Below are 56,744 nucleotides of genomic sequence, written 5' to 3'. Positions count from 1 at the left end.
CCGGTCCTACTCGTGCCGATGGGCGACCTGCTCCGCAAGGCGGTCGCCGCCGGGCACGGCGACGCGGATCTGTCGGCAGTAGTCCGGCTGCTCAGGACTCCTGCTCGGTAGCGGCCCACTGCTCGCCGGCACGCCACACCTGCTCGGGCATCAGGTCCAGCAGGTCGCAGGCCGCGTCCAGCTGCGCGAGGGCGGTGGTGGCGTCGCGGTACGCCGGAAGGATCGCGACGAACCGCCGCCCCTCGCAGCTGAACCCGAACGCCGGTACTTCGGCCAGCGCCTCGACGGCCCGCGGATGCAGCACCGCCAGCGCCTCCTCCTCGTGTCCGTTGAACAGCAGGTACTGCGTCGGCAGTCCGTCGACCGCCAGCTTCAACGGCAGAAAGCTGGCCGCCGCCACCGGTGCCAGTCCCGCGGGCAGCACCTGCAACGGCGGCAGGGGTCGTTCCACGTGCAGATCGATGAAGTCGAAGCCCAGGAGCCGGCGCCGTACCTTGTGCTGGAACCGCCCGGTCCAGAACTCCCGGCCGCGGTGCCGGCCGGACGTCACGTCCATCACCTCGGCGTCGGGGTCGCTGTCGAACGGTGGGAACGGCCAACGATCCAGCAGTTCGTCGCCGGACGCGCTGATCCGCCAGCCGAGCTGTCCGGCGGCGTTCACCCACGACCGCCGGCGGCGCGCGTCACCGATCCGTAGCGCCACCGTGAACCCGATCAGCACCAGGAACCAGGCCAGCACCATCCAGCCCACCCAGCGCGGCTCCACCAGCAACCCCACGATCGCCAGCGGGATGGCGACCGCGAACCAGATCACGTAGACGATCGCGGCCCCTTGGTGGAACTGCCATGCCCAGTCCGGCCGCAGCCGTGGGCCGGTCAGGCGGCGGCTGACCGGCGCCGCCGTCAACGGCGCCTGCCGAGACCGCCGAGGGCGATGATCGCCCACGGGATCAGCAGCCACACCGGCCAGAAGTGCGGCCAGTGCCCACCGTTGCCCAGCCCGATCACGAACCAGATCACCACGTTCATCAGCACGACGCCGGTGAAGCCACCGATCGCGCCGCCCCGGCGGTGCGGGTGGTTGTCCTTCTTCCGCTCCGGGAAACTGCCCGGCTCCGGCGCGGGCTTGGTGTCCTGGACCACCTGGGGCGTCTCATACGTCCGCACTGCCGGCAGGTCACGCACCAGCGGCTCGAGCTCGCCGTACGTCTGCACGGTGTAGAGCTGGTCGAGGCGGGAGGAGAACTCGGGCTGGTCCAGCCGGCCGTCCGCGAACGCGTCCCGCAGCCGTCCGGCGATCTTGTCCCGGTCGGCTTCGGTGAAACGCTGGTGCGGCTGGTACTGAGGCATGGCTCAAGTGTGCCTCAGCCCCGGTTCCCTCCGCGTCCCCCGACGGGTGGACCCGCGGGTCCGCCGATCGGCCGGGTCATCGGCAGAATCAGTCGGCCGAGAGAGGCAGAGTTAGTCGGCCAGGGCGCCGATCTTGAGGCCGAGCTCCGCCAGCTTCGCCTCGCCGCCGTCGATCGCGGTCAGCACCCACGGCCCTTGCGGAGTGAGAGTGAACGTGTGCTCGGTGTGCGCGGCCGACCGGCCGTCGTCGGTGACGACCGTCCAGTCGTCCTCGAGCGTGTGGTTGTCCTGCTTGCCGAGGGTCAGCATCGGCTCAACGGCCAGGGCCATCCCCTCGACCAGCTTCGGGCCGCGGCCGGCGCGGCCGAAGTTCGGCACGTTCGGCGGCTGGTGCATCGCCGAACCGATCCCGTGCCCGACGAAGTCCTCGACGATCCCGTACGACGAGTTCGCCCGCACGTGGGCCTCGATCGCGGCCGAGATGTCGGTCAGCCGCCCGCCGAGCCGCGCGGCGCCGAAGCCGCGCCACATCGACTCCTCGCAGATCCGCGCCAGCTCCAGCAGCTCGTCGTCGACCTCGCCGACGCCGACGGTGATCGCGGCGTCGCCGTGCCAGCCGTCCACGATCGCGCCGCAGTCGATCGAGATCAGGTCACCCTCGGCCAGCACACGGCCGCCCGGGATGCCGTGCACGATCTCGTCGTTCACCGAGGCGCAGATCGAGCCGGTGAAGCCGTGGTAGCCCTTGAAGGACGGGGTCGCGCCGGAGGACCGGATGTTGTCCTCCGCGATCGCGTCCAGCTCGCCCGTGCTGATGCCGGGCTTGACGTGTTCGCGGAGCAGCTCCAGCGTGCGACCGACCACCAGGCCGGCCTTGCGCATCGCCAGGATCTGCTCGCGGGTCTTGATCTCGATACCGCGGTCTCTAAACATCGGCGTACATCACTTGCTGTCTTTACTCCGTGACGGACTTGAGGGCGCTGAGCACGCGCTCGCTGACCTCTTCGATCTCGCCGACGCCGTCCACCTCGACCAGCAGGCCGCGCTCGGCGTACACCTGCAGCAGCGGCTTGGTCTCGGCGGCGTACACGTCCTGCCGGTGCCGGACGACCTCTTCGGAGTCGTCCGAGCGGCCCTCGATGTGCGCCCGCTTGGTCATCCGCTCGACCAGCACGTCGATGTCCGCGACCAGCGCGACGACGGCGTCCAGCTTGTGGCCGTGCTCGGCGAGGATGTCGTCCAGCGTGCCGACCTGGGCCAGCGTCCGCGGGTACCCGTCGAGCAGGAAGCCCTCGCCGGCGTCGGCCTCGGACAGCCGGTCCCGCACCATCGCGTTGGTGATCTCGTCCGGGACGTAGTCGCCGGCGTCCATGTACCGCTTGGCCTCGACACCCAGCGGCGTCTCGTCCTTCACGTTCGCACGGAAGATGTCGCCGGTGGACACGGCCGGGATCTTCAGGCGTTCCGCAAGCACCTTTGCCTGCGTGCCCTTGCCCGCCCCGGGCGGACCCATCAGCAACATTCTCATCAGCGCAAGAACCCTTCGTAGTTACGCTGCTGCAGCTGAGACTCGATCTGCTTCACCGTGTCGAGTCCGACGCCGACCATGATCAGGATCGACGTACCACCGAACGGGAAGTTCTGGTTCGCGTTCAGCAGCACGAGAGCGACCAGCGGGATCATCGAGATCGCCGCGAGGTAGATCGCGCCCGGCAACGTGATGCGGTCCAACACGTACTTCAGGTATTCCTCGGTCGGCCGCCCCGCCCGGATGCCCGGGATGAAGCCGCCGTACTTCTTCATGTTGTCCGCGACTTCCTTCGGGTTGAAGGTGATCGAGACGTAGAAGTACGTGAAGAAGATGATCAGGGCGACGTACGTCACCATGTAGATCGGGTGGTCGCCCTTGACCAAGTTGCCCTGGATCCAGTTGGACCAGCTCTTACCCTGCTGGAACTGACTGACCAGGACGGGGAGATACAGCAGGCTGGAGGCGAAGATCACCGGGATCACACCGGCCTGGTTGACCTTCAGCGGGATGTACGTCGACGTACCCCCGAACATCTTGCGGCCGACCATCCGCTTCGCGTACTGCACCGGGATCCGGCGCTGCGCCTGCTCGATGAAGATGACCGCGGCCATGATGACCAACCCGATCGCGATCACCACGACGAAGGTGGTGATGCCCTTCTGCTTGCGGATGTTCCACAGCTGGGTCGGGAAGGTGGCGACGATCTGGGTGAAGATCAGGATCGACATTCCGTTACCGACACCACGGTCGGTGATCAGCTCACCGAGCCACATGATCACGCCGGTACCGGCGGTCATGGTGAGCACCATGACGGTGATCGTGAACCAGTCGTCCTTGTACAGCAGCGGCTCGTTGCAGCCCTGGAACAGCCGGCCCGGCGTCCGGGCCAGCGCCACGAACGCGGTGGACTGCAGGATCGCCAGCCCCACGGTCAGGAACCGGGTGTACTGCGTGATCTTCGCCTGCCCCGCCTGGCCCTCCTTCTTCAGCGACTCGAGCCGCGGGATCACCACGGTGAGCAGCTGCAGAATGATGCTGGCGGTGATGTAGGGCATGATGCCGAGCGCGAAGATCGCGAGCTGCAGCAGCGCCCCGCCGGAGAACAGGTTGATCAAGTTGTACAGGTTGGCGTTCTGGCCACCCTGGGAGATCTTGATACAAGTGTGCAGCGACTGGACGTTCACGCCCGGTGCCGGCACGACGGAGCCGATCCGGAAGATCACGACGATGAAGAGCACGAACAAGATCTTCCGGCGCAGGTCCGGAGTCTTGAACGCGTTGGCGAAGGCGCCTAACACCCTGTCCTCCCACAAGTTTCCCTGGCCGCGGGCACGGCAGGGGCCTAGCTAAGCCTCTGGGCAAGAGACGAACCAGGGCTCGTCCGACCGGCGCAGGATATCAAGCACCGATCGTTACGAGCCCTGGACCTCGTGTCACACCTCGGTCGTGGTTCCCCCGGCCGCCTGGATCTTGTCCGTGGCGGACTTGGAGAACTTGTGCGCCGAGACCTGCAGTGCCACGGTCAGTTCGCCGTCACCCAGCACCTTGACCGGCTGACCACGACGGACCGCACCCTTGGCGACCAGGTCGGCCACGCCGACCTCGCCACCTTCGGGGAACAGTTGTCCGAGCTTGTCCAGGTTAACGACCTGGAACTCCACTCGGTTCCTGCTCTTGAAGCCCTTCAGCTTCGGGAGCCGCATGTGCAGCGGCATCTGGCCACCCTCGAACCACTCGGGGATGTTGTTACGCGCCTTGCTGCCCTTGGTACCGCGGCCGGCGGTCTTGCCCTTGCTGCCCTCACCACGACCCACGCGGGTCTTGGCGGTCTTGGCACCGGGCGCCGGACGCAGGTGATGAACCTTGAGCGCCATGTCAGTCGACCTCCTCGACGTCGATGAGGTGGCGAACCGTACGGACCATCCCACGAACCTCGGGCTTGTCCTCGTGGACGGCGCTGTCGCCGATCCGCTTGACGCCCAGGGTGCGCAGCGTGTCGCGCTGGTTCTGCTTGCCACCGATGCCCGAACGGACCTGGGTCACCTTCAGGCGTGCCATCAGGACGCCACCTCCGCCCGGGCCTTCAGCAGGGCCGCCGGGGCGACGTCCTCGACCGGCAGGCCACGGCGCGCGGCCACGGCTTCCGGGGTCTCCAGGCTCCGCAGCGCCTCCACCGTGGCGTGCACCACGTTGATGGAGTTCGAGGAACCCAGCGACTTGCTGAGGATGTCGTGGATCCCGGCGCACTCCAGTACGGCGCGCACCGAGCCGCCCGCGATCACACCGGTACCAGGAGCAGCCGGGCGCAGCATGACCACGCCGGCCGCCTTCTCACCCTGGACCGGGTGCGGGATGGTGCCCTGAATCCTCGGCACCTTGAAGAACGCCTTCTTGGCCTCCTCGACACCCTTGGCGATCGCCGCGGGCACCTCCTTGGCCTTTCCGTAACCCACACCGACGGTGCCTTCACCGTCACCGACGACCACGAGGGCGGTGAAGCTGAAGCGCCGACCACCCTTCACGACCTTGGCGACCCGGTTGATGGCTACCACGCGCTCGATGTAGGCGGTCTTGTCCGCCTGCTGACCGCGACCACCGTCGCGGCCACGGCGCTCACCACCGGCGCCGCCTCCGCGACGCTGCTGGCCTCCGCTCATGTCGAACTACCTCTTCCCTTGATCGCCTGTCAGAAGCCGAGCCCGCCCTCGCGGGCGGCGTCGGCCAGGGCCGCGATACGGCCGTGGTACTTGTTCCCGGCCCGGTCGAACACGACCGAGTCGATGCCGGCGGCCTTGGCGCGGTCGGCGATCAAGCCGCCGACGGTCTTGGCCTTGTCGGTCTTGTTCGCCTCCGCGCCACGCAGGTCGGCCTCCATGGTGGAGGCGGAGACCAGCGTCTTGCCGGCCACGTCGTCGATGACCTGAACGAACAGGTGCTTCGAGGACTTGGTGACCACCAGCCGCGGCCGGACGGCCGTGCCGTTGATCTTCTTCCGGACCCGGATCTGGCGACGCAGCCGGGAGGCCGTCTTCTTGGCGGAGTGCTTGTGCGGACGCAGTCCGATCGCCATGGTTACTTACCAGCCTTTCCGACCTTGCGGCGCACCTGCTCGCCCGCGTACCGCACACCCTTGCCCTTGTACGGCTCGGGCTTGCGCAGCTTGCGGATGTTGGCGGCGACCTCGCCGACCGACTGCTTGTCGATGCCGAGCACCGAGAACCGCGTCGGAGCCTCCACGTTGAACGTGATGCCTTCCGGCGCGTCCACCGTGATGGTGTGGCTGTAACCGAGCGAGAACTCCAGCTGGGCCGGGCCCTTGGAGAGCACGCGGTACCCCACGCCGACGATCTCGAGCTTCTTCTCGTAGCCGTCCGTGACCCCGGTGACCAGGTTGGCGATCAGGGTGCGGGACAGGCCGTGCAGTTCCTTGCTCTTGCGCAGGTCGTCCGGACGCGTGACGGCGATCGCGCCGTCCTCGTCCCGGCTGACCGCGATGGGCTCAGCGACGACGTGCGAGAGCTGACCCTTCGGACCCTTCACGGTGACCGTCTGGCCGTCGATCGTGACGTCGACGCCGGACGGGACCGTGACCGGGAGCTTACCGATGCGAGACATTTCTGTGGTCCTCCTTCCGGTTCTTCGTCACCAGACGTAGGCGAGGACTTCCCCGCCAACGCCCTTGTTCTTGGCCTGCTTGTCGGTCAGTAGTCCCTGGGACGTCGAGATGATCGCGACGCCCAGGCCACCGAGGACCTTGGGCAGGTTGGTCGACTTCGCGTAGACCCGCAGGCCCGGCTTCGAGATCCGGCGGACGCCCGCGATGGAACGCTCCCGGCTCGGACCGAACTTCAGGTCGACGGTCAGGGTCTTGCCGACAGCCCCCTCCTTGGGGTCCTCCACCTTGTAGGAGGCGATGTAGCCCTCCTGCTGGAGAATGTCGGCGATGCCCTGCTTGATCTTGCTGTACGGCATCGCGGTCGACTCGTGGTACGCCTGGTTGGCGTTCCGCAGACGCGTCAACATGTCTGCGATCGGGTCGGTCATCGTCATGGCCTGGGGCCTCTTTCCCGCCGTGGTTTCGCCGTTCGGCGACCTACGGTGACTAGATGGTGAATGGGGAGAAGTTCGGGGGTGGAGACGGTCACCAGCTGGACTTGGTCACACCGGGCAGCTCGCCCCGGTGCGCCATCTCCCGCAGGCAGATCCGGCAGAGGCCGAACTTGCGGAAGACCGCCTTCGGCCGGCCGCAGCGCTGGCAGCGCGTGTAGCCACGCACCGCGAACTTCGGCTTCCGGGCCTGCTTGACCTTGAGTGCTGTCTTCGCCACGTCAGTTCTCCTTGAACGGGAAGCCGAGCGCCCGCAGCAGGGCCCGACCCTCGTCGTCGTTCGTCGCGGTGGTCACCACGGTGATGTCCATGCCCCGGACGCGATCGATCCGGTCCTGGTTGATCTCGTGGAACATCACCTGCTCGGTCAGACCGAAGGTGTAGTTCCCGGTGCCGTCGAACTGCTTCGCGGACAGGCCGCGGAAGTCGCGGATCCGGGGCAGCGCGAGCGCCAGCAGCCGGTCCAGGAACTCCCACATCCGGTCGCCGCGGAGCGTCACGTGGGCGCCGATCGGCATCCCCTCGCGCAGCTTGAACTGCGCGATCGACTTACGGGCCTTGGTGACCTGCGGCTTCTGGCCGGTGATCGCGGCCAGGTCCTTCACCGCGCCCTCGATCAGCTTCGAGTCGCGCGCCGCCTCGCCGACACCCATGTTCACCACGATCTTGGTGAGCCCGGGCACCTGCATGACGTTCGCGAACTGGAACTGCTCGTGCAGCTTGCCGACGATCTCCTCGCGGTACTTCGTCTTCAGCCGCGGCTGGACCTTGGTCTCGGATACTGCGGTGGTCATCAGATCTCCTCGCCGGTACGCCGGGCGATCCGGACGCTCCGGTAACCGGTGTACGTCGAACCGTCCGGACGGCGCTTCTGCACCTCGACGCGGTTGTAGCCGACGCGGGTGGTCACCTTTTGCTTCTTGCCGTCCTTCTCGACCTCGACCAGAAGCGCCACGTTCGAGACGTGGATCGGGGCTTCCTGGGTGACGATGCCACCGGTGGTGCCGCCGCGCTGGGCCTGCTGCACCTTGGTGTGCTTCTTCACCCGGTTGACGCCCTCGACGATGACCTTCTCGTCGTCCGGGAAGACCTGGATGATCTTGCCCTCGAGGCCCTTGGACTTACCGGCGATCACGCGAACCTGATCGCCCTTCTTCACGGGCAGTTTGTTCTGGGCCATTTCAGAGCACCTCCGGCGCGAGCGAGATGATCTTCATGAAGCGCTTCTCGCGCAGCTCCCGGCCGACCGGCCCGAAGATACGGGTACCGCGCGGCTCGCCGTCGGCCTTCAGGATCACCGCGGCGTTCTCGTCGAAGCGGATGTAGGAGCCGTCCGGACGCCGGCGCTCCTTCACGGTACGCACGACGACCGCCTTGACGACGTCACCCTTCTTGACACCACCGCCGGGGATCGCGTCCTTGACGGTGGCGACGATCGTGTCACCGACACCGGCGTAGCGCCGACCGGAGCCACCGAGAACGCGGATGCAAAGGATCTCCTTCGCGCCCGTGTTGTCGGCGACCTTCAGTCGCGACTCCTGCTGGATCATCTGTTGATCTCCTGGTTGTCTCGCTGGTTCTCACTCACGTGAGCCTTGCGGAACGAATAAAATCGGTTAGTTGCCGATCCGTGCGGACCGGGAACAGCTACTTGGCCTTCTCGAGGATCTCGACGACGCGCCAGCGCTTGGTCGCCGACAGCGGCCGGGTCTCCATCAGGAGGACGCGGTCGCCGATCCCGGCGGCGTTCTGCTCGTCGTGCGCCTTGAGCTTGCTGGTGTGCCGGATGACCTTGCCGTACAGCTTGTGCTTGACCCGGTCCTCGACCTCAACCACCACGGTCTTGTCCATCTTGTCGCTCAGCACCAGGCCCTCGCGGGTCTTCCGGCGGCCTCGCGCCTGCGTGGTCGTGCTCACGGTCTCGTCCTTCACGTTCTCGGTCATGCGTTCGCCTTCTCACTGTCGTCCGCAGTGTCCTCGGCCACGGCCTCGACCGGGGCGTCGACCTCGTCGGTGATGCCGAGCGCACGCTCGGACAGCACCGTGTAGATGCGGGCGATGTCCTTGCGGACGGCGCGCAGCCGGCCGTGGGACTCCAGCTGGCCCGTGGCAGCCTGGAACCGGAGGTTGAACAGCTCCTCCTTGGCTTCACCGAGCTTGCTCATCAGCTCGTCCCGTCCCAGGTTCCGCAGCTCGGCGGCGGTCACGGTGTCGGCCATCAGTTCTCACCTGCCTCTCGGGAGATGAAGCGGCACTTCATCGGCAACTTGTGAATCGCGCGGCGGAGGGCCTCGCGAGCGATGTCCTCCGGTACGCCGGACAGCTCGAACAGGACCCGGCCGGCCTTGACGTTGGCGATCCACCACTCCGGCGAACCCTTACCGGAACCCATGCGGGTTTCGGCCGGCTTCTTGGTCAGCGGGCGGTCCGGGTAGATGTTGATCCACACCTTGCCGCCACGCTTGATGTGCCGGGTCATCGCGATACGCGCGGCCTCGATCTGCCGGTTGGTGACGTAGTGGTTCTCCAGCGCCTGGATGCCGAACTCACCGAAGGCGAGCGTCGTACCACCCTTGGCAGCGCCGGAGCGCTTCGGGTGGTGCTGCTTGCGGTGCTTGACCTTGCGGGGGATGAGCATCGGTCAGCTCTCCGTTCCGGTCGTCTCGGCGGGCTTGTCGGCCGCCGGGGCGCTCGCCGCAGCGGCCGGAGCCGCGTTGTCACGCCTGTTGTTGTCGCGACCACCACGGTCACCACCGCGACCACCACGGTCGCCACCGCGACCGCCACGGTCACCGCGGTCGCCACCGTCACGGCGGGCCGGACGGCCACGCTGCTGGGTAGCGGCACGGGCAGCGGCCTGCGCCTCACGCTCGGCGCGGGTGCCGGCCACGTCGCCCTTGTAGATCCAGACCTTCACGCCGATCCGGCCGAAGGTCGTCCGGGCCTCGTAGAAGCCGTAGTCGATGTCGGCCCGCAGCGTGTGCAGCGGAACGCGGCCCTCGCGGTAGAACTCCGACCGCGACATCTCCGCGCCACCGAGCCGGCCGGAGCACTGGATCCGGATGCCCAGGGCGCCGCCACGCATGGTGGTCTGCATCGCCTTGCGCATCGCGCGGCGGAACGCCACGCGGCCGGACAGCTGCTCGGCCACGCCCTGCGCGACCAGCTGGGCGTCGACCTCGGAGTTCTTCACCTCGAGGATGTTCAGCTGCACCTGCTTGCCGGTGAGCTCCTCCAGGCTGCCCCGGATCCGGTCCGCCTCGGCGCCACGGCGACCGATCACGATGCCCGGACGCGCGGTGTGGATGTCGACCCGGACCCGGTCACGGGTGCGCTCGATCTCCACGCGGGAGATGCCGGCGCGCTCCATGCCCTTGCTCAGCAGGCGGCGGATCTTGACGTCCTCGCCCACGTAGTCCTTGTACAGCTTGTCGGCGTACCAACGGCTCTTGTGGTCGGTGCTGATGCCGAGACGGAACCCGTGCGGGTTTACCTTCTGTCCCACGTCAGGACTCCTTCTTCTCAGCGGTGGCCTTCTTGGCGGCCTTCTTCGCGGTCGCCTTCTTGGCCGGCTTCTCGGCGGCCTCGTCCGTGACCGGCTTGTCGGCGGCCTTCTTGGCCGCCTTCTTCGCCGGGGACTTCTTCGCCGTGTCCGCGGTGTCCGCGGACTTCTTGGCTGCCGCCTTGGTGGCCGGTGCCTTCGGCGCGGCCTCCTCGGTGACCCGCGGCTCGACCACGACGGTGATGTGGCTGGTCCGCTTGTCGATCCGGGTGGCCCGGCCCTGGGCGCGAGGACGGTGACGCTTCAGCGTCGGTCCCTCGTCGACCAGGACCCGAGACACGACCAGGTCGGCGCGGCTCAGGTGCTCGGTGCCCTCGGCGTTCGCCGCGGCGCTGTCGACGACCTTGTACACGGTCGCGGCAGCGGCCTGCGGGGCGAACTTCAGAGTGGCGAGTGCGTCGTCGACGCCCAGACCGCGCACCAGATCGCCCACGCGGCGCGCCTTCATCGGCGTCACGCGGACGAAGCGCGCGACCGCGAAGGCCCCGGGCTGCTCGCCCAGCAGGCTCTCGCGACGGGCGCTGGTCGCCCTACGCTCTTGAACGCTCATGATGTTCGAATCTCTCCGTAGATTGCTTTCGCTTCGTCACTGGTCCCTCGTGGGGATCAGCGACGCCGTGACTTCCGGTCGTCCTTCTCGTGACCCTTGAACGTCCGGGTCGGGGCGAACTCGCCGAGCTTGTGCCCGACCATTGCGTCCGTCACGAACACCGGCACGTGCTTGCGGCCGTCGTGCACCGCAATCGTGTGGCCGATCATGTCCGGCACGATCATCGATCGGCGGGACCAGGTCTTGATGACGTTCTTGGTGCCCTTTTCGTTCTGCACCTCCACCTTCTTTGCCAGGTGGTGGTCGACGAACGGGCCCTTCTTGAGGCTGCGTGGCATTGTGGCCGGCTCCCTATCAGCGCTTCTTGCCGGCCTTGCGACGCCGGACGATCATGCGGTCGCTTTCCTTGCGGGTGCGGGTCCGGCCTTCCGGCTGGCCCCACGGGGACACCGGGTGGCGACCACCCGAGGTCTTACCCTCACCACCACCGTGCGGGTGGTCGACCGGGTTCATCGCGACACCGCGGACGGTCGGGCGCTTGCCCTTCCAGCGCATCCGGCCCGCCTTGCCCCAGTTGATGTTCGACTGCTCGCCGTTGCCGACCTCACCGAGGGTGGCGCGGCAGCGTACGTCGACCATCCGAACCTCACCCGACGGCATCCGCAGGGTGGCCATCCGGCCTTCCTTCGCGACCAGCTGGATGCTCGCACCCGCCGAGCGGCCCATCTTGGCGCCACCACCCGGGCGCAGCTCGACGGCGTGCACCGTGGAGCCGACCGGGATGTTGCGCAGCGGCAGGTTGTTGCCGATCTTGATGTCCGCGGCCGGGCCGTTCTCGACGATCGTGCCCTGGCGCAGGTTGGACGGGGCGAGGATGTAGCGCTTCTCGCCGTCCACGTAGTGCAGCAGCGCGATCCGCGCGGTGCGGTTCGGGTCGTACTCGATGTGCGCGACCTTGGCCGGCACGCCGTCCTTGTCGTACCGCTTGAAGTCGATCAGCCGGTACGCCCGCTTGTGACCGCCACCGTGGTGCCGGGTGGTGATCTTGCCGGAGTTGTTCCGGCCGCCCTTCTTGGGCAGCGGACGCAGCAGCGACTTCTCGGGGGTCGAACGGGTGAGCTCGACGAAGTCGGCCACGCTCGAGCCACGGCGGCCCGGCGTTGTCGGCTTGTACTTGCGGATTCCCATTACGACTGGCCTCCGAAGATGTCGATGCGGTCGTCACCCTTGAGGGTCACGATCGCCCGCTTGATGTCCGGGCGCTTGCCCCAGCCCGCACGAGTGCGGCGGCGCTTGCCCTTGCGGTTGAGGGTGTTGACGTCGCTGACCTTGACCTTGAACACCTTCTCGACCGCGAGCTTGATCTCGGTCTTGTTGGCGTCCGGGGCGACCTCGAACGTGTACTTCTGCTCGTCCAGCAGGCCGTAGCTCTTCTCGCTCACGACCGGCCGGAGCAGCACGTCCCGGGGGTCCTTGTTGACTCCGTGGCTCATGCCTCTACCTCCTCGGCCTCAGTCGACGTGGCGACGGCCTTGACGGACTTTCCCTTGGGCGCGCCGGCGACGTAGCTGTCCAGCGCGTCCTTCGTGAACACGACCGAGTCGCTGACCAGGACGTCGTACGCGTTCAGCTGGTCGGCGGCGATCAGGTGCACGTGCTGCACGTTGCGCAGGCTCAGCCAGGTGAGCTCGTCCTCGCGGCCGACGACCACCAGGGCCTTGCCCGGGTCGGTGACCTCGTTGAGCACCTTCAGCGCCGACTTGGTGGAGGGCTTGTCGCCGTCCACGAAGCTCTCGACCACGAAGACCTGGCCGTCGCGGGCCCGGTCGGACAGCGCACCGCGGAGCGCAGCGGCGATCATCTTCTTCGGGGTCCGCTGGCTGTAGTCCCGCGGCAACGGGCCGTGGACGACGCCACCGCCGGTGAACTGCGGCGCGCGGGTCGAACCCTGGCGGGCGCGACCGGTGCCCTTCTGGCGGTACGGCTTGGCGCCACCGCCGGACACCTCGCCCCGGGTCTTCGCCTTGTGCGTACCCTGGCGGGCCGCGGCCAGCTGGGCCACCACGACCTGGTGAATCAGCGGCACGTTGACCTGCACGTCGAACAGCTCGGCCGGAAGCTCGGCGGAACCCTTCTTGCTGACCTTGTCGCCCTTCACGACGACGACGTCGACGGTGTTGGATGCGGGGCTCACTTCGCAGCTCCCTTCGCGGCGTTGCGGATCAATACCAGACCGCCCTTGGGGCCGGGAACCGCACCCTTCAGCAGGATCAGGCCGCGCTCGGTGTCGATCGCGTGCACCGCGATGTTCTGCGTGGTGACCTGCTCCTGACCCATCCGGCCTGCCATCCGCAGACCCTTGAAGACCCGGCCGGGGGTGGCGCAACCGCCGATGGAGCCCGGCGAACGGTGCTTCTTGTGCACACCGTGCGTGGCGCGCAGACCGTGGAAGCCGTGCCGCTTCATCACACCGGCGAAGCCCTTGCCCTTGCTGGTCGCGGAAACGTCGACCCGCTCGCCGGCCTCGAAGGCCTCGGCGTTGATCTCCTGGCCCAGGGTGTACTCACTGGCGTCGGCGGTGCGCAGCTCCAGCAGGTGGCGCCGCGGCGTCACGCCGGCCTTGTCGAAGTGACCGCGCAGGGGCTTGGTCACCTTGCGGGGGTCGATGTCGCCGAAGGCGATCTGGACGCCGTCGTAGCCGTCCCGGTCCGCGGTGCGGACGCCGGTGACGACACACGGCCCGGCCTGGACCACGGTGACGGGGACGACACGGTTGTTCTCGTCCCAGGTCTGGGTCATGCCGAGCTTGGTGCCCAGCAGACCGCGCGTGTTCTTGGTGGAAGTGCTCATTGGTTGTACGCGTCCCTCAGAGCTTGATCTCGATGTCGACACCGGCCGGCAGGTCGAGACGCATCAGCGAGTCGACGGTCTTCGGCGTGGGGTCGATGATGTCGATGAGCCGCTTGTGGGTGCGCATCTCGAAGTGCTCGCGGCTGTCCTTGTACTTGTGCGGCGAGCGGATGACGCAGAACACGTTCTTTTCCGTCGGCAACGGCACCGGGCCAGCAACCTTCGCACCAGTACGCGTCACCGTGTCGACAATCTTGCGTGCCGAGCTGTCGATGACCTCGTGGTCGTAGGCCTTCAGCCGGATGCGGATCTTCTGTCCCGCCATCGCTTCGCTTCGTCCTTCTCTATCGTCTTTCGGGCTGTTGCTCCGACCCCCGCGGTCGGGTGTGTCGCGGACGCGGCACGCGCGTGACTCACCGCTTTGTCGACCTTGGTGGAGATCGGGGCCCCGGTCTCGGACCGGAACCTCGGCAGGGTCTCCGGTCCGGCGCACCAGCCAGATCAAGAAGATCTGGGGCGCACCCCGGCGGCCTAGCCTGAGCAACCTGAATATTGTGCCAGAGATCGGCGCCGGAACGCCAATCGGGCGGCTTCCACGCCTGATCCGGTACCACCTGAGCGCCGGATCAGGCGCAAAGCAGAGGTCCGCGGGGGCTCAGTCTCGAGCCCTCGCGGACCTCATGAGATCACTTGATGATCTTGGTGACCCGGCCGGCGCCGACGGTGCGGCCACCTTCACGGATCGCGAACTTCAGACCGTCCTCCATGGCGATCGGCTGGATCAGCTCGACCAACATGTCGGTGTTGTCGCCCGGCATGACCATCTCGGTGCCCTCGGGCAGCGTGACGACACCGGTGACGTCGGTGGTGCGGAAGTAGAACTGCGGGCGGTAGTTCTGGAAGAACGGCGTGTGCCGGCCGCCCTCCTCCTTCGACAGGATGTAGACCGACGCCTCGAAGTTCGTGTGCGGGGTCGTGGTGCCCGGCTTGATGACAACCATGCCGCGCTCGACGTCCTCGCGCTTCGTACCACGGAGCAGCAGACCGACGTTCTCACCGGCCTGGCCCTCGTCGAGCAGCTTGCGGAACATCTCGATACCGGTGACCGTGGTGGTCTGCTTCTCCGGACGGATGCCGACGATGTCGACGGTCTCGTTGACCTTGATGACACCGCGCTCGATCCGGCCGGTGATGACCGTACCGCGACCCGTGATGGTGAAGACGTCCTCCACCGGCATCAGGAACGGCTTGTCGATCTCGCGCTCCGGCTGCGGGATGTAGGAGTCCACGGCGTTCATCAGCTCGAGGATCGACTCGCCCCACTTGGCGTCGCCCTGCAGCGCCGGGTGAGCGGCGACGCGGACGATCGGCGCGTTGTCGCCGTCGAACTCCTGCTCCGAGAGCAGCTCGCGAACCTCGAGCTCGACGAGCTCCAGGATCTCCTCGTCGTCGACCATGTCGCACTTGTTCAGGGCGACGACCATCGCCGGCACGCCGACCTGACGGGCGAGCAGCACGTGCTCACGCGTCTGCGGCATCGGGCCGTCGGTGGCGGCGACGACCAGGATCGCACCGTCCATCTGGGCCGCACCGGTGATCATGTTCTTGATGTAGTCCGCGTGACCCGGGCAGTCGACGTGGGCGTAGTGCCGGGCCTCGGTCTGGTACTCGACGTGCGCGATCGAGATGGTGATACCGCGCTGACGCTCTTCCGGCGCCTTGTCGATCTGATCGAAGGCCGACGCCTCGTTGAGCGTCGGGTACTTGTCGTGCAGCACCTTGGTGATCGCCGCGGTAAGCGTGGTCTTACCGTGGTCGATGTGACCGATGGTGCCGATGTTGACGTGCGGCTTAGTCCGCTCGAACTTCGCCTTAGCCACTGGGGCCCTCCTGGAAAATGTTGACTTACGCCGTACGCCGACGCGCTGTGGGTTGGTTGGACCGGGACGAAACTACTCGCCGCGGGCCTTCTTGATGATCTCTTCCGCCACGTTCTTCGGAACCTCGGCGTAGGAATCGAACTGCATCGAGTAGGACGCGCGGCCCTGGGTCTTCGACCGCAGGTCGCCGACGTACCCGAACATCTCGGACAGCGGCACCAGGGCCTTGACGACCCGGCTGCCACCGGGGCCTTCGTCCATCGACTGGATCTGGCCACGGCGTGAGTTGAGGTCGCCGATCACTTCACCCATGTAGTCCTCGGGCGTGGTGACCTCGACCGCGAACATCGGCTCCAGGATGACCGGGGTCGCCCGCCGGGCAGCATCCTTGAAGGCCATCGAACCGGCGATCTTGAACGCGAGCTCGGAGGAGTCGACGTCGTGGTAGGCGCCGTCGGTCAGCGTGACCTTGACGTCCACCATCGGGTAGCCGGCCAGTACGCCGAACTCCATCGCCTCCTGGGCGCCCTCGTCCACCGACGGGATGTACTCCCGGGGGATCCGGCCACCGGTGACGGAGTTGACGAACTCGTAGCCACCCTCGCCACCGGCCTCGACCGAGGTCGGCTCGATGTTGATGATCACACGCGCGAACTGACCCGAACCACCGGTCTGCTTCTTGTGCGTGTAGTCGACCTTCTCGACCTTCTTCTTGATGGTCTCGCGGTAGGCGACCTGCGGCTTGCCGACGTTCGCCTCGACGCGGAACTCACGCTTCATACGGTCGACCAGCACCTCGAGGTGCAGCTCGCCCATACCGGCGATGATGGTCTGGCCGGTGTCGTCGTCGGTCCGGACCTGGAAGGTCGGGTCCTCCTCGGCGAGCCGCTGGATCGCGACGCCCAGCTTCTCCTGGTCGGCCTTCGACTTCGGCTCGATGGCGACCGAGATGACCGGGGCCGGGAACTGCATCGACTCCAGCACGACCTGCTTGGCCGGGTCGCACAGGGTCTCACCGGTGGTGGTGTCCTTCAGGCCCATCACCGCGACGATGTGGCCGGCGCCGATCGACGCGATCTCCTCACGCTTGTTCGCGTGCATGCGGTAGATCTTGCCGATCCGCTCCTTGCGGCCCTTCGTCGGGTTCAGCACCTGGGTGCCGGTCTCGAGCTTGCCCGAGTACACCCGGATGAAGGTCAGCTTGCCCAGGTGCGGGTCGGCCGCGATCTTGAACGCCAGCGCCGAGAACGGCTCGCTGTCGTCCGGCTTGCGCAGTACGACGGTCTCCGGGTCCTTGACGTCGTGGCCCTCGATGGCCGGGACGTCGATCGGGCTCGGCAGGTACGCGTTGATCGCGTCGAGCAGGGGCTGGACGCCCTTGTTCTTGAACGCCGTACCGGTCAGCACCGGGGTCAGCTTGCTGGCGATGGTCGCGCGGCGGATGGCCGCGACGAGCTGCTCCTGGGTGGGCTCGTCGCCCTCCAGGTACATCTCCATGATCTCGTCGTCGGCCTCGGCCAGCGTCTCGATCAGCTTGTCGCGCCACTCGGCGGCGATCTCGGTGTGGCTGGCCGGGATCTCCTCGACGGTGTAGTCCTCACCCATCGTGGTCTCGCCGCGCCAGGTCAGCGCCCGCATCCCGATCAGGTCGACGACGCCGATGAAGTCGGCCTCGGACCCGATCGGCAGCTGCAGCACCAGCGGCACCGCGGCCAGGCGGTCGACGATCATGTCGACACAGCGCATGAACTCGGCGCCGGTGCGGTCCAGCTTGTTGACGAAGCAGATCCGGGGTACGCCGTACCGGTCGGCCTGACGCCAGACCGTCTCCGACTGCGGCTCCACGCCGGCGACACCGTCGAACACCGCGACGGCCCCGTCGAGGACGCGCAGCGAGCGCTCCACCTCGACGGTGAAGTCGACGTGCCCGGGGGTGTCGATGATGTTGATGGTGTGGTCTTTCCAGGTGCAGGTCGTCGCGGCGGACGTGATGGTGATGCCGCGCTCCTGCTCCTGCTCCATCCAGTCCATCGTGGCGGCGCCGTCGTGGACCTCACCGATCTTGTAAGTGATACCGGTGTAGAAGAGGATCCGCTCGGTCGTCGTCGTCTTGCCGGCGTCGATGTGGGCCATGATCCCGATGTTGCGGACCTTGGCCAGGTCGGTGGTGATTTGTACGGCCACCTCGGTGGTCTACCTCTCGATTCTGTACTGCGTCAAAGGGTGAGTGCTGGGGTCCGGATCGGACCCCGGATCACCAGCGGTAGTGGGCGAAAGCCTTGTTGGCTTCGGCCATCTTGTGCGTGTCCTCGCGGCGCTTCACCGACGCGCCGAGACCGTTGGAAGCGTCCAGGATCTCGTTCATCAGCCGCTCGGACATGGTCTTCTCGCGACGGGCGCGGGAGTACGACGTCAGCCAGCGCAGCGCCAGCGTGGTGGAGCGACCGGGCTTGACCTCGATCGGCACCTGGTAGGTGGCACCACCGACGCGGCGGCTCTTCACCTCGATGCTCGGCTTCACGTTGTCCAGCGCACGCTTCAGCGTGATCACCGGGTCGGTGCCGGTCTTGGTGCGAGTGCCCTCGAGAGCGCTGTAGACGATGCTCTGCGCGATCTGCTTCTTGCCGTCGACCAGGATCTTCGAGATCAACTGGGTGACGAGCGGCGAACTGTAGACCGGGTCGATGATGACCGGGCGCTTCGGGGCGGGGCCCTTGCGCGGCATTAGCTCTTCTCCTTCTTCGCGCCGTACAGGCTGCGAGCCTGCTTCCGGTTCTTCACACCCTGGGTGTCGAGCGAACCGCGGATGATCTTGTACCGGACACCCGGCAGGTCCTTCACACGACCGCCACGGACGAGCACGATCGAGTGCTCCTGCAGGTTGTGGCCGACGCCGGGGATGTAGGCGGTGACCTCGATGCCGCTGGTCAGGCGGACACGCGCAACCTTGCGAAGCGCCGAGTTCGGCTTCTTCGGCGTGGTCGTGTAGACGCGCGTGCACACACCACGACGCTGAGGGGAACCCTTCAGGGCCGGCGTCTTGTTCTTGGACACCTTGTCCTGGCGGCCCTTGCGGACCAGCTGCTGAATGGTGGGCACCGCGTAGCTCTTTCTGTCGTCCGGCTGGGTTTGTTGCTTTTGCCTGACCCCCGCGGTCGGGTGTGTCGCGTGCGCACGAGCAGACCGAAGCCGTAATCTTCCAGACTGTCGGCAGGAGTCCCGTGCCACGCGGCCCGATCCGTTGGACGAGGGGCACGCATGACGGCCCAGGAAAGACCCCGGGCACGATCGTTAAGACTAGCGGGTGCCCCAAGCACGGTCAAAATGACTAACCGACCACGACAGAGGACCTTCCGCCATTCCAGTGTACAGGGCCTCCAAGGCGGCCCTCAGGGTTCGCGAACCGGCCGCTTCCGGCGACTCGTCCACCGTTGTCACAGCCGCCCCCGGCAAGCGCTTCCACGGGCCCATCTCACCCTGCGTGGCGGCCTGCACAGGCGCCGATCACCCGACTGTCCTACACCGCTGGATCCCCTTGTGACACAGGGATTCCCGTCGATCCGAGACCCGCGACATCTGCCGGTACGACGACCTTCCGGCGCGCGCCCTCCGACCCGTCTCCGGGACCGGAACGGGCCGCCGTACCGACCCTCCCGGCGACCCCTCCGGCGGCGATCGCCGGAGGTATCACGCCCGGACCAGTTGGCCTTCGCCGGCCGGTCCCACGGCCGTCCACGAGGTGGATCCTCGTCTCAGACGCGGAACTCGACCTCGGTGATGAGGCCGTCGACGACGCGGTACAGGGCGAGCTGCGGGACGGCATCGCCGTCGTCGTACGTGATCACGTGCTCGACCACCCACTCCCCCAGCGTCAGTTTCTGCACCAGTTCGGTCTTGCACTGGCCGGCGTCGAACCGCGGCCGGTAGAACTCGCGGAGGAAGCGGCGGCCCTTGAGTTCGGAGCCGTCCGCGCGCACGATCCGGGCGGTCGGCGAGTAGGTGGCCAGGAAGCCCTCGAGGTCGTGCGAGGCGTACGCGGCGTGCTCGCGGGCGACCACCCGGGCGGCCGGGGTGTCGGCGGTGACGGCCGCGACGGTCGCCATCCCGAGATCGGCCAGCGGCGGCTGCGTCGGTGCCACAGAGGGTGTCGAGGCGGGCGTCGAGACGGGCGGGGAGGCGGGAAGGGGAGCTGGGGCTGGAGCGGCCTTCGGCGCCGGCCGGACGGCGGGTTCAGCCGGCGCCGGGGGCTGCTTGACCGCCGCGGGTTCCCTGGTCTTCGCGGTCGTTGCCGCTCGCCGGGGTGCGGTGGTCTTCTTCTTGGCCGGGGGTGGGACGAGGAGCTTGCCGTCGTGACCAGGCTCCTCGCCGAGGTGGGCAATCGCCCAGTCGAGAGCCTTCGTCACGGCAGTGCGTGATTCTTCGGTGTGGTCGAGCATGTCGAACCCGTGGTGCCCTTTCGGTACGTCGATGATGTCCAGCGCAGCGCCACCCGCGGAAACGAACTCCGCGACCGGACCGGCGAGCTCCTCACGCTCGAGTCCAGCTCTCGTCAGCAGCACCGGCAGACCTGTACTTGATTCCTTCCCCACCCCACCGCCCCGGTCGTGTTTGCCGATCACCTCGGCAGCAGTTACCAGATCGTCGACACCGGGCGGGGTGGCGAGCAGGGGGTAGGACAGGGACACGAAGCGCAGCCAGTCGGGGCGGCTGTCCAGCCACTCCCCGGCCAGCAGGCCGGCGCCCGAGAAGAACCACAGACCGACCCGATCGGGGTCGACCCGTGGATCCGAACGCAGTACGCCGACCGCGGCCTCCACCTCGTCCGCGGCCTCGACCAGGCGGTCCAGACCGTGGATCAGGCTGTGGTCGACGACTGCGGCCACCAGGCCTCGCCTGGCGGCAGCGGTCGCGTAGCCCTTGTAGACCGGCCAGTCCCGAGGCATCACCTCGAGGCCGGCTGGTCCGGGTCCCCCGTGCACGAAGAGAATTGCGCCGCCTCGGGCGGTACCGGGCGGGCGGTACAGGTCGATCTCCCCCAGGCGATCGACGCGTACATCGGAACCTTCCAGAACCCCCAGGACGAAAGGCCGCAGGTAGGCCGGCAGATCCGTCATGCACCAATCTTGGCGTATCAGGGGCACACTTTCAGCCGCCACCCCGAGTGTCTTTTCCAGCACCCGTCGCACCGGCCCTCGTACTGGCCTCTTACCGGCCCGGAAATGCCGCGAGGGCGGCACCTCCCAGCTGGGAAGTACCGCCCTCGGCGGGGTGCTCAGTTCTGGTAGGAACCGAGGTCGAAGTCGTCGAGCGGGACCGACTGACCGGTGGACGGGCCGAAGTCGTAGTCGTACGACTCGTAGCCGACCATCGAGTACATCGCGGCCTTCGCCTCCTCGGTGGGCTCCACCCGGATGTTGCGGTAACGGTCCATGCCCGTACCGGCCGGGATCAGCTTGCCGATGATGACGTTCTCCTTCAGACCGACCAGCGAGTCGGACTTGCCGTGGATCGCGGCCTCGGTGAGGACGCGGGTCGTCTCCTGGAAGGAGGCGGCCGACAGCCACGACTCGGTCGCCAGCGAGGCCTTGGTGATACCCATCAGCACCGGACGGCCCGAAGCCGGCGTACCGCCCTCGGCCACGACGCGACGGTTCTCCGCCTCGAACATGATCCGGTCCGCGAGCTCACCCGGCAGCAGGTTCGCCTCGCCGGACTCGATCACCGTGACCCGGCGCAGCATCTGCCGGACGATGATCTCGATGTGCTTGTCGTGGATGGCCACACCCTGCGACCGGTACACCTCCTGGACCTCGTCCACCAGGTGCTCCTGCGCCTTGCGGACACCCAGGATCCGCAGAACCTCCTGCGGGTCCGGCGTACCCTGCGTCAACTGCTGACCGACCTCGACGTGCTGACCCTCTTCGATCAGCAGGCGGCCACGCTTCGACACCGGGTAGGCGACCTCCTCGGAACCGTCGTCCGGGGTGAGCACCAGCTTCCGGGTCTTGTCGGTGTCCTCGATCGAGATCCGGCCCGCGGCCTCCGAGATCGGCGCCTTGCCCTTGGGCTGGCGGGCCTCGAAGAGCTCGACCACACGCGGCAGACCGTGGGTGATGTCATCACCCGCGACACCACCGGTGTGGAAGGTACGCATCGTCAGCTGCGTGCCCGGCTCACCGATGGACTGCGCCGCGATGATGCCGACCGCCTCGCCGATGTCGACCGGCTTGCCGGTCGCCAGCGAACGCCCGTAGCACTTCGCGCAGGTACCGGTCTTGGCGTCACAGGTGAGCACCGACCGGACCTTCACCGACTCGATGCCGGCCGCGACCAGCTTCGAGATCGACACGTCGCCCAGGTCGGCGCCGCCGGCGAGCACGACGTTGCCGTCGGCGTCCAGGGCGTCGGTGGCCAGGGTCCGCGCGTAGGCGCTGGTCTCCACGTTCTCGGCGTGCACGACCTTGCCGGACGGGTCCTTCTCTCCGATCTGCTTCGGCAGGCCCCGCTCGGTGCCGCAGTCCTCCTCGCGGATGATGACGTCCTGCGACACGTCCACCAGACGCCGGGTCAGGTACCCCGAGTCGGCGGTCCGCAGCGCGGTGTCGGCCAGACCCTTCCGCGCACCGTGGGTGGCGATGAAGTACTCGACCACCGACAGGCCCTCACGGAAGTTGGACTTGATCGGCCGGGCGATGATCTCGCCCTTCGGGTTGGCCACCAGACCACGCATACCGGAGATCTGCCGGATCTGCATCATGTTGCCTCGGGCACCGGAGTGCACCATCATCCAGATCGGGTTGTCCTTGGCGAAGTTCTCCTCCATCGCCTTACCGACCTCGGCGTTGGCGCCGGTCCAGATCTCGATCAGCTCCTGACGCCGCTCGGACGAGGTGATCAGACCCCGCTCGAACTGCTTCTGGACCTTCTCGGCCTGGGACTCGTACCGGGCCATGATCTCGGGCTTCGACGGCGGCGTGCTGAAGTCGTCGATGGACACCGTGACACCGGACCGGGTGGACCAGTAGTAGCCGAGGTCCTTCAGCGCGTCCAGCGCGTGCGCCACCTCGACCTTGGTGTACCGCTCGGCCAGGTCGTTGACGATCCCACCGAGCTGCTTCTTGCCCACCTCGGCGTCGACGAACGCGTAGTCCGTCGGGAGCGCCTCGTTGAACAGTGCGCGGCCCAGCGTGGTCTCCAGCGCGAACCCGCCGTCACCCAGGTCGATCGAGCCCGCCGGCGCGGCCGAGCCGCTCAGCCGGATCGCGATCTTGGCCTGCAGCGACAACTCGTTGCGGTCGAAGGCCATCGTGGCCTCGGCCACCGAGCTGAACGCCCGGCCCTCGCCCTTGGCGCCTTCCTTGAGCATCGTCAGGAAGTAGATGCCGATGATCATGTCCTGCGTCGGCATCGTGACGGGACGTCCGTCGGCCGGCTTCAGGATGTTGTTCGTCGACAGCATCAGGATCCGGGCCTCGGCCTGCGCCTCGGCCGACAGCGGCAGGTGCACCGCCATCTGGTCACCGTCGAAGTCCGCGTTGAACGCGGAGCAGACGAGCGGGTGGATCTGGATCGCCTTGCCCTCGATCAGCTGCGGCTCGAACGCCTGGATGCCGAGCCGGTGCAGCGTAGGCGCACGGTTCAGCAGCACCGGGTGCTCGGTGATGACCTCTTCCAGCACGTCCCAGACCTGGGCGCGCTGACGCTCGACCATCCGCTTGGCGGACTTGATGTTCTGCGCGTGGTTGAGGTCGACCAGCCGCTTCATCACGAACGGCTTGAACAGCTCCAGCGCCATCGCCTTCGGCAGACCGCACTGGTGCAGCTTCAGCTGCGGGCCGACCACGATGACCGAACGGCCCGAGTAGTCGACGCGCTTGCCGAGCAGGTTCTGACGGAAACGACCCTGCTTGCCCTTGAGCATGTCGGACAGCGACTTCAGCGGCCGGTTGCCCGGGCCGGTGACCGGACGACCACGGCGGCCGTTGTCGAACAGCGCGTCGACGGCCTCCTGGAGCATCCGCTTCTCGTTGTTGACGATGATCTCCGGCGCGCCCAGGTCGAGCAGCCGCTTGAGCCGGTTGTTCCGGTTGATCACCCGGCGGTACAGGTCGTTCAGGTCCGAGGTGGCGAACCGGCCACCGTCGAGCTGCACCATCGGGCGCAGGTCCGGCGGGATCACCGGGACGCAGTCCAGGACCATGCCCATCGGGCTGTTGTTGGTGGCCAGGAACGCGGTGACGACCTTCAGCCGCTTCAGGGCGCGGGTCTTGCGCTGCCCCTTACCGGTCTTGATCGTCTCGCGCAGGTTGTCCGCCTCGGCCTTCAGGTCGAAGGTCTCCAGCCGGCGCTGGATCGCGGCGGCACCCATGGCGCCCTCGAAGTACTTGCCGAACCGCTCCTTCATGGCGCGGTAGAGGATCTCGTCGCCCTCCAGGTCCTGGACCTTCAGGTTCTTGAACCGGGTCCAGACCTCGTCGAGGCGGTCGATCTCGCGCTGCGCACGGTCGCGCAGCTGCTTGACCTCACGCTCGGCGCCTTCCTTGACCTTGCGGCGGACGTCGGCCTTGGCGCCCTCGGCCTCGAGCTGCGCCAGGTCCTCCTCGAGCTTCTTCATCCGCGTCTCGATGTCGTTGTCACGACGGTTCTCGAGCTGCTTGCGCTCGACGTCGACACGACCCTCGAGCGACGACAGGTCGCGGTGCCGCGACTCGTCGTCGACGTCGGTGATCATGTACGCCGCGAAGTAGATGACCTTCTCCAGGTCCTTCGGGGCGAGGTCGAGCAGGTAGCCGAGGCGCGACGGGACACCCTTGAAGTACCAGATGTGGGTGACCGGCGCGGCCAGCTCGATGTGGCCCATCCGCTCGCGGCGCACCTTGGAGCGGGTGACCTCGACGCCACACCGCTCGCAGATGATGCCCTTGAAGCGAACGCGCTTGTACTTACCGCAGTAGCACTCCCAGTCCCGGGTGGGACCGAAGATCTTCTCGCAGAACAGACCGTCACGCTCGGGCTTGAGCGTCCGGTAGTTGATCGTCTCCGGCTTCTTGACCTCGCCGTGCGACCACTGGCGGATCTCGTCCGCAGTGGCCAGGCCGATCCGAAGCTCGTCGAAGAAGTTCACGTCGAGCACGATGTGTTATCTCCCGTTGCTAAAAGTGGTCTGAGTGAGTTGGTTGTTGATGTCAAGCGGCAACCCGCTCAGACCTCCTCGACGCTGTTCGGCTCACGCCGGGACAGGTCGATTCCCAGTTCCTCCGCCGCCCGGAAGACGTCCTCCTCGCTGTCGCGCATCTCGACCCGGCTTCCGTCGGACGAGAGCACCTCGACATTGAGGCAGAGGGACTGCATTTCCTTGACCAGAACCTTGAACGACTCCGGGATACCCGGCTCGGGGATGTTCTCGCCCTTGACGATCGCCTCGTACACCTTGACCCGCCCGACGACATCGTCGGACTTGATGGTCAGCAGTTCCTGCAGCGCGAAGGCGGCACCGTAGGCCTCCAGGGCCCACACCTCCATCTCGCCGAACCGCTGTCCACCGAACTGCGCCTTACCACCCAGCGGCTGCTGCGTGATCATCGAGTACGGACCGGTCGAACGCGCGTGGATCTTGTCGTCGACCAGGTGGTGCAGCTTCAGGATGTACATGTAACCGACGCCGATCGGGTCCGGGAACGGCTCACCCGAACGGCCGTCGAACAGCCGGGCCTTGCCCTGACCGTTGACCATCCGGACACCGTCGCGGTTCGGCAGCGTCGAGGACAGCAGGCCGGTGACCTCGTCCTCGGTGGCGCCGTCGAAGACCGGGGTCGCGACGTTCGTCATCGGCTCGGCCGCACCGGCGCCGATCTTGATCAGCCGCTGCGCCCACTCTTCCTCGTTCTCCGGGTCGACTTCCCAGCCGCGGCTGGCGATCCAGCCGAGGTGGGTCTCCAGCACCTGGCCGACGTTCATCCGGCCGGGCACGCCCAGCGGGTTCAGAATCACGTCGACGTGGGTGCCGTCCTCGAGGAACGGCATGTCCTCGACCGGCAGGATCTTCGAGATGACGCCCTTGTTACCGTGCCGGCCGGCCAGCTTGTCGCCGACCGAGATCTTCCGCTTCTGGGCCACGTACACCCGGACCAGCTGGTTGACGCCCGGCGGCAGCTCGTCGCCGTTGTCGCGGTCGAAGACCCGGACACCGATGACGGTGCCCTCCTCGCCGTGCGGCACCTTCAGCGAGGTGTCGCGCACCTCGCGCGCCTTCTCACCGAAGATCGCGCGCAGCAGCCGCTCCTCCGGGGTCAGCTCGGTCTCGCCCTTCGGGGTGACCTTGCCGACCAGGATGTCACCGGTGGTGACCTCGGCGCCGATCCGGATGATGCCGCGCTCGTCCAGGTCGGACAGCATCTCGTCGGAGACGTTCGGGATGTCCCGGGTGATCTCCTCCGGCCCCAGCTTGGTGTCGCGGGCGTCGACCTCGTGCTCCTCGATGTGGATCGAGGTCAGCAGGTCCTGCTGCACGACGCGCTGGCTGAGGATGATCGCGTCCTCGTAGTTGTAGCCCTCCCACGTCATGAACGCGACGAGCATGTTCCGGCCGAGGGCCATCTCGCCCTCGTCGGTGCACGGACCGTCGGCCAGCGGCGTCCCGATCTCGACCCGCTGCCCGGCGTCGACCAGCGGACGCTGGTTGAGGCAGGTGCCCTGGTTCGAGCGGCGGAACTTCGCCATCCGGTAGGTCTGGTACGTGCCGTCGTCGGCGGCGATCTCGATCAGGTCGGCCGAGACCTCCTTGACCACACCCGCCTTGTCGGACACGACCACGTCGCCGGCGTCGACCGCACCGCGGAACTCCATGCCGGTACCGACCAGCGGGGCGTCCGAGGTGATCAGCGGCACCGCCTGGCGCTGCATGTTCGAACCCATCAGCGCACGGTTGGCGTCGTCGTGCTCCAGGAACGGGATCAGCGCGGTCGCGACCGACACCATCTGGCGCGGCGAGACGTCCATGTAGTCGACGTCGTCGACCGGGACCAGCTCGACCTCACCGTGGCGCCGGCGGACCAGCACCCGCTCCTCGGCGAACCGGTTGTCGTCGGACAGCGCGGCGTTCGCCTGCGCGATGACGAACCGGTCCTCCTCGTCCGCGGTCAGGTAGTCCACCTGGGTGGTCACCTGGCCCTCAACGACCTTGCGGTACGGCGTCTCGACGAAACCGAACGCGTTCACCCGGCCGTACGACGCGAGCGAGCCGATCAGACCGATGTTCGGGCCTTCCGGCGTCTCGATCGGGCACATCCGGCCGTAGTGCGACGGGTGCACGTCACGGACCTCGAACCCGGCCCGCTCACGGCTCAGACCACCCGGGCCGAGCGCGTTCAGACGGCGCTTGTGGGTCAGACCCGCGACCGGGTTGGTCTGGTCCATGAACTGCGACAGCTGCGACGTACCGAAGAACTCCTTCAGCGCCGCGACCACCGGACGGATGTTGATCAGGGTCTGCGGCGTGATCGCCTCGACGTCCTGGGTCGTCATCCGCTCCCGGACCACGCGCTCCATCCGGGCCAGGCCGGTGCGGAGCTGGTTCTGGATCAGTTCACCCACGGTGCGCAGGCGACGGTTACCGAAGTGGTCGATGTCGTCCTCTTCGACGACGATCTCGCCGCGCGGAGCCGGCAGCTCGGTCTTGCCCTCGTGCAGCGCGACCAGGTACTTGATCGTGGCGACGATGTCGTCGACGGTCAGCACCGCCTGGTCGTGCGCCTCGTCCCGGCCGAGCTTCTTGTTGATCTTGTAGCGGCCGACCTTGGCCAGGTCGTAGCGCTTGCCGTTGAAGTAGTAGTTCTCCAGCAGCGCCTGCGCGGCCTCGCGGGTCGGCGGCTCGCCCGGACGCAGCTTGCGGTAGATGTCCAGCAGCGCGTCGTCCTGGCCGGACGTGTGGTCCTTCTCCAGGGTGAGCCGGATCGACTCGTAGTCGCCGAACTCCTCCAGGATCTGGGCGTCGGTCCAGCCGAGCGCCTTCAGCAGGACGGTGACGTTCTGCTTGCGCTTGCGGTCGAGGCGGACGCCGACCATGTCACGCTTGTCCACCTCGAACTCCAGCCACGCACCGCGCGACGGGATGATCTTGGCGGTGAAGATGTCCTTGTCCGAGGTCTTGTCCGGGGTGCGCTCGAAGTACACGCCGGGCGACCGGACGAGCTGCGACACGACGACGCGCTCGGTACCGTTGATCACGAAGGTGCCCTTGCGCGTCATCAGCGGGAAGTCACCCATGAAGACGGTCTGGCTCTTGATCTCGCCGGTCTCGTTGTTCATGAACTCGGCGGTGACGAACAGCGGCGCGGAGTAGGTGACGTCCCGCTCCTTGCACTCGTCCACCGTGTTCTTCGGAGGCTCGAAGCGGTGGTCGCGGAACGACAGCGACATGGTGCCGCTGAAGTCCTCGATCGGGGAGATCTCCTCGAAAATCTCTTCCAGGCCGCTGGGGCCGGACAGGTCCGACCGCCCCTCGGCCTCAGCGGCGGCCACGCGGGCCTGCCACGTTTCGTTACCGACCAGCCAGTCGAAACTGTCCACCTGCAGGGCGAGCAGATCCGGAACCTGGAGCGGTTCGGAGATCTTCGCGAAGGAAATGCGGCGGGGGCCGGAGACGTTGGAAATGCTGTCGGACTGGGGGTTGCGCGAGGCGACCAAGGGGCGTCCTTCCACGGGCTCGCAAAAAATCACTTCGGTGCTGGGAGCGCACACCAAGCCGCCCCAGTCAAGTCGGAGACCCGAGCGAGGGCGAGAGAAAAGGCAGCGCAAAGAAGTAGGCTACACGATCCAGGCAAGCCTGTCCAATGGGGTCCGATAGTCTGCCGTCGGACCACCCTCTCCGTCAAGGACCGACCCGGGATCTCCAGTGGGTAGATCACCCACGAGACGTCCGGCGCCCCTCGGTGCGGAGTTAGGAAGAGATTACAGTCCGGCGATCTCCTGGACCAGCCATCGGTCGCCGTTTCGGACCATCGTGAACCGGGTCCGGTTCAGGTCCACGCGGGGCTTACCCTGCGTGATCGTGCTGGTCGTGGTCTGGTTGACGAAGATGATCAGCGTGACCCGGTCGGCGTCGCCGTCGCGGACCCCGACCTCACGGACGTCGGCCTTCACGGTGGCCTTGGTCTTGGTCGCCAGCTGGCCGGCCACCTTGGCGGTCTCGTCGAACTTCGCGGCGAAGTCCGGGGTCATCGTCGCCCGGGCCGCGGCGAAGCTTTTGTCCAGGTCACGGTAGTCGTAGCTGAGCGCGGTCTCGGCCGCCTTGCGGCCGGCCGCGGCGGCCTGGTCCCGGGCGTCCTCGGCCTGCTTGCCGTGCCACGCCTTGATCCCGAGCACCGCGGCGACGGTCAGCGTCAGGACCACGACCACGGCGAGGCCGGCGGTCAGCAGAGTCCCGAGGCCACGCTTACCTTCCGTAGTCACGGAGGCCTTGGTCGGCGCCTCGACCGGGTCCTTCGAGGGGTCGGTTGTGGCTGGGGTCACATCGTCCGCCACCCCGGCGGACCCGGTTTCCGCCACCTTCGTTTCGGCGACCGGGGTCTCATCGACCCGCGTGTCGTCGACCTGCGTCTCGTCGGCGGGTGACTCGTCGACGATCGAGGTCTCGTCGTCGGTGAGGGTCTCGTCGACGGTGAGGGTCTCGTCGACGGTGGGGGTCGCGGCCGCCGTACGGCGTTGGCCGGCGATCCGGGGGCGATTACGACGGTCCGCCATCAGCCCACCACCTGCAGGTCGGCCGTCAGCCACCTGTCCTTCTCCCGGACCATGTCCAGCTTGATCCGGTACCGGCGCTCGACACCATCGGTCGAGGCGGTGTTGGTGACCACCGCGTTCACGATCACCAGCACCTGCGCGGAGTCCTTGTCGTTCGAGACCACCGCGGCCTCCTTCACGTCGCCCTTGGAGGTCGCCTTGTTCGTCGCGACGTCGGTCTTCACCGCGTCGAGCCCGGCCTGGAACTCCTGTTTGAACTGACCCGTCGAGTCGTCCACCACCCGCTGCGAGTCCGCGTCCCAGGTCTGGTAGTCGTACGTCGTGAAGTCCAGCGCGAGCTGTCGCGCGGACTTCATCGCGCCGTCCCGCTGCGCGTCGGCGGCCCGCTGGCGGCCCAGGGCCACCACGGACAGGGTCAGCCCGGCGAGTGCCACCAGGAGCAGGACGCTGAGCGCCCACGCCAGCACCAGCCGGCCGTTGCGTGCAGTCACTTGCCGGTCACCGGTCCGAGAATCAGAGCCTTCCAGGAGTCGCTGCCGAGCAACTCCTGCTGTCCGCCGGTCGATCCGAGGACCATCTCCGGCATCCCCCCGGTACCACCCGCGGCGCCGGTGGTCTGGTCGTAGCCGATCCCGTACCCGGTGCGGTTCAGGTCGCGCGACGACGGGGACGGCTTGTTCTGCGAGCCACGCACGTTGATCCCGGTCGACGGGTTCGCCGTACAGCCGGCCTTGGAGTTCGCCGGGGTGGGCTGGGTGTCCTGCGGGACCCGCTTGTCCGTCCCGCCGTACCCGGGCCGGCAGGCGGGCGGGCTGATGCCGAGCACCAGCCCGAAGTGCGCGTCGTAGTGCCCGTCGGCGTTCTTCGCGGGGACGACGTACCCGCCCATCGACACCGCCGGGTAGACCACCAGCAGCTGTTCGACGGCGTCCAGCCGGACCGCGGTCAGCTCGCTCACCGTCAGCAGGTTACCGAGCAGCACCGCGATGTCCGCACGGTTGTCCTGGATCAGGCCGGTGACCTGGGTGGAGGCCAGCGAGCCCTGGTCGATCACCTTGCGCAGGTTCGCGTCCGAGCTGACCAGGGTGTCGGACAGCAGCGCGAGGTTCTTCGCCCAGGTCTTGATCGCGTCGCCGCTGGCCACCTGGGTGGCGAGCACGGTGTCGCCGTCGTTGATCAGCTTGATCGTCTGCAGCACGTTCGCGTCCGCGGTGTCGATCAGCTGACCGGAGCTGTCGATGATCTTCTGCAGGTCGGTGCCCTTGCCCTTCAGGGCGGCACCGAGCTCGCGCACCGTGACCCGCAGGCTGTTCTTGTCGACCGAGTTCACCAGCTGGTCGAGGTTCAGCAGCAGCTCGGTGGTGTCGATCGGGATCGCGGTGTCCTTGCGGTCGATCTTCGAGTGGTTCTGCAGGTACGGCGCTCCGTCGCGCCGCGGCTGCAGATCGACGTACTGCTCGCCGATCGCGGACCGGTTCGCGACCACCGCGATCAGGTCGTTCGGGATCTTGTACTTCTTGTCGATCTTGAGGTTCACGTCGACGCCGTCGGACAGCAGCTTCAGATCCCCGACCCGGCCGACCGGCTTACCGCGGTACGTCACCTCGGCACCGGAGAAGATGCCGCCGGACTCGGCGAAGCTGGCGCTCACCGTGTAGTCGGTGTCGACCACCAGCTTGTCGATCTGGGCGTACTTCGCACCGACGAACGCGACGCCGACGACGGTGATCAGCAGGAACACCATCAGCTGGATCCGGACTGCTCTGGTGATCATCCGACCGCCCCCGGCATCAAGGCCCGCGCAAGGTCGGGATCGAACCCGGAACGCCGCAGCTGCGCAGTGCAGACCGGCAGCCCGAGCAGCGTGATGCAGGTCGTCGTGGTCCCGGTCGGGACCGGCAGCGACGGCACCACACTGCCCTTGCCCGGGCTGGTCGGCAGATGCAGCGGCAGGCTGATCCGGCCGGTCGGGATCGCCGACGGGCCGACCGTCGGGAGTGTCAGCCCGAGCAGACCCTTGAGCGCCTTCTGGGTGTTCACGTCCAGCGTGATCCCGAGGTTCGTGTAGTCACCCTTCGCGGCCTTGGCGGCCTGGTCCGGGAACGGGTACGTGAACAGCAGCTCGAGCGACTTCGGCAGGTTCTCCCCCGCCTCGGCGAGCTTGTTCAGGATCGGGTACAGCGACTGCAGGTTGGCGACCAGGTCCTTCTGCGCCGAGGTGATCACCCGGGTCGCGGTGTTGCCCAGCGTGGCCAGTGCCTGCAGCGTCTTCACGAGCGCGGCCCGCTGCTGGTCGAGCGTCTTGATCGACTTCGGAAGCGAGTCGATCGCGGTCGCCAGCGTCGCCTTCTGCGCGTTCAGCTTCTTCGCCAGCGCGTCGACCGCGGTGATCGCGGTGATGATCCGCGCCTTGTTCTGGTCCAGCGTTCCGACGAACGTGTTCAGCTGGGTCAGCACGCTGCGGATCGCCGGCTCGTTGCCGGTGAGGGCCTTGTTCAGCTCCTGGGTGATGATCTGCAGCTGCGCCACGCCGCCGCCGTTCAGCAGCAGGGAGAGCGCCGACAGGACCTCTTCGACCTCGACGTTGCTGGTGGTCCGGGACAGCGGGATCAGCTCGCCGTTGTCCAGCTTGCCGCGCGGCTGCTCCGAGCCGGTCGGCCGCGACAGCGACACGAACTTCTCGCCGAGCAGGCTGGTCTGCCGGATGGTCGCATGCGTGTTGTCCGGCAGCGCGAGACTCTTCGGCAGCCGGATCCGCACCTTCGCGACGTACCCGTCCAGCCAGACCTTCTCGACCGTGCCGACGGTGACGTCGTCGACCTTCACCGTCGACTTCGGCACCAGGTCCAGGACGTCGGCGAACTCGACGGTGACCGTGTACGACGGTCCCTTGATCTTCGCGCCACCGGGCAACGGCAGCGAGTAGACGCTGAAATCACATCCGCTCAACAGCATGGCCATCGCGGCGACTCCCGCGACGAACGACGTACGGCGTCTGCTCACTTGACCAGCCCTCCGAGCGTCGGGTCGACCGGGTCGGGACTGTTCAACGGTGCCTTCGGGGCCTGCGGTGCCGGCGCCCACGGCGTACCGGCAGGGCCGCCGCTGGCCGGCGCCGTGCCGGTCAGCTGTTGGATCAGCGGCAGCTTGGCGAGCGCGTCGAGCACCGGCTTCAGGGTCGAGCACAGGGACTTCGACTGGCCCGCCTGTAGCAGCAGCGAGCACACGAAGGTCGCGGGGTCGTCGAGCTGGCCGGGGTTGATCCGCTGGTCCAGCGTGCCGAACTGCGGGTTGTAGATCCGCGCGAGGTTGCCGAGACCGAGCGGCGCGGTGTCGAGCACCTCCGCGATCGCGGCCTTCTCCTTGACCAGGATCTGCGACAGCGCGGTCGCCTGGGAGACCGTGCCCTTCACCAGCGTCCGGTTGTCCTTGACGAACGTCGCGACCTCGCCGAGCGCGGTCGCGAGCAGCGACAGCGCGGCGCCGAGGTCCTGGCGCTCACCGGCCAGCGTCGTCGACGTCTTGGCGAAGTTCGTGTTGAACTGCCGCACCAGCTGGTCGTTCGCGGCCAGCGCGGACACGAACGTCTGCAGCTGCCGGATCGTGTTGAACAGCGCCGACGAGTTGCCCGACAGCGTGCTGGTCAGCTTCGACACGTCGGTGATCGTCTGGTTCAGCTTGGCGCCCTGGCCGTTCAGGTTCTTCGCCGACACGTCCAGCAGCCGCGCCAACGCACCCTGGTCGTTCGCGCCCTTCGGACCGAGCGCCACCGAGAGGTCGTTCAGGCTCTGGTAGATCTGGTCGAGCTCCAGCGGTACGGCGGTCCGGTCCAGCGGGATCTCCGCGCCATCGGCCATCACCGCGCCCTTGGAGTACGCCGGGGTGAGCTGCACGTACCGGTCAGCGACGATCGACGGCGACGCGATCACCGCCTTCGCGGTGGCCGGCACCTTGTGCTTCGCCTCCCACCAGAATTTCACCCGGACGCTACGGCCGGCCGGAGTGACGCTCTCGACCTCACCGACCTTGATCCCGAGGATGCGGACATCCGACCCGGGGTACACCGACACAGCCCGCGGGAAGTACGCCGTCGCCGTCACCCGCTCGGGTTTCGGCCACAGCGACACGGCACCGACGGCGACGATCACCAGGACCACGGCGATCGCGATCAGCCGGGACAGTCCGTTGACCCGCATCAGCCGCCACCTCCGAGGATCGGCGGCAGCCCGGACGGCAGCACACTGGGCAGCGGGATCTCCGGGACGGGCGCCAGGTTCTGCAGGTAGGTGTCGAACCACGGCCCGGTGCCGAGCGTGTTGGTGAAGACCCGCACGAACGGCGCCAACCCCTTGATGCTCGCGTCCAGGGAGTTCTGGTTCTTCAGCAGTACGGCGAGGACCGCGTTGACCTTCTGCAGCGTGGGCCCGAGGTCCTTGCGGTTCTCGCGGACCAGCGCGGTGATCTGCGCGGACAGCTTCTGCGTCGACACCAGCAGCTGGTGGATCAGCGCCCGCCGCGCCTGCACGGCCTGGAAGACCGAGTTCCCGTCCTTCATCAGCTTGACCAGCTGCTGGTTGCGATCGGCGAGGACCTTGGTGACCACGTTCGAATGCTGGAGCAGCAGCTTGAGCTGCTCGTCGCGCTTGGCCACGTTCCGCGACAGCCGGGACAGACCGGTCAGCGAGGCCTGCACCTCTTCCGGCGTGTTCTTGAACGTGGCCGACAACGTGTCCAGGGCCTTCGCGAGCTGGGCGGTGTTGATCCGCTCGGTGGTGTTGGCCAGATCGGAGAAGGCGTCCACGACGTCGTACGCCGACACCGTCCGCGCCAGCGGGATCTCGGAGCCCGCCTTGAGCTGACCCTCACCGGCCGGGTTCAGCTTCAGGTACTTCTGGCCGAGCAGTGTCTTGATCTTCATCTCGGCGCCGGTCTGGTCGCCGAGCTTCACGCCCTTGTCGACGACGAAGTCGACCCGGACGTGGGTGCCTTCGAGTTCGACGTCGCGGACCTTGCCGACCCGGACCCCGGCGACCCGGATCTCGTCGTTCGCCTTCAGGCCGCCGGCCTCGGAGAACTGCGCGGAGTACTTCGTCCCGCCGCCGATCAGCGGCAGGTCCTGCGCCTTGAAGGCGGCCAGCATGATCAGGCCGATCACCGTCAGCCCGACGACACCGATCGTGACCTGGTTCTGTTCGCGGAAGGGCTTCACTTCTTGCACCTCGCGGAGTTCAGGTCGTACGCGACTGGGACGCGGGTGCCGGTGGGCAGCGTGACGTTGCCGTCGAAGTTGCACAGGTAGAAGTTGAACCACGAGCCGTACGACGCGGTGCGGGTCATGTTGTTGAGCTTCTCCGGCATGAACTGCAGCGTCTTCACCCAGATCGACTGGGTGTCGTCGAGGGTGCTCGCGACCGTCCGCAGCTGGTTCAGGTCCGCCTTGATCGGCACCCGGGTCTGCTGCAACAGGCCGGCGGTCTTGGTGTTCAGCGAATTGATCGAGGTCAGCGAACTGAGGATCGGGTTGATGTCCTGACTCAGCCCGGTGATGAACTGCTGCAGGTTCACCAGCAGCTGCGAGAAGTTCTGCTGCCGCTGGGAGACGATCTGCAGCGTCGACGTCAGGTTGGTGATCAGGTCACCGATCACCTGGTCGGCGTCGGCCAGCGTGGTAGTCAGCGACGCGGTCTTGGCGAGCAGCGACTCGATCGTGCCGCCCTCACCCTGCAGCACCTTGATCACCTCGAACGCGAACTGGTTCACGTCGGCCGGGGTGAGCGCGGTGAACAGCGGCTTGAACCCGTTGAACAGCACCGACAGGTCCAGCGCCGGCGTCGTCCGTTCCTTCGGGATGATCGCGTTCTTCTTCAGCCGGTCGCCGCCACCGACCCCGTCGGTCAGCGCGATGTACCGGTTGCCGACCAGGTTGCGGTAGCGCAGCGTCGCGTGCGTCGAGGTGTCGACCACCTGATCGGAGTCGACGCTGAACGTCACCATCGCCAGCTTGTCCTGGTGCAGCTGGATCTTGTCGACCTGCCCGACCTTCACGCCGGCGATCCGGATGTCGTCACCCTGGTTCAGCCCGACCGCGTCGGTGAACACCGCGCGGTACTTCGTCGTCGGATTGAAGCTGATGTTCCCGATCGTCACCGCCAGCAACGCGGTCGCGATCGTCGTCACCACCACGAAGATCCCGAGCCGCACGGTGTCGAACGTGGTCTTCCGGTCGAAGAAGCTCACTTCATGTTCACCTGCCCGCCGCGTAGCAAAGGGCCGACCATCAGGGTGGTCAGGTCCGGTACGTCGCTCGGCGCGACGCCCATCTCGGGGCCGACGACCGAGTCGATGACCTTCTGTTCGGCCGGCGTACCGACGCCCTGGGTGTCCATCGCGAATCCCGGCATGGCGCGGTTGAGTGTCAGGTTGACCGGGAAGCGCTGGTTCTTGTTGTGGTCGCCGATCACGCCGTCGTCACCGGTGATGTACGGCGCCGGGTTCTCCTGCGTGTACGGGCCTGGCTTCGAACCGGGATGGCTGTAGTTCTTGCCGACACAGGTCGGGCCGCGATGATCGGCGTACACCGGTTTCTCGTTCGGCTCGTAGGGGGTCGGCTGGTTGGTGATCAGCTCGAGGTTGATGTTCAGCCGGCCGTCGCGGAACGTGTCGTTCAGGATCGGGGCGGTGTCGGTCATCACCTGGAGGAAGCACGGCACCTCCGGCGAGTACCGCTCGAGCAGGTCGAGCACCGGACGGCTGACCTGGCCGAGCCGGATCACGCGGTCCTCGTTCTCCTTCAGGAACGCGTTCCCGGTGGTCGACAGGTTCTGCACGTCGACGAAGAACTGCTGCAGCTGCAGTTGCTTCTCCACCACGGTGTTGCCGGTGATCGTGAGGTTGCGCAGGGCCCGGACCAGGTCGGGCGTCGCGTCGCCGTACAGGTTCGCGACCTGGGTGAGCTTGGCCAGCGCGTCCATCAGCTTCGGGACGCTCGGGTTCAACTTCTTCAGGTATCCGTCGAGCTGCGTCAGGGTGCCGGCGATCTCGGCGCCGCGGCCCTCGAGCGCGGTCGCGAGGGTGTTCAGCGTGGCGTTCAGGTCGGCCGGGTCGACCGCCTGGAGCAGCGGCAGCGCGTCGTTCAGCACCTTCTCGATCTCGATACCGACCGCGGTCTTGTCACGGCTGATCACGTCACCGGCTTTGATGTGCCGGCCGCCGACACTCTCCACGCCGGTCGGTGGCACGAGGGCGACGTACTTCTCGCCGAACAGTGTCTTCGGCAGGATCCGGGCACTGACCGCGCTGGAGATCTCGGCCACCTGGTCCGGCTTGAGCGCCAGGTCGACGGTGGCCTCGTCGCCGTCCGTGGAGACCCCGCGGACCTCGCCGACGATGATGCCGCGCAGCTTCACGTCCGCGTGCTCGTTGAGCTGCAGACCGATGTGACTCGTCTTCAGCTCGACGTTCACGGTCTTGGTGAAGACCTTCGCGTAGAACGCGTACGTCAGCCAGAGCAGGAAGACCAGTACGCCGATGAACGCGACACCGAGCACCTTGTGCGAGATCAGCTTGGTCATCCGGCCAACCTCACTGTGGTCGTCGTGCCCCAGATGGCCATCGACAGCAGCAGGTCGACGACGTTGATCACGACGATCGACGTCCGCACCGCGCGGCCGACGGCGACGCCGACACCGGCCGGACCGCCGGTCGCGTGGTAGCCGTGGTAGCAGTGCACAAGGATGACGAGCACCGAGAACACCAGCACCTTGCCGAACGACCAGAGCACGTCTCCGGGTGGCAGGAACAGGTGGAAGTAATGGTCGTACGTGCCCGTACTCTGCCCGTAGAACGTGGTGACGGTGAGTCTTGTCGCGAAGTACGAGGCGAGCAGACCCACGACGTACAGCGGGATGACGGCGATCAGGCCCGCGATGATCCGGGTGGTGACCAGGAACGGCAGCGACGGGATCGCCATCACCTCGAGGGCGTCGATCTCCTCGCTGATCCGCATCGCGCCGAGCTGCGCGGTGAACCCGCAGCCGACCGTCGCGGCCAGCGCGATCCCGGCGATCAGCGGGCCGATCTCCCGGGTGTTGATGTACGCCGACACGAAGCCCGCGAACGCCGACGTACCGATCTGGTTCAGCGCCGAGTACCCCTGCAGGCCGACCTCGGTGCCGGTGAAGAACGCCAGGAACGTGATCACGCCGACCGTGCCGCCGATCACCGCGAGAGCGCCGGTGCCGAGCGTCACCTCGGCGAGCAGCCGGAAGATCTCCTTGCGGTACCGGGTGATCGACTTGCCGGACCAGGCCAGCGCCTTGATGTAGAAGGCGAGCTGCTCACCGAGACGGTCGAGCGAGTTCAGCGGCTTCTTGACCAGGGTGTCCATCAGGGCCGACACGTCAGGCCCCCTTCGGCGGGACGAGCTGGAAGTAGATCGCGGTCATCGAGAAGTTCGCGACGAACAGCAGCATGAAGGTGATGACGACGGACTGGTTCACCGCGTCGCCGACCCCCTTCGGCCCGCCACCCGCGTTGCAGCCCTTGTACGACGCGACAACCGCGGCGATGAACCCGAAGACGAGCGCCTTCGCTTGCCCCTGCCACAGGTCGGGCAGATGCGCGAGCGCGGTGAAGCTCGCGATGTAACTGCCCGGGGTGCCGTCCTGCAGGACGACGTTGAAGACGTACCCGCCCATCACGCCGACCACGCTGACGAACCCGTTCAGGAAGAACGCGACCAGCATCGTCGCGAGCACCCGCGGTACGACGAGGCGCTGGATCGGGTCGATCCCGAGCACCATCATCGCGTCGAGCTCTTCGCGGATCTTGCGGGAGCCGAGGTCCGCGCAGATCGCGGAACCGCCGGCGCCGGCGATCAGCAGCGCGGTCGCGATCGGCGACGCCTCCCGGACCACGGCCAGTACGGCGGCCGAACCGGTGAACGCCTGCGCGCCGAACTGTTTGATCAGACCACCGACCTGCAACGCGATCACCGCACCGAACGGGATCGCGACCAGCGCGGTCGGGATGATCGTCACGCTCGCGACGAACCAGGCCTGCTGCAGGAACTCCTTGACCTGGAACGGTCGCCGGAACGCCGCCCGCCCGGTGTCCAGGGCGAACGCGAACAAGGAGCCCGCATGCTTCAGCGGGGCCGTGGCGGAAACGGTCACGAGGCGCCGACCGTGGCGGACATGAAGGAGCCCGGTGGCGGGGTGACGCCGTTCTCGCGGCACCAGGCGCCGGGCTCGCGCTGCGTCGGCCGCAGCATGCCACTGCTCGGCAACTGCTGGATCGGGATCGGCGGCAGCGGCGGCAACTCCTGACCGGCCTCGGCGGCCAGCTCGTCGGCGTCCTTCTCCTCGGACATGCCGATCGGGCCGACCATCTGCGCGTTCAGGAACTGCCGGACCACCGGCTCCTCACTGGACAGCAGCATCTCCCGCGGACCGAACATCGCCAGATGCCGGTGGTACAGCATGCCGATGTTGTCCGGCACCGTCCGCGCGGTGTTCACGTCGTGCGTGACGATCAGGAAGGTGGGACTGAACGCCTCGTTGAGGTCGATCATCACCTGGTTGAGGAACGACGTACGGACCGGGTCCAGACCGGAGTCGGGCTCGTCGACGAGCAGGATCTCCGGATCGAGTACGAGCGCGCGGGCCAGACCGGCTCTTTTGCGCATACCGCCGGAGATCTCGCCCGGAAGCTTGCGCTCGGCACCGACCAGGCCGACCATCTCCATCTTCTCCATCACGATGGAGCGGATGTCGGACTCGGACTTCTTGGTGTGCTCGCGGAGCGGGAAGGCGACGTTGTCGTACAGGTTCATCGAGCCGAACATCGCGCCGTCCTGGAAAAGCACGCCGAACAGCCGGCGGATGTCGTACAGCTCGCGTTCGCTGCAGGTGGCGATGTCCGTGCCTTCGATCCAGACATGCCCTTTGTCCGGCTTCAGCAGCCCGATCAGCGTCTTCAGGAACACCGACTTGCCGGTGCCGGACGGGCCGAGCATCACGCAGATCTCACCGGCGGGCAGCGTCAGGGACACGTCGCCCCAGATCAGCTGGCTACCGAAGGATTTGGTGAGACCCTCGACGCGGACTTCTACGCCCACCGGCCCTCCTCACGGGTATGTCTGCTGCTGCCCAACGACAGGGCAGTGGCCTAGGTTACGCACGAGTACGGTTTTGCGTAACCCCTGGAAGTCAAGCGATTGCGATCGTAGCCATCCGGAAATGCAAGAAGGACGGCCCCCGTGCAGGGACCGCCCTTCTCAACACATTCGTTACGTCCGGTAACCGGGCGTAACCGAGGTCACTTCAGGGTGACGGTGGCGCCGGCGCCCTCGAGGGCCTCCTTGGCCTTCTCCGCGGCAGCCTTGTCGACCTTCTCCAGGACGGCCTTCGGAGCCGACTCGACGAGATCCTTGGCCTCCTTCAGGCCGAGGCTCGTGAGACCGCGCACCTCCTTGATGACCTGGATCTTCTTGTCGCCGGCCGACTCCAGGACGACGTCGAACTCGTCCTGCTCGGCAGCTTCCTCGGCCGCGGCCGGGGCGCCGGGGACACCCGCGGCGGCAACGGCGACCGGGGCGGCGGCGGTGACGCCGAACTCCTCCTCGAACGCCTTAACGAACTCCGACAGCTCCAGCAGGGTCAGTTCCTTGAACTGGCCGAGGAGCTCTTCGGTGCTGAGCTTCGCCATGATGGCGGTCCTTCCTGACAAATGGTGCTTGGTGATCACTGATGGGGTGTTGCGGTGAGATGCCTCAGCTGTCCGCTGCGGCGGTCTCCTCGGTGCTCGCCTCGGCAGGTGCGTCGGTCGTGTCCTGGACGGTGTCCTGGACGTCCGCTGCCGGAGCAGCGTCGGCCGGCAGCTTGTCCTGCAGCGCCGCGAACAGGCGCGCGGCCTGCGACAGCGGAGCAGCGAACAGCGACACCGCTTGCTGCGGGGCCGCCTTCATCGCACCTGCGAGCTTCGCGAGGAGGACCTCACGCGACTCCAGGTCAGCGAGCTTGCTGATCTCGTCAGAGCTGAGCGGCTTGCCGTCGAGCACGCCGCCCTTGATGACGAGAAGGGGATTCGCCTTGGCGAAGTCACGCAGGCCCTTGGCCGCAACCACCGCATCGCCCTTGATGAAGGCAATCGCGGAGGGGCCTTCGAGCAGGCTGTCGAACGAGTCGACGCCGGCGTCCTTGGCCGCGATCTTGGTCAGCGTGTTCTTCACCACGGCGTAGTTCACGTCGTCACCGAGCGAAACTCGAAGCTGCTTGAGCTGCGCGACGGTGAGACCGCGGTACTCGGTCAGCACGGCGCCGTTGGAGCTACGGAACTCGTCCGTCAGCTCCGCGACAGCGGCTGCCTTGTCCGGCCTCGCCATGGGGGTCTCCTTCTATCGGCTTCCACGCCTCGGACCCCGGACAAGAAGAAAACGCCCCTGCGCAGGCGCAAGGGCGTGAAACATACAGTGTCACTTCCAAGTCACCTACGCGGGCCGCCCCATCTCTCGATGGGACCTTCAGTCACTCGGAAGTGACGACCAGCGGTCTTCGGCAGCTAACAGTGTGCCTGGTGTACCGGGCTTTAGCCAAATCGGTTCCTCAGGTGCGCTGGGGATGGGGTGGGATCCAGCGGTGCATCGCCGTAGCTGCGGCCCATCCTGTGCCCGCCATGATCACGATCGCCGGCGCCAGCCCGAGGACCGCGGTGGCGCCCGCCAACAGCAACGGCCCCGCACCGTTCCCCGTGTCCGCGAACAACCGGAACGCCCCGAGGAACTGCGCCCGCCCGACCGCCGGCGACGCGTCGGCGCCCAGCGTCATGATCACCCCGGCACCCAGCCCGTTCCCGATCCCCATCAGGAACGCGACCGCAGTAAGCGTCACGGTGCTGTGTGTCAACGGCAGCAGCAGATGCGCCAACCCCAGCACGAACATCGACGGTACGGCGACCCACTTGCGCCCGAGCCGGTCCATCACGGACCCGGCTGGATAGAACAGCAGCATGTCGACCGCACCGGACAGTCCGAAGATGATGCTGGTCGTCTGTGCGTCCAGTCCGATGTGCAGCGCCCACAGCGGGATTACCACCTGGCGCGACGCCCGGACCGCCCCTACGAGAAGCGCTCCGACCCCGAGAGTCCGCAGTACCGGGAGGTGGTCGCGGATGACGCCCCAGGTGGACTGCGCTGCGACAGGGCCTCTCGGCCGAGTGTGCGCGACGTCCGGCAGGCTCACCAGGACCGCACACGCGAGCAGTGCGGCTACTAGGTGCACCCAGTACGCACCGTCCGTACCGAGGAACTTCATGACGGCTGCACCGAGGAACGGGCCGATGAATGAGCCGATGCGCTGTACGCCGCCCAGCGTGGACAGTGCGCGCGCTCTGAGCTCGACGGGGACCGCCTCACTCAGATACGCCTGTCGTGCAAGGCCCCAGACCGCACCGGCCAGTCCTGTGAAGCCAATGGCGACAGCCAGTCCCCAGACCGTCGGCACGACCAGACAGGCGGCCAAGGCGAGTGCAACAAGGAAGGTGGCGCCCAGCATCGCCTTGCGCTCACCAATGCGGTTCGTCAGCGCGCCGGCAGGGATGTCACCAATCACCTGCCCCAGACCGGCCGCAGCAACGACCAGACCAGCTACGGCGACCGAAGCACCCCTATGCGTCGCCGAGAGGGCTATGACCGGCGCAATGGCGCCTTGGCCGATTCCGTAGAGCAGTGCGGGCAGATAAACAGCAGGTGCGATCTTCAGCAGACTCCGAGCCTGGGACATCACCGGCCGCCGGCCAGCGCCGTACTACGGTCCCGGGCGGCCGGAGTGGCTCCCAGCAACTCCGACACCGACCAGGCACCCGCGGCGACCCTCATCCCGAACTCCTCCATCCGCTCCACCGGCATCCGCATCTCGGGGCCGGACACACTCAGACAGCCGGCAACGTCACCGGAATAGCCGAACACCGGTGCGGCCACGCTGCAGATCCCCGGCGTCCGCTCTGTCCTGGACATCGCGTAACCGCGCCCGCGGATCACCGCGAACTGGTCCGCGAGCACCTGCGGATCAGTGATCGTTGCCGGTAGCACCTGCTCCAGCGGACCCTTCAGGACCTCCTGCTGCTGCTTGATCGGCAGGAACGCCAGCAGCACCTTCCCGGGCGCACCCAGCGGTAACGCGACCGGCAGTCCGAACTCCGTGTAGGTACGGCGCAGTTGGTGGTAGCTCTCGACCTGGTCCAGGACGACGCGCTGCCCGGACGGCAGCAACTCGTGCACCGCCGCGGTCTCCCCCGTGTCATCGCGGAGTGCACGCAGCACCGGCATCGCGGCGTCGCGCAGGCCGGCCGGAATCCCACCGCTGTGCGCGAGCTGCACGACGAGCGGTCCGATCGCGTACCGCCGGTGGGCGGTCTGCCGGACGAGTCCGTTCTCCTGCATGGCCAGCAACAGCCGATGCACGGTGCTCGTCGACAGACCGGTCGCCCGGGCCAGATCGCTGATCCCGAGGTCCGGAGTACGGGCGTCGAAGCAGCGCAGGATCGCCACAGCGCGGTCGATCGACTGCACCGAGCCCCGCTGTTCCTGCATGCCGGAATGTTATCCCGACATACGGGAAAGCGCGCGGGCGTATCGAAGCCCGGACCGCGGGTGCGCGGTCCGGGCTTCGAGGGGGTTCAGCTGAGGACGGCCAGCGCGTCGATCTCGACCAGCATGTCGGGCAGCGGCAGACCGGTGAAGACGGTGGTCCGCGACGGCAGCACGCCACTCGGGGTCCGGGTCGACACGAACTCGGCGTACGCCTCGTTCATCGCCGCGAAGTCCTCGCGCTGGGTGAGGTAGACGCGCAGCATCACGACGTCGTCGATGCTCGCACCGCCGGCCTTCAGAATCGCCTCGATGTTCTGCAGCACCCGGGTGGTCTGGCCCTTCACGTCACCGGCGAACACGAAATCGCCGCTGGCCGGGTCGACCGAGCCCTGACCGGACACCTGCAGGATGTTGCCCTTGCGGACGCCCTGCGAGAACACCGGCATCGGCGGCGGCGCGTCGGTGGTGGAGACTGCGCTCTTGTCGGACATCAGGTCTGACACCTCTCAGTTTGTAGTCGGCTCAGTTGTAGTCGGCACTGATCGCTTTCGCGGTGGCGAGCAGATCGGGAAGCAGCTCGAGTACCTGCTCATAGTTCAGCAGTACGTCGGGAACGGACAGGGACACGGCCCCTACGACACGCCCGTCGCGGGTCTTCAGCGGCGCACCGATGCAGTTGATGAACGCCTCGTGCTCAGCCTTGTCCTGCGCCCAGCCACGCTCCTTGGTCGTCGTCAGCTCGTCCCGCAGCCGGTCCAGGTCGGTGATCGTGTTCGGCGTGTACGCCTTCAGATCGAGCGACGCCAGTACCGCCTCCTGCTGCCGCTTCGGCTGCGCCGCCAGCAGCACCTTCCCGACGGCCGTGCAGTGCAGAGCAGCCGGTACGCCGACCTGCGAGTACATCCGCACCGCGCGCATGCTGTCGAGCTTGTCGATGTAGACGACGTCACCGCTCTCCCAGGCCGCCAGGTGAACCGTCTGACCGGTCTTCTGGTTCAGCTCGAGCAGATGGGGTGCGGCCACCTCGCGTACGACGTGCTGCTCGCGTGCCACGTCCGCGAGTGCGAACAGGCGCGAGCCCAGGCGGTAGCGGTGCGCGGAGTCCCGGCGTACGAACCGCTCGGCTTCCATGGTGCGCAGCAGGCGGAGGACTGTCGTCTTGTGAACACCGAGCTCGGTCGCGAGCTGATCGAGCGACCGCTCCCCCTCACCGAGGCTGGAGAGGATCTGCAGGGCCCGACCGAGGCTCTGACTCATCTGGGCCCGATCTTCGTCGCAGCCCACTCCTCGTCTGTCGCGTTGAGCAGACGCTCACGTTCGGGTGCCGGCGGCGGCGGTGCGTGGTCTTCCGCCGCCGTCAGCACAGCTGCGGCGGTCAGGTGCCCCAACCGGAGGCGCTGCGTCATCGGAAGGTCCTGCAGCGTCCCAGCCAGGAATCCGGCAGCAAACGCGTCACCCGCTCCGACTGTCTCGACCACGTCGACAGACAACGCTGGGACATCAGTGCGGCCACTGGGCTCGAGCACCGTTGCAGTGTGCGCGTCGTTCTTCACGACAAGAGTCTTCGCGCCTAAGCGCTCGTACAGTTCCTCCGGATCGCCTGTCCCCGCGAAGACGGCTGCCTCGTCAGCACCGATCAGCACGAGGTCAGCTGCCTTCAGCAACCGCCACAACGACTCCGGGTCCTTGTCCCGCCAGAGCGCCGGCCGCCAGTTCAGGTCGACGCTCAGCAGGAACTCCCGCGGCTCAGTGGCCAGCCGCTCCAGCATCTGCGCGCTGGACTCCGAGATGGCGGCAGTGATGCCGGTCGTGTGTACTACGCGCGCCTGCGCGAGTCGACGGCGTACCTCGGGTTGGTCCAGGAACTCCGGCGCCATGGCGGCGGCTGCCGAACCAGTCCGGTAGTAGTGCATCTGGGAGCGTCCATTCTCGGACTCTTTGACGTAGAGAGCGGTCGGGCGCACCGGGTCGAGCTCCACACCGCCGACCTCGACGCCACGGGCCTGCAGATCCCGCAGTACGTGCTCGCCGAAGCCGTCGTCGCCGAGCCGCGAGATCCAGCTCGTCGGGACACCGAGCGCCGCGAGCCCGCCGGCGACGTTGCACTCCGCGCCGCCGACCGATCGCCGGAACACCTCGACGTCCGCCAGCGGCCCAGGACCGCCCGCGAACATCACCATCGCCTCGCCCAGACAGATCGCGGCTGTCTCAGGGAGCGGTTCGGGCATCGGCACTCCTTGGCGGCGAGGTGATGGGATAGACGTGCGTTGACGCGACTTCGGGCGCGATGCTACAACCGACCAGTCAGAATGCGCAATGAGCGTTGCGCATTTTGCAATATCAACCCCAGGGGATCTGATGCCTGCTTACGATGCCGATGCCGTCGCCGCACTCTCCGATCAGCTGGTGAGCTGGCAGGACAAGGCCCTGCCGCCCGCGTTCTGGGGCCGGACCGTCGCCGAGGTGCTCGCCGATCGACCATGGCTTTCGCAGCTGCCCACGCCGTTGATGACGCTGTCCGCGCCCGGCCTGCGGCACAACGTGGACACCCTGGCGACCTGGTGCACCCGGCACGGCGTCGAGCTCGCACCGCACGGCAAGACCTCGATGGCGCCCGCACTCTGGGCGATGCAGCTGGACGCGGGCGCGTGGGCGATCACGCTCGCCAACGCCTTCCAGCTCGGCGTCGCCCGCGCGTACGGGTTCCAGCGGATCCTGATCGCGAACGCGGTGATCTCCCCGCTGCAGCTGCGCTGGATCGCCGACGAACTCGAGGCCGACCCGTCGTTCGAGGTGATGGTCTGGGCGGACTCGATCCGCACGGTCGAGCTGATGGAGGCGGCCCGGTCGGCGTACGTCGGCCCCGACGCGCGCCCGCTCGACGTGATGGTCGAGGTCGGCGGCATCGGCGGCCGCACCGGTGCCCGCGACCTCGAAACCGCGCTGGCCGTCGGAGACGCGATCGCCGACGCGAGCACGCTGCGGCTCGCGGGCGTGGCGGGATACGAGGGCGCGATCGGGCACGGTGTCGACGAGGCGAACCTCGAGGAGGTCCGTGCGTACCTGCGCGATCTCGCGGCGGTCCATCACCGGCTGCGGCAGTACTACGACGCGGACGTCGTACCCGTGGTGAGCGCGGGCGGCAGCCAGTACTTCGAGCAGGTCGCGAAGGTCCTCGCCGACGAGGCCGGCGACGGCGCCCGAGTGGTACTGCGGTCCGGCGCGTACATCACCCACGACGACGGGCTCTACCGCCGCGTCTCGCCTCTCGGTCAGAACCCGAGAACCGACGGCGAGCAGCTCGTCGCCGCGATGCACGGGTGGATGCGGATCACGTCGCAGCCCGAGCCCGGCCTGGCGATCTTCGACGGCGGACGCCGCGACTTCCCGTTCGACCAGGACTACCCGGAGCCGCAGCTGATCCGGCCGCGGTCCGAGGGTTCGCCGATCCTGCCGGCGACCGGGATGACGGTGACCAACCTGAACGACCAGCACGGTTATCTGCACTTCTCCGACGACCAGCCGGTGGTGATCGGTGACGAACTCCGGGTCGGCCTGTCCCACCCGTGCACCGCGTTCGACAAGTGGGGACTGATCCCGGTGCTCGACGACCCGGACGCCGCCGACCCGGTCATCGTCGACCTGGTACGGACGTTCTTCTGACATGACTGATCTGCTGATCACCGGGGCACTGATCGTCGACGGCTCCGGGTCACCTGGGTACCACGGCGACGTCGCGGTCGATTCCGGCCGGATCGTGGCGATCGGCAACGACCTGCCGTCGGCGCACCGCACGATCGACGCCGACGGATTGGTGCTGTCGCCCGGGTTCATCGACATGCACTCGCATTCCGATCTGCAGATCCTGGTCAATCCCGATCACACCGCGAAGGTCAGTCAGGGCGTCACGCTGGAGGTGCTCGGGCAGGACGGGCTGTCGTTCGCACCGATCGACGATCCGACGAGGGCCGTCGTACGGCGTCAGATCGCGGGCTGGAACGGGGAGCCGGACGACTTCGAGTTCACCTGGTCCACGGTCGCGGGATATCTCGATCGCCTGGACCGCGGGATCGCCTGCAACGCGGCGTACCTGGTTCCCCAGGGGACGCTGCGGATGATGGTCGTTGGGACCTCCAACCGTCCGGCGACCGCAACCGAGCTCGCCCGCATGGAGGAGCTGCTCGCCGACGGTCTGCGCGACGGGGCGGTCGGGATGAGCAGCGGGCTGACCTACACGCCGGGCATGTTCGCGGGCACCGACGAGCTCGTCGCGCTGTGCAAGGTCGTCGCGGAGCACGGCGGGTACTACGCGCCGCACCAGCGCTCCTACGGGAAGGGTGCCCTCGAGGCGTACGCCGAGATGGTCGAGGTGTCGCGCCGCTCGGACTGCGCGCTGCATCTCACCCACGCGGTGATGAACTTCGCGCCGAACGCCGGCCGCGGCGCCGACCTGGTCGCGATGATCGACGAGGCGATCGCGTCCGGGGTGGACGTCACCACGGACACCTACCCCTACTTGCCCGGGGCAACCACCCTGGCTGCGATCCTGCCGAGCTGGACGGCCGAGGGCGGCCCGGATGCGTTGCTGTCGCGACTGCGTGACCCGGCGACGCGGTCGCGGATCACCTACGAGCTGGAGCAGGTCGGCTCGGACGGGTGTCACGGATGCGTCGTCGAGTGGGAGACGATTGAGATCGGCGGCGTCCGCAACGCGGCGTTGTCCGACGCGGTCGGGAAGACGGTCGCGACCCTCGCGACGCGCGCCGGGAAGCCGGCGTCCGAGGTGTTCTTCGATCTGCTGCTCGCGGACGATCTCGCGACGTCGATCCTGCAGCACGTCGGCCACGAGGAGAACGTGCGCACGATCATGCAGCACCCGTCGCACACCGGCGGCTCGGACGGGATCCTGGTCGGCGGCAAACCGCACCCGCGCTCGTGGGGCACGTTCCCGCGCTACCTCGCGCACTACGTCCGTGACCTGGGCGTTCTCGACCTCGCTGACTGCATCCACCACCTGACCGGTCGCCCCGCGCGCCGCCTCCGGCTGACCGACCGCGGCCTGATCCGCGAGGGGTACGCCGCGGACCTGGTCCTCTTCGATCCCGACACCGTCCGCGACACCGCCACGTTCCCGGAGCCGCGTCAGCAGGCTGCCGGTATCCCCTTCGTGCTCGTCAATGGCGTCCCTGTCATCGACGACTCCCACCGGACGACGGCGCTTCCCGGCCGCGCGATCCGCCGTACCCCTTAGCCCTCACCGTGCGCCGCATGGTGCCCCGCTTGAAAGGAACTGTGTTGTGAACACCTTGGAGTTGCTCCGCGCCGACCGTGTTCTGACCGTTGTCCGCGCGCCGGAGATCTCCGACGCCCGGGACCTCTGCGCCGCTCTGGTTGCCGGCGGCATCCACGTCGTCGAGCTCACGTACACCACTCCCGACCTGCCCCGGCATCTCGAACGTGCCGCCTCCACCGCCGCCGAGACCGGTGCGGTCGTCGGCGCGGGCACTGTCCAGACCGCCGACCAGGCGACGCAGGCCATCAACGCCGGTGCCCAGTTCCTCGTCACTCCGGGGCAGGGGCCTGAGGCGGCCGCTGTCGCCGAAGCGGCCACGGCTGCCGGTATCCCGGTCGTCCTGGGTGCGTTCACTCCGTCCGAGGTGATGAGTGCGCTGGCCCTCGGTTCTGCCGCGGTCAAGATCTTCCCGGCTCACCAGTTGGGCCCGAAGTACTTCAAGGACCTCAACGGCCCGTTCCCCGGCGTACCGCTGATCCCGTCCGGCGGGGTCAACGCCACCAACGCCCGCGACTTCCTGGCCAACGGCGCCCTCGCGGTCAGCGCCGGCACCGACGTCGTCGCCCCCGCTGATGTGGCCGCCGCCAACTGGAGCTCGATCACGACCAAGGCGAAGACCTTCTGCGCCGCCCTCTAGCTCTCCGGCCCTCTACCTGCGGAGCCCTCTACTGAACGGTGATGCTGCCGTAGCTGGTCCGTAGGTAGAGGCGATGAGTAGCGGTCGCGTCGTTCGGTACGTCGAGCTGAGTGGAGCCCTGCGCCGCGACCGCATCAATCGTGTACGTCGTCGACCGCGGCACCTGCACGGTGATCGACCCGTTGCTCGCGGTCGCCGCCAGCTGGTCGGGCGGACGGTCGAATACGAGCGAGATCGAACCCCGCCGCGCATCCACCGACACCTGCGAGCTCCGCACCTGCGCCATGTCGATCGACCCGTCGCTCGCATCGACCTTCAACGGCGACGACACCCCGACCACATCGATCGAGGCCCGGTCGACTTTCGCCTGCACCGGGGCGTCTGTCGGCACCTCCACCGTGAGATTGACCGCGCAGTGCACATCCGGACACATCGTCCGGACGACCAGCTGGCCGGCGGCCTGCGACACCTGAACGTCGGGCTTCGTCGCCGCGTACGCCCCGTCGACAGTCACATGCACCTGCTTGTCGGGACTCGCCAGCACCTGCGTCGGAACATCGGCCGCGATCTGTACCCCGTCGGCACTCGCCGCGAACGTCGACGAGTAGTTGTACGGCAACTTCCCACGAATCAACGACACCGTCACCGCGGCCCCCGTCACCACGAGCAGCAGCAACGGCACCAACCCAACAATCAGCATCACCCGCTGCGCCCTGCTCACAGAACCCCACCGCGACCGCGCCATCACGTCTCCAGGTACTTCAGCACGGCGAGAACGCGGCGATGCTCGCCATCGGTCGGCGACAACCGCAGCTTCAGGAAGATGCTGCTGATGTGCTTCTCGACGGCGCCTTCACCCACCACGAGTGCCTGCGCTATCCCGGCGTTCGACTTACCCTCCGCCATCGCGCGGAGAACGTCCTGTTCCCGCGGGCTCAGCATGGCCAGCGGATCCACCTTGCGCGACCGCACCAGCAACTGCGAGATCACCTCTGGGTCGAGAGCCGCCCCACCGTCCGCGACCCGGCGCAGTCCGTCGATGAACTGATCGACATCGGCCACCCGGTCCTTCAGCAGATACCCGACGCCACCTGGGTTCCCGCCGATCAACTCGCTCGCGTACCGCTCCTCGACGTACTGCGACAACACCAGCACCCCGACCTCCGCATGCTGCTCGCGGATCACCAGCGCCGCCCGCAACCCCTCGTCGGTGAACGTCGGCGGCATCCGCACGTCGACCACACAGACGTCCGGCCGATGCACCGCAACCGCCTTCAGCAGCGAGTCACCATCCCCCACCGCCGCGACCACCACACAGTCCTGCTCCTCGAGCAACCGCACGATCCCCTCACGCAGCAACACCGAGTCCTCAGCAATCACCACCCGCATCCGCCCTGCCTGGCCGGTCTGCTGGGCCTGCGCGGCGTCTCCGGTGTGCTCCACGTGCCCCGCGTGCTCGGAGCGTTCCGTGTCCCCGGCGCGCGCCAGGTGTTCGGTCTGCTCGGTTGGGTCAGCCACAGGGAACCTCCGCGATCAGGGTCGTCCCGCCACCCGGCGGGCTGTCCACCGTGAGCCGACCATCCACACCAGCCACTCGATCCGTCAGCCCGCGCAGCCCACTCCCCCGACCCGGGTCCGCCCCACCCTGCCCGTCGTCCCGTACCTCGACCCGCAGCACATCGCCTTCCCGCTGCACCCGAACCTCCGCCTGCGCGGCATCGGCATGCTTCGCCACATTCGCCAGCGCCTCCGTCACGACGAAGTACGCGATCGACTCGATCGTCAACGAGGGCCGCGGCTGCACGTCGACACTCAACCGAACCGGCACCGCCGACCGAGCCGCAACAGCCGACAGCGCCGCATCCAGACCTCGGTCGGTCAGCACCGGTGGATGCAACCCACGGGTCAGATCACGGATCTCGGCGATCGCCTGCATCGCCTCGGAGTGCGCCTCCTCGATCAACGCCCGAACCGCCGGGTCCTTGTCCCCCAGCCGGTTCTTCGCCCGCCCGAGAGTCATCGCCAGCGACACCAACCGCTGCTGTGCACCGTCGTGCAGGTCGCGCTCCATCCGCCGCCGCTCGGCCTCGACCGAGTCGACGACCTGCCGCCTGCTCTCGACCAGCTGGTGCACCCGCTCGGCCAGCACACCGGTCTCGGACGGCCCGAGCAGCATCTTGACCAGCCAGGCATCGACCGCCGACGCCCCACGCATCATCATCGGCGAGATCAGCAGCAGGAACGCGGCCGCAAGCACCGCCACGACCGACGCCTTCGTCGTCGAGTCGATGACGAACGGCCCGAGCTGCGCCTGCGCCGCGGCGAACTGCGAGTAGTACGCCGGGAGCGCGACGAGCACCGGCGGTATGGACCAGGCCACGATGATCGCGCAGAACCACACGATGGCCAGCGGCAGCAGAGTGGAGTAGTAGGCGAACTGCCGCCACAGACCTGGATCACCGAGCGCCAGCATCGCGTCCTCGAGCCGGGAGCCGGTCGGCGGCGGTGGCACCAACGGCTGCACCTGCTGCCCCCGCGTGATCCGCGCCCGCTCCCGCTCCCATCCCGCGACCAGGTAGACAAGCCGGTTCGCGCCCTTGCTGAGCGGGATCCCGATCGCCGCGAGCGGGAAACCCACCAGGACCGCCGTGGTCGCGAACAGCACCACCAGGCCCGAGGTGAGCACGACCAGCGAGTCACCGAGCACGTGGATGGTTGCCAACCACAAGTACGGCGAGCGCCAGAGGCCCCAAGGCGTCCGGGGAACCGGACTCGCAGCAACCGTCATCCGGATCACCTCCCCGTCTCGGCGCGTGCTTGCCGTCACAACTTACGTGGTCCGCGCGGCCGGACGGCATGAGGACAACCCACGGATCCGGCCGGGGGTTATCCCCACCCCGGTTCGTGGGCTGGCCGGACTGTGTCGAGCGGCCCTGGCCGGGATGCTCGAAGCCATGACGACGACAGCGATCGACACCAGACTCACCGGCGATCCCGGCCGGGCCATCGACAGCAGACTGGACGGCCGCCTCGGCGACGCGATCGACGACCGCGTGGCCGAGGCGCTCGACGACTACATCGCCGAGGGCCGGCTCGACGGCCGGATCCGCCCGCGCCGTTCACCCGGCGGTCTGGCCGCGCTGGTCGCAGCCGGAGTCGCTGCGGTGCTGCTGCCCTGGTGCCTGATCCTCGCGGCGACGCTACCGAGCAGCTACCAGGTGGACCATTGGAAGCTCACCTGGATCGGCCTCGACTGCGGCACGGCGCTCGCGGCCGGCATCACGGCGTACCTGCTGCACACTCGCAACAGGTACGCAGTGCTGACCGCGATGGCCGCCGGGACGCTGCTGGCCGCCGACGCCTGGTTCGACGTCAGCACAGCCGCGGCCGGCTTCGACCGCACGCTCTCGCTCGCGGAGGCGCTCCTGCTGGAGTTGCCGCTGGCGATCTGCGCCTTCGTGGTCGCCGCCCGCGAGCTGCGGAGGCGTTAGCCGATGAGCTCGAGCACGGGACCGTCATGCAGAGCTCGGTAGACCTTGTCCCGCAGGCCGTTGGCCTCGGCATCGGTGAGTGTGCGATCCACCGGCCTGAGGACCAGCCTGACCAGGAGATTCCGTTGCCCCGGGGTCATCTGGAGACGCTCACGGGCGGCCGTCGGCAAGTCGTCGTACGACGTTTCGCCCAGCACCTCCAGCGACTCCGCGGCATCGGCCTCCGGGCCGAGCGCCGCGCGAACCTTGTCGCCGAGCACCTCCGCCGACACGTCCGCCGAGGCGTCGACAACGACCGACAGGTCGCGACGGACCGGCGGCATCGACGAGACCGCTTTGTACGGCAGCAGATCCAGCATCTGACTCGCCACCCGTGGATCCGTCGACCGCAGCAGCCGGATGTCGCGGATGCCCTTGCGGAGCATCAGGAGCCGGTCGAGACCGGGTCCCATCGCGAGTCCGGTCCAGCTCTCGTCCAGGCCGGCCAGACGGAGGACGTGCGGAGCCGCGACACCGCATTCACCAATCTCGATCCACTGATCGTCCAGCAATACGTCGATCTGACGCCCGTGGATCGTGTACGGGTGCACCGCCGGAACGGTCCGGTAGGTCTGCCCGGGAAGGACCGTGTCGACCAGGCGGGCGATCATGTCCTCCAGCTCGGGCTCGCCCAACGTGACATTGCGACTGATCCGCCACAAGTCGAGCTGATGTGGCGTGCCGGTGTGCTGCCAGTCGACCGAGTCCCGGCGGTAACAGATGCCGGCGCAGATCATCAGCACATCGGATGCTTCGGACTGCGCAAGCTCGCGAAGCGCCGGCGGGATCATCGCCGACGTGTGGCTTCGCAGTACCTCGGTCTCGGACACGTAGCGCGTGTAGCGGGCCTCCCGTGTCACGGCGTCGGACGCGTACCCGAGGTTGTCGTAGTTGTCCGCCATCGGTACGACGGGATCGTCGCGGCGGGTCCAGATCTCGGTGTAGGGCCAGGCAGTGCCCAGCGCCTGACGGATCGAGTCCACGACCAACTGGACGGCATGCGCTCCCTGGGCCGGATCAGCGAGGTCGCGGAGCGCGAGGGCAGAGTGCAGTTCTTCAACAGTGAGGACAGACATGGTTTTCTCTCCAGGATGACGGTCTCGACGGGGGGTCCACCCCGGTCGGCCGCAGTCACCTCAGGAGAGAGCGCAGCAGCAGCTCACCCCGTCGGCACCGTCGTGCCGGCCGGGGCGCAGAAATCGCCACCCGTACTGCGTCATGTCCTCAACTCTACCGGTTCAGGCCAACGACCACCGCCCCTTTGTCAGTCGCCATCGAGGCGAGCGGGCCGGTCGAGGGTGAACCACGCGACCGCTGCTGCGATCACCGCGAGGACAGCGATGGCTACGTAGGCAACCGCAGCGCCACGGTCGAACGCGTCTCGCGCAGCAGTCGTCAGGGAGCTGCCGGTCCGCGTCGGCAGTGTTCCCGCCACCTCGAGTGCACCCTGCAGCGACCCTCGGGCCTTGTCGCCCTGCTCCGGGCCGAGCGCGGGGGCGTTTGCGTCGAGGTTCCGGACGTAGACGCTCGCCAGGATGGATCCGACCATCGCCACCCCGATCGACCCACCCACGAACCTGCTGACGAAGTTGAGGGACGACCCGTCACCGGCTTTCGCCGCGGGCAGGCTGTTCATCACCACGGTCGACGGTGGCGCGATCAGCACCGACAGGCCGACGCCGAGTACGACGGAGCCGGCGATCATCGCCCAGAGCGGTCCGTTGCCGGATACCGCGAGTACCCCGGCCGCGGCGGCGCTCACGATGAGCCCGAGCGAGATCGTGGTCCGGGCTCCCAGCCATTGCAGGATCCGCTGGGACTGCAGGGAGCACGCCCCGAAGACGACTGCGAACGGCAGGAACAGCAGACCAACGGCCACGATCGACTCGCCCCGGACATCAAGGAGGTACTGAGGATTCAGGAACAGGAACGAGCTCAGCACCAGGTAGGCCACCATCAAGGTGATCGCGCCGGTGGCGACGAGCGGGCGCCGCAGGATCCGTACGTCGAACAACGGAGACCTTGTCCGCAGCTCCCGGACGACGAACGCTGCGACTGCGATCGCACCGACCCCCACGGCCGCGAGCACGAGGGGAGACGTCCAGCCGCGTCCTGGGCCTTCGATGACGCCGAAGAGCAGCGCACCGAGCCCGACGACCGACAGCACCGCTCCCAGCACATCGAGCGCCGGGCGGCGACCAGCCGGGACCGGAGCGCGAGACTCGGGGATGGTCCGCGTTCCGGCGACGACCCCGACTGCGACGATCGGCACATTGACCAGGAACACCGAGCCCCACCAGAAGTGGTCCAGCAGCAGCCCGCCGATGATCGGGCCGACGGCCAGACCAGTTGCGCCGAGCACTACGAAGGCGCTGATCGCACGGCCTCGCTTCTCGGGTGGGTACATCGACGCGATGATGGCCAGCGCGGGCGCGATCGCGCCTGCGGCGCCCAGCCCCATCACCGCCCTCGAGGCGATCAGCGCTCCCGTGGACGGGCTGAACGCCGCGGCCAGCGACCCGAGCGCGAACACCGCGTAGCTGGAGAGAAATACGCGCCGACGCCCGTACCGGTCCGCCACCGCACCGCCGAGCACCAGCATCCCTGCCAGCACGATGTTGTACGCGTCGATCGTCCACTGCAACTCGTTGGTGCCGGCGTCGAGGGCCTTGCCGATGGCCGGCAGCGCGACGTTGGTGATCGTCAGGTCGACCCCGGCCGTCAATGAGCACAGGCACAGGATTCCGAGCGCCACAGAGCGCCCGCGAGCGGTAACCGCCGGCCCCCCGGGTTCCCGATGGTTCTGGTGCAGACGCCCATGGTCGTGCACGACACCCAATCTAAGTGCGGCACCGCCTGCTCGTCAGCTGCCTCACTGTGCGCCGTAACCCCGTAGCTGACCGTGCCTACGAGTGCGACGATGGTCCGCATGCGATGGATCGACACCCTGGAATCAGCAGCCGCCGAGAAGCTGCCGGAGGCAGTGCACCGATACTTCCGGCAAGGCGCGGCCAGTGGGATCAGCGTCGGCGAAGCAACCGCGGCTTGGTCGACGTACCGCTTCCGCCCGCATGTTCTGAACGACGTCTCCACGGTCGACCTCGGGACCACGGTCCTCGGTGAACCCGTCGACCTGCCGATCATGGTCGCGCCGTCGACGATGCACCGGATGGCCGACCCGGACGGCGAGGTCGCGATGGCGCGCGGCGTCGGCGCGGCGAGGTCGGTGATCGGGCTGTCCAGCAACGCGGGTACGACGTTCGCCGAGCTCGGGACGACCGGCGTCCCGTGGTGGCTGCAGATCTATGTCGTGCGGAACCGCAACATCACCGAGCGGATGGTGGATGCAGCGGTCGAAGCCGGCGCGCGGGCGGTCGTGCTGACCGTCGACACTCCGGTGGTCGGCCGCAAGGAAGACGACGGCGAAACGGTCTGGGACCTGGTGCAACCCGGCCAGCTCCTGGCGAACCTGCCCGAGGGCGACTGGACCGACGACGACCTCGCGAAGGCCGACGATCTGAACCCGGACGTGATCGGCTGGCTCGCCGAACGCACCGGCCTGCCCGTCGTCGTGAAGGGCGTGCTCCGGGGCGACGACGCCAAACGCTGCGCCGACGCGGGCGCCGCCGGCATCATCGTGTCCAACCACGGCGGCCGCCAGCTCGACGGCTCGATCCCCACCGCCCTGGCCCTCCCCGAGGTCGCCGAAGCAGTAGCCGGCTCCGGAGTCGAGGTGTACGTCGACGGTGGCATCCGCCGCGGCGAACACATCCTCGCCGCCCTCGCACTCGGCGCCCGCGCGGTCTTCGTCGGGCGACCCGCGCTGTGGGCGCTGACCGTCGACTCGTCCGGCGGCGTCACCCGGCTGCTCACCGACCTCGGCGACGAGCTCGACCACGCCCTGCGTCTCGTGGGCAGTCCGACGCTGTCCTCACTGACCCCGGATCTCATCACCGCCCGATGAGGGAAACAGAAAGCCCCCGGGAGATGGCGGTTTCAAGGGGTCGTCGCAACACCGCCTTGGGTTCTAGGTGGTCGGTGGTTGAGTTCCTGGGCGACGTGTTGGAGGTCTTCGGGTCCGTGGAGGCTGAGGTCGGTTCTCTTGGGGAAGTACTGGCGCAGGAGC

General features: G+C 67.5%; 61 protein-coding genes and 1 pseudogene (1 of these 62 running past the window's edge). 6 read left to right on the top strand and 56 right to left on the bottom strand.

The window, feature by feature from the left end:
- On the top strand, positions 1-111 hold the final stretch of the coding sequence (locus tag AC0662_RS41215) for an NAD(P)-dependent oxidoreductase (RefSeq protein WP_478307453.1). Its footprint begins 750 nt before the window's first position; 111 of the gene's 861 nt are visible here — the last part of the coding sequence; the start codon falls outside the window, past its left edge; its stop codon occupies positions 109-111.
- On the opposite strand, the gene AC0662_RS41210 is transcribed toward AC0662_RS41215, so the two are convergent.
- From AC0662_RS41210 to AC0662_RS40960, 51 genes and pseudogenes are all read right to left on the bottom strand, one after another.
- Complete coding sequence (locus AC0662_RS41210) at positions 92-907, bottom strand: type III secretion system chaperone family protein (protein ID WP_452201334.1); 816 nt, start codon at positions 905-907, stop codon at positions 92-94. The genes AC0662_RS41215 and AC0662_RS41210 overlap by 20 nt on opposite strands.
- Complete coding sequence (locus AC0662_RS41205; protein WP_478307450.1) at positions 904-1,350, bottom strand: DUF1707 SHOCT-like domain-containing protein; 447 nt, start codon at positions 1,348-1,350, stop codon at positions 904-906. The genes AC0662_RS41210 and AC0662_RS41205 overlap by 4 nt, the downstream gene beginning before the upstream one ends.
- A 111-nt stretch (positions 1,351-1,461) precedes the next feature.
- A complete protein-coding gene (map, locus tag AC0662_RS41200) occupies positions 1,462-2,283 on the bottom strand; it encodes a type I methionyl aminopeptidase (protein WP_452201337.1) in 822 nt (273 codons plus the stop codon).
- 22 nt (positions 2,284-2,305) lie between these two features.
- Positions 2,306-2,878 (bottom strand): adenylate kinase, encoded by a 573-nt coding sequence (locus AC0662_RS41195; RefSeq protein ID WP_452201339.1) that lies wholly within the window; start codon positions 2,876-2,878, stop codon positions 2,306-2,308.
- The gene (gene secY, locus AC0662_RS41190; RefSeq protein WP_452201341.1) at positions 2,878-4,179 is read right to left on the bottom strand and encodes a preprotein translocase subunit SecY; all 1,302 of its coding nucleotides are present in this window, start codon (positions 4,177-4,179) and stop codon (positions 2,878-2,880) included. Before secY ends, AC0662_RS41195 begins: the two co-directional genes overlap by 1 nt.
- 135 nt (positions 4,180-4,314) lie before the next feature.
- Positions 4,315-4,755 (bottom strand): 50S ribosomal protein L15, encoded by a 441-nt coding sequence (gene rplO / locus AC0662_RS41185; RefSeq protein WP_344191671.1) that lies wholly within the window; start codon positions 4,753-4,755, stop codon positions 4,315-4,317.
- A gap of 1 nt (position 4,756) precedes the next feature.
- Complete coding sequence (gene rpmD, locus AC0662_RS41180) at positions 4,757-4,939, bottom strand: 50S ribosomal protein L30 (protein WP_452201344.1); 183 nt, start codon at positions 4,937-4,939, stop codon at positions 4,757-4,759.
- Positions 4,939-5,538, bottom strand: a complete 600-nt coding sequence (gene rpsE, locus AC0662_RS41175) for a 30S ribosomal protein S5 (protein WP_452201346.1) — start codon at positions 5,536-5,538, stop codon at positions 4,939-4,941. The genes rpmD and rpsE overlap by 1 nt, the downstream gene beginning before the upstream one ends.
- A 29-nt stretch (positions 5,539-5,567) precedes the next feature.
- Positions 5,568-5,951 carry a 50S ribosomal protein L18 gene (rplR, locus tag AC0662_RS41170; protein ID WP_452201348.1) on the bottom strand — a complete coding sequence of 128 codons (384 nt, stop codon included), beginning with the start codon at positions 5,949-5,951 and terminating at the stop codon, positions 5,568-5,570.
- Between the two features lie 2 nt (positions 5,952-5,953).
- On the bottom strand, positions 5,954-6,496 hold the full coding sequence (rplF, locus tag AC0662_RS41165) for a 50S ribosomal protein L6 (protein WP_452201350.1): 543 nt from the start codon (positions 6,494-6,496) through the stop codon (positions 5,954-5,956).
- A 27-nt stretch (positions 6,497-6,523) separates the two neighbouring features.
- The gene (rpsH, locus tag AC0662_RS41160; protein WP_452201352.1) at positions 6,524-6,931 is read right to left on the bottom strand and encodes a 30S ribosomal protein S8; all 408 of its coding nucleotides are present in this window, start codon (positions 6,929-6,931) and stop codon (positions 6,524-6,526) included.
- 91 nt (positions 6,932-7,022) lie between these two features.
- Complete coding sequence (locus AC0662_RS41155) at positions 7,023-7,208, bottom strand: type Z 30S ribosomal protein S14 (protein ID WP_012923674.1); 186 nt, start codon at positions 7,206-7,208, stop codon at positions 7,023-7,025.
- A gap of 1 nt (position 7,209) precedes the next feature.
- Positions 7,210-7,782, bottom strand: a complete 573-nt coding sequence (rplE, locus tag AC0662_RS41150; RefSeq protein ID WP_452201354.1) for a 50S ribosomal protein L5 — start codon at positions 7,780-7,782, stop codon at positions 7,210-7,212.
- Positions 7,782-8,168 (bottom strand): 50S ribosomal protein L24, encoded by a 387-nt coding sequence (rplX, locus tag AC0662_RS41145; protein ID WP_452201356.1) that lies wholly within the window; start codon positions 8,166-8,168, stop codon positions 7,782-7,784. Before rplX ends, rplE begins: the two co-directional genes overlap by 1 nt.
- Before the next feature lies 1 nt (position 8,169).
- Complete coding sequence (gene rplN, locus AC0662_RS41140) at positions 8,170-8,538, bottom strand: 50S ribosomal protein L14 (protein ID WP_012923677.1); 369 nt, start codon at positions 8,536-8,538, stop codon at positions 8,170-8,172.
- A gap of 97 nt (positions 8,539-8,635) precedes the next feature.
- Entirely contained in the window at positions 8,636-8,932 is a 297-nt protein-coding gene (rpsQ, locus tag AC0662_RS41135) for a 30S ribosomal protein S17 (protein ID WP_452201358.1), read from the bottom strand.
- Positions 8,929-9,207 carry a 50S ribosomal protein L29 gene (gene rpmC / locus AC0662_RS41130; protein WP_452201360.1) on the bottom strand — a complete coding sequence of 93 codons (279 nt, stop codon included), beginning with the start codon at positions 9,205-9,207 and terminating at the stop codon, positions 8,929-8,931. Before rpmC ends, rpsQ begins: the two co-directional genes overlap by 4 nt.
- Positions 9,207-9,626 (bottom strand): 50S ribosomal protein L16, encoded by a 420-nt coding sequence (gene rplP / locus AC0662_RS41125; protein WP_452201362.1) that lies wholly within the window; start codon positions 9,624-9,626, stop codon positions 9,207-9,209. The genes rpmC and rplP overlap by 1 nt, the downstream gene beginning before the upstream one ends.
- A gap of 3 nt (positions 9,627-9,629) precedes the next feature.
- Positions 9,630-10,493: a 30S ribosomal protein S3 gene (rpsC, locus tag AC0662_RS41120; RefSeq protein WP_452201364.1), complete on the bottom strand. Its 864-nt coding sequence runs from the start codon at positions 10,491-10,493 to the stop codon at positions 9,630-9,632.
- Positions 10,494-10,644: 151 nt separating this feature from the next.
- Positions 10,645-11,100: pseudogene (gene rplV, locus AC0662_RS41115) on the bottom strand (50S ribosomal protein L22); the annotation flags it as partial.
- A gap of 56 nt (positions 11,101-11,156) precedes the next feature.
- Complete coding sequence (gene rpsS, locus AC0662_RS41110; protein WP_130441496.1) at positions 11,157-11,438, bottom strand: 30S ribosomal protein S19; 282 nt, start codon at positions 11,436-11,438, stop codon at positions 11,157-11,159.
- A gap of 16 nt (positions 11,439-11,454) precedes the next feature.
- A complete protein-coding gene (rplB, locus tag AC0662_RS41105; RefSeq protein WP_355482555.1) occupies positions 11,455-12,288 on the bottom strand; it encodes a 50S ribosomal protein L2 in 834 nt (277 codons plus the stop codon).
- Complete coding sequence (gene rplW, locus AC0662_RS41100) at positions 12,288-12,593, bottom strand: 50S ribosomal protein L23 (protein WP_452201367.1); 306 nt, start codon at positions 12,591-12,593, stop codon at positions 12,288-12,290. The genes rplB and rplW overlap by 1 nt, the downstream gene beginning before the upstream one ends.
- The gene (gene rplD, locus AC0662_RS41095) at positions 12,590-13,294 is read right to left on the bottom strand and encodes a 50S ribosomal protein L4 (protein WP_452201369.1); all 705 of its coding nucleotides are present in this window, start codon (positions 13,292-13,294) and stop codon (positions 12,590-12,592) included. Before rplD ends, rplW begins: the two co-directional genes overlap by 4 nt.
- Entirely contained in the window at positions 13,291-13,950 is a 660-nt protein-coding gene (gene rplC / locus AC0662_RS41090) for a 50S ribosomal protein L3 (RefSeq protein ID WP_452201371.1), read from the bottom strand. Before rplC ends, rplD begins: the two co-directional genes overlap by 4 nt.
- A 16-nt stretch (positions 13,951-13,966) precedes the next feature.
- Positions 13,967-14,275 carry a 30S ribosomal protein S10 gene (gene rpsJ / locus AC0662_RS41085; protein WP_012923688.1) on the bottom strand — a complete coding sequence of 103 codons (309 nt, stop codon included), beginning with the start codon at positions 14,273-14,275 and terminating at the stop codon, positions 13,967-13,969.
- Between the two features lie 361 nt (positions 14,276-14,636).
- Complete coding sequence (tuf, locus tag AC0662_RS41080) at positions 14,637-15,830, bottom strand: elongation factor Tu (protein ID WP_452201373.1); 1,194 nt, start codon at positions 15,828-15,830, stop codon at positions 14,637-14,639.
- Positions 15,831-15,902: 72 nt separating this feature from the next.
- Positions 15,903-18,014 carry an elongation factor G gene (gene fusA / locus AC0662_RS41075; protein ID WP_452201374.1) on the bottom strand — a complete coding sequence of 704 codons (2,112 nt, stop codon included), beginning with the start codon at positions 18,012-18,014 and terminating at the stop codon, positions 15,903-15,905.
- A gap of 70 nt (positions 18,015-18,084) precedes the next feature.
- Positions 18,085-18,555: a 30S ribosomal protein S7 gene (rpsG, locus tag AC0662_RS41070; RefSeq protein WP_184840555.1), complete on the bottom strand. Its 471-nt coding sequence runs from the start codon at positions 18,553-18,555 to the stop codon at positions 18,085-18,087.
- Positions 18,555-18,929, bottom strand: coding sequence for a 30S ribosomal protein S12 (gene rpsL, locus AC0662_RS41065; RefSeq protein WP_141854829.1), 375 nt, complete (start codon positions 18,927-18,929; stop codon positions 18,555-18,557). The genes rpsG and rpsL overlap by 1 nt, the downstream gene beginning before the upstream one ends.
- Before the next feature lie 653 nt (positions 18,930-19,582).
- A complete protein-coding gene (locus AC0662_RS41060; RefSeq protein ID WP_452201376.1) occupies positions 19,583-20,944 on the bottom strand; it encodes a nuclear transport factor 2 family protein in 1,362 nt (453 codons plus the stop codon).
- 158 nt (positions 20,945-21,102) lie between these two features.
- Positions 21,103-24,963, bottom strand: coding sequence for a DNA-directed RNA polymerase subunit beta' (locus AC0662_RS41055; protein ID WP_452201378.1), 3,861 nt, complete (start codon positions 24,961-24,963; stop codon positions 21,103-21,105).
- Positions 24,964-25,031: 68 nt separating this feature from the next.
- Positions 25,032-28,514, bottom strand: a complete 3,483-nt coding sequence (gene rpoB / locus AC0662_RS41050) for a DNA-directed RNA polymerase subunit beta (protein WP_452201380.1) — start codon at positions 28,512-28,514, stop codon at positions 25,032-25,034.
- Between the two features lie 264 nt (positions 28,515-28,778).
- Positions 28,779-29,603, bottom strand: coding sequence for a hypothetical protein (locus tag AC0662_RS41045; protein ID WP_478307435.1), 825 nt, complete (start codon positions 29,601-29,603; stop codon positions 28,779-28,781).
- Positions 29,570-30,061, bottom strand: coding sequence for a hypothetical protein (locus tag AC0662_RS41040; protein WP_478307433.1), 492 nt, complete (start codon positions 30,059-30,061; stop codon positions 29,570-29,572). Before AC0662_RS41040 ends, AC0662_RS41045 begins: the two co-directional genes overlap by 34 nt.
- Complete coding sequence (locus AC0662_RS41035) at positions 30,058-31,344, bottom strand: MCE family protein (RefSeq protein WP_452201385.1); 1,287 nt, start codon at positions 31,342-31,344, stop codon at positions 30,058-30,060. Before AC0662_RS41035 ends, AC0662_RS41040 begins: the two co-directional genes overlap by 4 nt.
- A complete protein-coding gene (locus tag AC0662_RS41030; protein WP_478307431.1) occupies positions 31,341-32,573 on the bottom strand; it encodes an MCE family protein in 1,233 nt (410 codons plus the stop codon). Before AC0662_RS41030 ends, AC0662_RS41035 begins: the two co-directional genes overlap by 4 nt.
- Complete coding sequence (locus tag AC0662_RS41025; RefSeq protein ID WP_478307429.1) at positions 32,570-33,766, bottom strand: MCE family protein; 1,197 nt, start codon at positions 33,764-33,766, stop codon at positions 32,570-32,572. The genes AC0662_RS41030 and AC0662_RS41025 overlap by 4 nt, the downstream gene beginning before the upstream one ends.
- A complete protein-coding gene (locus tag AC0662_RS41020) occupies positions 33,766-34,779 on the bottom strand; it encodes an MCE family protein (protein WP_478307427.1) in 1,014 nt (337 codons plus the stop codon). The genes AC0662_RS41025 and AC0662_RS41020 overlap by 1 nt, the downstream gene beginning before the upstream one ends.
- Entirely contained in the window at positions 34,776-35,807 is a 1,032-nt protein-coding gene (locus tag AC0662_RS41015; protein ID WP_452201393.1) for an MCE family protein, read from the bottom strand. The genes AC0662_RS41020 and AC0662_RS41015 overlap by 4 nt, the downstream gene beginning before the upstream one ends.
- On the bottom strand, positions 35,804-37,141 hold the full coding sequence (locus AC0662_RS41010; protein WP_478307425.1) for an MCE family protein: 1,338 nt from the start codon (positions 37,139-37,141) through the stop codon (positions 35,804-35,806). Before AC0662_RS41010 ends, AC0662_RS41015 begins: the two co-directional genes overlap by 4 nt.
- Positions 37,138-37,956: an MlaE family ABC transporter permease gene (locus AC0662_RS41005; RefSeq protein ID WP_452201432.1), complete on the bottom strand. Its 819-nt coding sequence runs from the start codon at positions 37,954-37,956 to the stop codon at positions 37,138-37,140. Before AC0662_RS41005 ends, AC0662_RS41010 begins: the two co-directional genes overlap by 4 nt.
- Before the next feature lie 13 nt (positions 37,957-37,969).
- Entirely contained in the window at positions 37,970-38,743 is a 774-nt protein-coding gene (locus AC0662_RS41000; protein WP_452201397.1) for an MlaE family ABC transporter permease, read from the bottom strand.
- Positions 38,740-39,687, bottom strand: a complete 948-nt coding sequence (locus AC0662_RS40995) for an ABC transporter ATP-binding protein (protein ID WP_452201399.1) — start codon at positions 39,685-39,687, stop codon at positions 38,740-38,742. Before AC0662_RS40995 ends, AC0662_RS41000 begins: the two co-directional genes overlap by 4 nt.
- A gap of 200 nt (positions 39,688-39,887) precedes the next feature.
- Positions 39,888-40,277: a 50S ribosomal protein L7/L12 gene (gene rplL, locus AC0662_RS40990; RefSeq protein WP_452201401.1), complete on the bottom strand. Its 390-nt coding sequence runs from the start codon at positions 40,275-40,277 to the stop codon at positions 39,888-39,890.
- A gap of 64 nt (positions 40,278-40,341) precedes the next feature.
- On the bottom strand, positions 40,342-40,953 hold the full coding sequence (gene rplJ, locus AC0662_RS40985; protein ID WP_452201403.1) for a 50S ribosomal protein L10: 612 nt from the start codon (positions 40,951-40,953) through the stop codon (positions 40,342-40,344).
- A gap of 220 nt (positions 40,954-41,173) precedes the next feature.
- Positions 41,174-42,349, bottom strand: coding sequence for an MFS transporter (locus AC0662_RS40980; RefSeq protein ID WP_478307421.1), 1,176 nt, complete (start codon positions 42,347-42,349; stop codon positions 41,174-41,176).
- Entirely contained in the window at positions 42,349-43,158 is an 810-nt protein-coding gene (locus AC0662_RS40975; RefSeq protein WP_478307419.1) for an IclR family transcriptional regulator, read from the bottom strand. The genes AC0662_RS40980 and AC0662_RS40975 overlap by 1 nt, the downstream gene beginning before the upstream one ends.
- An 86-nt stretch (positions 43,159-43,244) precedes the next feature.
- Positions 43,245-43,649 carry a RidA family protein gene (locus AC0662_RS40970; protein WP_452201408.1) on the bottom strand — a complete coding sequence of 135 codons (405 nt, stop codon included), beginning with the start codon at positions 43,647-43,649 and terminating at the stop codon, positions 43,245-43,247.
- Positions 43,650-43,680: 31 nt separating this feature from the next.
- Positions 43,681-44,415, bottom strand: a complete 735-nt coding sequence (locus AC0662_RS40965; RefSeq protein WP_452201410.1) for an IclR family transcriptional regulator — start codon at positions 44,413-44,415, stop codon at positions 43,681-43,683.
- Positions 44,412-45,386, bottom strand: a complete 975-nt coding sequence (locus tag AC0662_RS40960) for a sugar kinase (protein ID WP_478307417.1) — start codon at positions 45,384-45,386, stop codon at positions 44,412-44,414. The genes AC0662_RS40965 and AC0662_RS40960 overlap by 4 nt, the downstream gene beginning before the upstream one ends.
- A 130-nt stretch (positions 45,387-45,516) precedes the next feature.
- Between AC0662_RS40960 and AC0662_RS40955 the strand changes: the two genes are divergently transcribed.
- Genes AC0662_RS40955 through AC0662_RS40945 form a run of 3 tightly spaced genes read left to right on the top strand, consistent with a single transcriptional unit; the run spans position 45,517 to position 49,088 of the window.
- Positions 45,517-46,821, top strand: a complete 1,305-nt coding sequence (locus tag AC0662_RS40955; RefSeq protein WP_478307415.1) for a type III PLP-dependent enzyme domain-containing protein — start codon at positions 45,517-45,519, stop codon at positions 46,819-46,821.
- Position 46,822: 1 nt separating this feature from the next.
- A complete protein-coding gene (locus AC0662_RS40950) occupies positions 46,823-48,409 on the top strand; it encodes an N-acyl-D-amino-acid deacylase family protein (protein WP_478307413.1) in 1,587 nt (528 codons plus the stop codon).
- Positions 48,410-48,455: 46 nt separating this feature from the next.
- Positions 48,456-49,088 (top strand): bifunctional 4-hydroxy-2-oxoglutarate aldolase/2-dehydro-3-deoxy-phosphogluconate aldolase, encoded by a 633-nt coding sequence (locus AC0662_RS40945; RefSeq protein WP_452201417.1) that lies wholly within the window; start codon positions 48,456-48,458, stop codon positions 49,086-49,088.
- Positions 49,089-49,116: 28 nt separating this feature from the next.
- On the opposite strand, the gene AC0662_RS40940 is transcribed toward AC0662_RS40945, so the two are convergent.
- The 3 genes from AC0662_RS40940 to AC0662_RS40930 form a co-directional block, all read right to left on the bottom strand.
- Positions 49,117-49,809: a DUF4097 family beta strand repeat-containing protein gene (locus AC0662_RS40940; protein WP_478307410.1), complete on the bottom strand. Its 693-nt coding sequence runs from the start codon at positions 49,807-49,809 to the stop codon at positions 49,117-49,119.
- 23 nt (positions 49,810-49,832) lie between these two features.
- Positions 49,833-50,477, bottom strand: a complete 645-nt coding sequence (locus AC0662_RS40935; RefSeq protein ID WP_452201434.1) for a response regulator transcription factor — start codon at positions 50,475-50,477, stop codon at positions 49,833-49,835.
- A 121-nt stretch (positions 50,478-50,598) separates the two neighbouring features.
- Entirely contained in the window at positions 50,599-51,876 is a 1,278-nt protein-coding gene (locus AC0662_RS40930; RefSeq protein WP_452201420.1) for a sensor histidine kinase, read from the bottom strand.
- 166 nt (positions 51,877-52,042) lie between these two features.
- Here AC0662_RS40930 and AC0662_RS40925 point away from each other — a divergent pair, with 166 nt between their 5' ends.
- Positions 52,043-52,579 (top strand): hypothetical protein, encoded by a 537-nt coding sequence (locus AC0662_RS40925; protein WP_478307408.1) that lies wholly within the window; start codon positions 52,043-52,045, stop codon positions 52,577-52,579.
- Here AC0662_RS40925 and srmL read toward each other — a convergent pair.
- Both srmL and AC0662_RS40915 read right to left on the bottom strand, forming a co-directional pair.
- Positions 52,576-53,694 carry a PheS-related mystery ligase SrmL gene (gene srmL / locus AC0662_RS40920; protein ID WP_452201424.1) on the bottom strand — a complete coding sequence of 373 codons (1,119 nt, stop codon included), beginning with the start codon at positions 53,692-53,694 and terminating at the stop codon, positions 52,576-52,578. The genes AC0662_RS40925 and srmL overlap by 4 nt on opposite strands.
- 188 nt (positions 53,695-53,882) lie before the next feature.
- Positions 53,883-55,373 carry a DHA2 family efflux MFS transporter permease subunit gene (locus AC0662_RS40915; RefSeq protein WP_478307406.1) on the bottom strand — a complete coding sequence of 497 codons (1,491 nt, stop codon included), beginning with the start codon at positions 55,371-55,373 and terminating at the stop codon, positions 53,883-53,885.
- A 174-nt stretch (positions 55,374-55,547) separates the two neighbouring features.
- Between AC0662_RS40915 and AC0662_RS40910 the strand changes: the two genes are divergently transcribed.
- A complete protein-coding gene (locus tag AC0662_RS40910; protein ID WP_478307404.1) occupies positions 55,548-56,582 on the top strand; it encodes an alpha-hydroxy acid oxidase in 1,035 nt (344 codons plus the stop codon).
- Positions 56,583-56,744: the final 162 nt, after the last annotated feature.

The organism is Kribbella sp. NPDC043289 (assembly GCF_056436705.1).
The sequence above is the reverse complement of the archived record's forward strand: the minus strand, read 5'-3'. Positions and strand labels throughout refer to the sequence as shown.

Coding starts and splice junctions, on each gene's coding strand:
- rplP (WP_452201362.1), bottom strand. CDS start 9,626: ATGCTCATCCCCCGCAAGGTCAAGCACCGCAAGCAGCACCACCCGAAG.
- rplC (WP_452201371.1), bottom strand. CDS start 13,950: ATGAGCACTTCCACCAAGAACACGCGCGGTCTGCTGGGCACCAAGCTC.
- rpsQ (WP_452201358.1), bottom strand. CDS start 8,932: ATGACCGAGAACGTGAAGGACGAGACCGTGAGCACGACCACGCAGGCG.
- AC0662_RS41010 (WP_478307425.1), bottom strand. CDS start 37,141: ATGACCAAGCTGATCTCGCACAAGGTGCTCGGTGTCGCGTTCATCGGC.
- rplJ (WP_452201403.1), bottom strand. CDS start 40,953: ATGGCGAGGCCGGACAAGGCAGCCGCTGTCGCGGAGCTGACGGACGAG.
- AC0662_RS40975 (WP_478307419.1), bottom strand. CDS start 43,158: ATGCAGGAACAGCGGGGCTCGGTGCAGTCGATCGACCGCGCTGTGGCG.
- AC0662_RS40980 (WP_478307421.1), bottom strand. CDS start 42,349: ATGTCCCAGGCTCGGAGTCTGCTGAAGATCGCACCTGCTGTTTATCTG.
- AC0662_RS41205 (WP_478307450.1), bottom strand. CDS start 1,350: ATGCCTCAGTACCAGCCGCACCAGCGTTTCACCGAAGCCGACCGGGAC.
- AC0662_RS40910 (WP_478307404.1), top strand. CDS start 55,548: ATGCGATGGATCGACACCCTGGAATCAGCAGCCGCCGAGAAGCTGCCG.
- rplO (WP_344191671.1), bottom strand. CDS start 4,755: ATGGCGCTCAAGGTTCATCACCTGCGTCCGGCGCCCGGTGCCAAGACC.
- AC0662_RS40950 (WP_478307413.1), top strand. CDS start 46,823: ATGACTGATCTGCTGATCACCGGGGCACTGATCGTCGACGGCTCCGGG.
- rpsE (WP_452201346.1), bottom strand. CDS start 5,538: ATGAGCGGAGGCCAGCAGCGTCGCGGAGGCGGCGCCGGTGGTGAGCGC.
- AC0662_RS40955 (WP_478307415.1), top strand. CDS start 45,517: ATGCCTGCTTACGATGCCGATGCCGTCGCCGCACTCTCCGATCAGCTG.
- rpsJ (WP_012923688.1), bottom strand. CDS start 14,275: ATGGCGGGACAGAAGATCCGCATCCGGCTGAAGGCCTACGACCACGAG.
- rpmC (WP_452201360.1), bottom strand. CDS start 9,207: ATGGCCGACACCGTGACCGCCGCCGAGCTGCGGAACCTGGGACGGGAC.
- rpsS (WP_130441496.1), bottom strand. CDS start 11,438: ATGCCACGCAGCCTCAAGAAGGGCCCGTTCGTCGACCACCACCTGGCA.
- rplE (WP_452201354.1), bottom strand. CDS start 7,782: ATGACCACCGCAGTATCCGAGACCAAGGTCCAGCCGCGGCTGAAGACG.
- AC0662_RS41035 (WP_452201385.1), bottom strand. CDS start 31,344: ATGATCACCAGAGCAGTCCGGATCCAGCTGATGGTGTTCCTGCTGATC.
- rpsG (WP_184840555.1), bottom strand. CDS start 18,555: ATGCCGCGCAAGGGCCCCGCCCCGAAGCGCCCGGTCATCATCGACCCG.
- rplX (WP_452201356.1), bottom strand. CDS start 8,168: ATGGCCCAGAACAAACTGCCCGTGAAGAAGGGCGATCAGGTTCGCGTG.
- rplN (WP_012923677.1), bottom strand. CDS start 8,538: ATGATCCAGCAGGAGTCGCGACTGAAGGTCGCCGACAACACGGGCGCG.
- AC0662_RS41005 (WP_452201432.1), bottom strand. CDS start 37,956: ATGGACACCCTGGTCAAGAAGCCGCTGAACTCGCTCGACCGTCTCGGT.
- AC0662_RS40970 (WP_452201408.1), bottom strand. CDS start 43,649: ATGTCCGACAAGAGCGCAGTCTCCACCACCGACGCGCCGCCGCCGATG.
- rplR (WP_452201348.1), bottom strand. CDS start 5,951: ATGGCGATCGGACTGCGTCCGCACAAGCACTCCGCCAAGAAGACGGCC.
- rplF (WP_452201350.1), bottom strand. CDS start 6,496: ATGTCTCGCATCGGTAAGCTCCCGGTCACGGTCCCGTCCGGCGTCGAC.
- rplB (WP_355482555.1), bottom strand. CDS start 12,288: ATGGGAATCCGCAAGTACAAGCCGACAACGCCGGGCCGCCGTGGCTCG.
- srmL (WP_452201424.1), bottom strand. CDS start 53,694: ATGTCTGTCCTCACTGTTGAAGAACTGCACTCTGCCCTCGCGCTCCGC.
- rplW (WP_452201367.1), bottom strand. CDS start 12,593: ATGAGCCACGGAGTCAACAAGGACCCCCGGGACGTGCTGCTCCGGCCG.
- AC0662_RS40925 (WP_478307408.1), top strand. CDS start 52,043: ATGACGACGACAGCGATCGACACCAGACTCACCGGCGATCCCGGCCGG.
- map (WP_452201337.1), bottom strand. CDS start 2,283: ATGTTTAGAGACCGCGGTATCGAGATCAAGACCCGCGAGCAGATCCTG.
- AC0662_RS41025 (WP_478307429.1), bottom strand. CDS start 33,766: ATGCGGGTCAACGGACTGTCCCGGCTGATCGCGATCGCCGTGGTCCTG.
- AC0662_RS40935 (WP_452201434.1), bottom strand. CDS start 50,477: ATGCGGGTGGTGATTGCTGAGGACTCGGTGTTGCTGCGTGAGGGGATC.
- AC0662_RS40960 (WP_478307417.1), bottom strand. CDS start 45,386: ATGCCCGAACCGCTCCCTGAGACAGCCGCGATCTGTCTGGGCGAGGCG.
- AC0662_RS41195 (WP_452201339.1), bottom strand. CDS start 2,878: ATGAGAATGTTGCTGATGGGTCCGCCCGGGGCGGGCAAGGGCACGCAG.
- rplL (WP_452201401.1), bottom strand. CDS start 40,277: ATGGCGAAGCTCAGCACCGAAGAGCTCCTCGGCCAGTTCAAGGAACTG.
- AC0662_RS41060 (WP_452201376.1), bottom strand. CDS start 20,944: ATGACGGATCTGCCGGCCTACCTGCGGCCTTTCGTCCTGGGGGTTCTG.
- AC0662_RS40930 (WP_452201420.1), bottom strand. CDS start 51,876: ATGACGGTTGCTGCGAGTCCGGTTCCCCGGACGCCTTGGGGCCTCTGG.
- rpmD (WP_452201344.1), bottom strand. CDS start 4,939: ATGGCACGCCTGAAGGTGACCCAGGTCCGTTCGGGCATCGGTGGCAAG.
- AC0662_RS40965 (WP_452201410.1), bottom strand. CDS start 44,415: ATGAGTCAGAGCCTCGGTCGGGCCCTGCAGATCCTCTCCAGCCTCGGT.
- rpsH (WP_452201352.1), bottom strand. CDS start 6,931: ATGACGATGACCGACCCGATCGCAGACATGTTGACGCGTCTGCGGAAC.